The following is a 57,671-nucleotide window of genomic DNA, read 5'->3' on the forward strand; positions in this document are numbered from 1 at the left end:
GGCGTTGGGCAGGTACATCGACCGGCCGAAGAAGGAGCCGTGCATGCCCCAGCGGGCGGTCAGGAAATGTTCCAGTCCGGTGGGCTCCTCGACCCGCTCGCCCACCCGCACGGTGATGCGGCTGTGGGCGCCGCGGGGTCCGGGCCATCGCCGGCAGCTGGTGTACGTGACGGTGTCGCCGCTGTGCCGGACGGCCATCCGGGACCAGAGGTAGGGCATCCGGAAGCCGATCCGGCCGATCGCCACGGGCAGCAGCCGGGAGGCGTCCAGGGAGAGGAACACCACGCCGCGGCGTCCGTGCGCGTCCACCGAGTAGAGGCGGACGTTGGTCTCGGGGAAGGAGCCGAGGTAGGGGAGCCCCGGGAGGCGCAGCCAGCCGGCCCGGTGCATCCGGAAGGCGACGAGTCCGACGTAGGTGACACCGTCCAGTGTGTCGGGCACCGTTCCGGGCGGCAGCAGAGGGGCCACGTCGGCCGGGTCCGCGGCCCAGTGCAGAAAGGTCAGGTCGAGCCAGGACTGGGTGAGCAGCGGGCGCGCGATGGTCGTCGGCGCCTCGGCCGTGACGGGTTCCGGGGGCTTCGGTGGTGTCGGGCGCGGCTGTGACCGCGGAGTCGGCGGCATCGCACCAGTGTCCCAGAGGAGCGGCGGGGGAGCGGCGGCCGCGGTCACGACCGCCGCTCCCGGGAACTCATCCGGAGCGGGCCGAGGTCACCGCTCGACGCCGAGACCCGCGTCGTCCACCTCGTCCTCGCCCTCGGCCTTGAGCACCTTGTTCAACGGTGCGAGGTCGTAGATGCCGTCCAGGGCCGGCTGCTCCAGCAGGCCGGCCTTCACCGCGTGCTGCGCCTGCGAGTCGAGCGTGGCGGCCAGCGGGTCGTCCAGGAAGGTGATGGACTCCCAGGCCGGGTCGAGGACGTCCTTGGGCAGGGCCTTGCCGGACAGTTCCTCAAGGGCCTTGTTCGCGGACTCCTTGGCCTTGTCGGGGTTGGCCTTGATCCAGTCGTTGGTCTTCACCGAGCCGCGCAGCACGGCCTCGACGACGTCCGGGTGCTCCTTGAGGAACTTCTGCGACACGATGATGTTCGTGATCACGAACTTCTTGTCGGGCCACAGGTCGGCCTCGTCGAGGAGCACCTCGGCGCCCTCCGCGACCAGCCGGGACGCCGTCGGCTCCGGGACCCAGGCGCCGTCGATCGAACCGGACTTGTAGGCGTCGGGCGCCACCTTGTTGTCGGTGCGGACGACGGAGACGTCGCCCTTGCCGCTGTGAGCGTCGGCCTTCCAGCCCTTCTCCGCGATCCAGTTGAGGAACGCGACGTCCTGGGTGTTGCCGAGCTGCGGGGTCGCGATTCTCTTGCCCTTGAGGTCGTCCTCGGACTTGATCCTGTCCGGGTTCACCACCAGCTTCACGCCGCCGGAGGCGGAACCGCTGATGATGCGCAGGTTCTTGCCCCGGGACCTGGTGAATCCGTTGATGGAGGGGGAGGGGCCGATCCAGCCGATGTCGATGGAACCGGCGTTCAGCGCCTCGATCTCGGACGGCCCGGCGTTGAAGGTCGCCGACTTGATCCGGGTGCCGCCGAGCTCCTTCTGCAGCAGACCCTCCTCAAGGCCCACCAGCGCGTTGGCGTGGGTGAGGTTCGGGAAGTAGCCGAGCTTCACCTCGTCGACGGACAGCTTCTCGGCGTCCGCCGCGACCTCGGACTGCTTGCCGTCGTCGGTGGACTCGGAGCCGTAGCCGCACGCGGTGAGCAGGAGGGGCAGCGTCGCGGTGACGGCGATGGCGCGCAGGAGGGCGAGGGGTCTTGCGGCAGACACGGAGGTGTCCTTTCGGGGTGGGCGGCGCGGAAAGGTCGATACGCCGACATGAAGACGCGGAGACGCGGAGACGCAGAGACGCAGAGACGCGGCCGGGAAGCCGGGGGAGGGGGCGCCGCGTCGTCTCGGGTGTGCCGGAAAGCGGACTACCTGGAGACGGGCGGCCGGGACGCGGAACGGCGACAGATGGCGCTCGACGCGCGGCCGAAGTCGATGTGACGGCGCGAGGTCAGGTGGGGCAGCAAGCGGGCCGTGCGGTTCGGTGCGCGCATGACCGGCCCCCTGTCCCTAGTTTTCCTACCCGGTTGCTAGGGATCGTGGCAGACCGAAACCCTCCCTCCAAGAGGGTTTCCGTATTCTGGCGGGACTCATCTCATGATCTGAGATCCGAAACCCGGGCGGCCGGTCCGCTTGTTCAGGGGTTGACCCAGGCGTCCGGGGCATCGGTCAACGCGGCGACCTCGGCGGGGAGTTCGGCGGATGCGACGTCGGCGAGCGACACGCCGTCCAGGATCTCGCGCACGTGGGACCGCAGTGCGATCCACAAGGGGAGCAGGGACTCGGCGGGGCCGGTGTAGGACAGGTCCGGCGGGCGGACCCCGCGCACCGAGACCAGCGGTCCGTCCACGACGCGGATGACGTCGGCGATGCTGATGGTGTCGGCGGGCTTGGCCAGTCGGTAGCCGCCGTTGCCGCCGCGCCGGCTGAGGACGAGACCGCCCCGGCGCATGTCGTTCAGGATGCCTTCGAGGAACTTGTGCGGGATGTCCTGGGCGCCGGCGATGGCCTCGGCTTTGAGGGGGGCGTCGTCCTGTGCCGCGGCGAGCTGCAGCGCGGCCCGTACCGCGTAGTCCGCCCTGGCTGAGATCCGCATGCCCGTAGTATCCCGCATGCTCCGGCCGGGGTGCGGGGCGGGCCCGGGGCCGGCCTGCCGGGCACCCGGCACCGGTCAGGCGACGTTCCTCCGGTCGACGGACCCGGTGCCGGGGACCGACGCCGGGCCCGGGGGGCGGTGGGGCGGAGGCAGCCCCGCCTCACCGCCGGCTGCTTCGCCGGCGCGCCGTTCTCGTGTGGGCTCACCGCTTCCAGCAGGCGGAAGGCGCGCTGCACGGAGGAGATGAGCGCGGGGCCCGTGCCCATGGCACCGGCGTGCGCCCGACACGTATGCCGGGCAAGGCGGAACAGGGCACCGCGTGGGGCCCCGGGGGCCCGCGACGTGACACACCCCCGGTACCGGGCGGTCCGGCCGGTGGCCTCAGTCGAGGGTGATGCGCGCGGCGACCGGCAGATGGTCGCTGCCGGTGGCGGGCAGGGTGCGGATGTGGCGGACGGTGGCCGAGCGGGCCATGACCTGGTCGATCCGGGCCAGGGGCAGCGCGGCGGGGAAGCTCAGGGCGAAGCCGCGTTCCGCCACGTTCATCCGTGAGGTCAGGGGGGTCAGGCCACGGTCGTCGACGGTGCTGTTGAGGTCGCCGAGAAGGATCACCGTTTCCAGTTCCTCGGCGGCGACCGCCCTGCCCAGCAGACGGGCGCTCTCGTCCCGGTGGGCGGAGGCGAGGCCGCTCGCCCCGACCCGGATCGAGGGCAGGTGGGCGACGTACGCCGCGACGTCCCCGTGCGGTGTGCGGGCCACGGCCCTCAGCCCGCGGCTCCAGGGCTCGGTGATCCCCGGGGGTTTGATGTCCAGCAGCCGGGCACCGGTGAGCGGATGCCTCGACCAGAGGCCGACGGTGCCCCGCACCGCGTGGTACGGGTAGCGCCGGGCGAGCGCCCTCTCGTAGAGCGGCAGTGCCGTCGGCACCAGCTCCTCCAGCGCGATGAGGTCGGGCCCGGCGTCGGCCAGGGCGCGGGCCGTGGCCGCCGGGTCGGCGTTCTCGTCGCTGACGTTGTGCTGCACCACCACCAGTTCCCGCGGACCGACGGGCGGTTCGGGCAGGAGCAGCCCGCCGAAGAGATACGTCCAGGCCGCCACCGGCAGCAGCAGGGCCACCAGCGCGACGGCCGAACGCCGCAGCAGCGCCAGGACGAACAGCACCAGGACCACCAGGCCCAGCCAGGGCAGGAACGACTCCAGCAGGCTGCCCACCCGGCCGACGGCGTTCGGCACGGCACGGTGGGACACCAGCAGCCCCGCCGACAGCACCGCGGCCACCGCGACCACCCGCCCGCGCGTCGCCGTCCCCGCCACCGGCAGCGCACCGCTGCCCACCCGTTCCCCCACGGCTCCCCGGCTCCCCGTCCGCACGATCGACCTTGTTCCTCCCAGGACGCGCGACCGCGTGACGCGGTTGCCGGCGGGCCGGCAACCCTCGACCACCCGGTGGAGAGCGAGGCCGTCGCGGTGCTCGACCGAAACGGCCCGGCCCCGGCGAAACGCACAACAAGGCCCCCGGAAGTCGGCGTGTTCCAGGGGCCGGTGACGCTGTGAAGGGCGCGATCAGCGGGGCGTACGCATATGGTGCACTTCGCTGGCGACCGCCGCCATCAGTTCGGGATCCAGGACCGACGCGTCGGCGAGGCGGGTCGAGGCGGTCAGGGAGTTCAGCAGCGTCTTGGTGACCCGCACGGCGGGCAACGAGCGCCGCAGGAGCGGTCTGGCCCACTCGTCGACCGCGGCGTCGAGCGCCTCCTCGGGCACTACCCGCTGCAGGATCGACAGACCGAGGGCCTCGTGGGCGGGGAGGGGGCGTCCGGTGAGGATGAGTTCACGCACGGACGCGGCTCCGACCTCGCTGACCAGCCGCGGCAGCAGGCCACCCCAGGCCGTGGGCAGACCGAGGGCGAGTTCGGGCAGCCGGAAGCTCGCGGTGTCGGCACCCACCCGCAGATCGCAGGCGAGGGCGAGGGCGAAGCCGGCCCCGATGGCCCTGCCCTGGACGCGGGCGATGGTGACGGCGGAGTGGGAGGTCAGCGCGTCGCACACCCGCCGGGCCTTGACGCCGGAGACACGGATGCCGTTGCCGGTGGCGTCGTGCGCGAGGTGCCCGGCGAACTCCTCGCGGTCCCCGCCGAGGCAGAAGTCCTGCCCGGCGCCGGTCATCACCAGGACGCGCACCGAGGGGTCCTGGTCGTCCAGCACGGTGAGCAGGTCGTCCAGCATGGCCTCGCTCACGACGTTGCCCTGCTCGGGAACGTTCAACTCGATGGTGAGGACAGGACCCTGCCGGTGGGTGCGCAGGGTCTTCAGTATCCGGTCGTCGGGGTCGCCGGACAGAAGCGGGGCGTTCATATCGTCACTTTCAGGGAGGTGATGCGGCGGAAAACGATACGGGTGGTGTCGTACGTGGGAGGCGCGGTGGGCCGCAATGTGGGGAAACGTTCCAGTAGTTGGACGAGGAGTTCACGCGCCTCGAGTCGTCCGAGGCCCGCTCCGAGGCAGTAGTGCGCGCCGCCGCCGAAGGTGAGGTGCCCGCCGTTGCGCAGGATGTCGAAGGAACCGGGGTCCGGATTGCGGCGCGGGTCGTGGGCGGCGGATCCGTACAGGACGTGGACGGTGGTGTCCTTCGCGATCGGCACGCCCGCGAGGACGGTGTCGTCGGCGGCGATACGGGAGTTGACGACCACGGGAGGGTCGTAGCGCAGCGTCTCCTCGATCGCGTCGTCGATGTGGTCGGGGTTGCGCCGCAGCCAGTCGGCGCGCGACGGGTCCTGGGTCAGGAACCAGACGGCGTTGGTCAGCAGGACGGCGCTGGTCTCCAGGGAGGCGATGGTGATGAACATCGTCAGGTCGTAGAGCACCTGGTCCGCCGCGGCCCGGTCGTCCGGGTACTGGGCGTCCCAGTAGTGGATCCAGCCGGTGAGGGCGTCGTTGCCCGGGTGTGCGCGCCGGTGCCGGATGAGCTCGGTGAAGTAGGCCCGCATCTCCAGGGTGGCCTGGGCCGATATCGCGAGTTCGCTCTTGCTGGGCAGCAACTCCTGTGCGTAGACCTGCCGGTGGGTGAAGTCCAGGATGTGCGCGTGGTCGGCCGGGTCGAGGCCGAGCCACTGACCGACGGTGCGGACGGGCAACTGCTCACCGACGACGGTGTTGAAGTCCGCCTCGCCGTCGGCGCTGAGCCGGTCGTCGAGGTCGTCGAGGAGACCGGAGACGAGAGCGGCGATCCGGGGGCGCGCGTGCTCGATCGAGGAGCGGTCGAAGGGGTTGCCCAGGGCCCGCCGCTGGCAGGTGTGGGTGGGGGCGTTGAGGCGGATCAGGGTTCTGGTCATCTCACGGGTGGCGGGGTCTTCCCAGCGTTGCCGGTCCGACTGGCGTTCCTGCCAGGCGAAGTCCGGGACGAGCCAGTTCCTGCCGCGCAGGACCTGGCTGCACGCCTCGAATCCGGTGACGAAGTAGCCGCCCCAGGGGGCGCGTACGACGTCTCCCATGGAACGCATTTCCTCCCAGACGGGAAGCGGGTTGGTCTGTCCTTCACTCGAACGCAGTCGACGGAGGAGGGAGATGACGGTCCGGCGGTCCGTGTTACTGGTGCCGGGGATGGTGATGGTGTCACGTATTTCGCCAACGGCGGTCACGCGAAGCTCCTTTGGCTGGGCGCTGCCGGTACCGCCGGAATCTACCCTTCCACCCTCCTCCGTCATGCGCCACAGAGTGTTGCTCCTGTCACATGCCGTGCATCAGACGCGGAAGACATCGAGGAAGCTGCTCCAGAAGCCCTTCCTCCGGCCCGACCGGCCCGACTCCCGCCGCGCCGGGGCGGCCTGGGTCACGGGCAGCGGCTGTTCCGCACCGGCCGACGCGGCCCGGTGCTGCAGAGCCGCCGCCATCCGCGTGGCCGGCGACGGACTGAACGTCGCCGGCAGCGTCACCAGCGCGCGGTGGAACGGCCCCGGCCGCCACTGCAGTTCCTCCTGCGGTACGGCCAGCGTCAGGTCGGGCAGCGCGTTGAGCAGTCGTTCGATCGCGGTGATCGCGATGACCTGCGCCGGGTCCTTGGCGGGGCAGGCGTGCGGGCCGGCCCCCCACGCCAGGTGGGCGCCCCTGCTGCGGATGCGGCGGGCCTCGGCGAGCGCGGGATCGCTGTTGGCGCCCGCGAAGGAGATGACGACCGGGGTGCCCGCCTCCACCACATGGCCGCCGAGGTCGACGTCCTGGACCGGGTAGTGGGTCGCGTAGTTGGCGATGGGGGTCTGGTTCCACAGCACGTGATCGAGTGCCTCCTCGATCAGCATGCCGCTCTGCCGGCCGCCCGCGCCGGACAGCAACAGCACCAGGGCGTTGCCGATGAGGTTGCGTTCGGGTTCCACCCCCGCGCCCATCAGCATCACCAGCTGGTCCTTGAGCTCCTCGTCGGTCAGCCCGGCCGGGTGCTGGATCAGCCAGGAGGTGACGTCGTCGCCGGGCTGGCGCCGCTTGAGGGCGATCAGCTCCATGAGGCAGGCGGTGAGGTCCTCGTTGGCGCGCAGGGCGTCCTTGCCGTCGAAGATCGCCGACATCGAGGTGGTGAGGGTGTCACCGATGTCCGCGGGGCAGCCGAAGAGCTTGTTGAACAGCAGCAGCGGCAGCAGCTTGGCGTAGTCGTTGAGCAGGTCGGCGCGGCCCCGCTCGCTGAACTGGTCGAGGAGGTAGTCGGCGATCGGCTCGACGTCGCGGCGGACCCGGGTGATGTTGAGCTGGGCCAGGCTGTCGGTGACCGCCTTGCGCAGCCGCAGGTGCACCGCACCGTCGGTGAACAGGCAGTTGGGCCGGTACGCCATCATCGGCAGCACCGGGGTGTCCATCCCGATGCGCCCCTCGTTCAGGGCCTTCCAACGACGGGCGTCGCGGGCGAAGAGCTCGGTGTTCTGCAGGACGCGCAGCGCCATCTCGTGCCCGACGACCAGCGTGGCGTCCACGCCCGGGGCGAGCTCGACCGGACCGGCCGGGGCGTGGGCGCGCAGCTGGTCGTAGAGCGCCTGCGGATCGGCGGCGAACGAGGCGTCGTGCATGGGGCATCTGCTGCCCGTGGGCGCAGATGTCGGCTGAAGATCCATGAAGTCTTCCTTGGTGATCCGGGAACCGCTGTTCCCGGGTGGAGTGGGCGCGTGACGGTCAGGCGGCGCGCTCGAGCAGATGCCGGACCAGCGCGATCAGTGCCTTCGCGGAGGATCGCTGGTCACGGGCGTCGCAGTAGACGACGGGAGTGTCCGGCAGCAGGTCGAGCGCCTCACGCACCTCTGCTTCGCTGTACGTGGCGGACGGGTCGAAGGTGTTGACGGCGATGGCGTACTCCAGGCCGTACCCCTCGACGAGGTCGATGACGGGGAAGGTCTCCTCCAGCCGCGCGGGGTCGACCAGGAGCAGGGCTCCCAGCGCACCGCGCGCCATGTCCTCCCACAGCTGCATGAAGCGCTGCTGTCCCGGCGTGCCGAACAGGTACAGCACGAGGTCTTCGCTCAGCGTGAGACGACCGAAGTCCAGGGCGACCGTGGTGGTGGTCTTGTCCGTCACGCCCCGCAGGTCGTCGACGTGGACGGAGGCCTGGGTCATCTTCTCCTCGGTGCGCAGCGGAGTGATCTCCGACAGCGAACCGATGAGAGTCGTCTTGCCCACGGCGAAATGCCCGACGACCAGGATCTTCGCGGCATTGGTCACCGCGTTGGAGACGTAGATGGAGCCCTGGGCCGTCTCAGCTGATGAGGGATTGGAGTCCATGCAGAACCTTCTCGAGGGTCGCTCTGTCAACGTTCTGGGCCCGCGGCGGTTCGGCGCGGTGCAGCAGGTGCCCCTGCTCGAACAGGTCGGTCAGCAGCAGGCGGGCCACCCCGACCGGCAGGCCGAGGTGGCCCGCCACCTCGGCCACCGACAGGTAGCCCCCCGCGCACAGGTCCCAGATCGCCGTCACTTCGGGCCCGGCCCCGAGCGGGAGGGTCCGCTCGGGAGCCAGCGTGACGAGGGTGTGCAATGCAAGATCGTCCGAAGACGGCAGGCTCCGGCCACCCGTGATGACGTAGGAGCGGACGAAGTCGCTGGATACGGACCCTTCTTCGCCGGGAGCCGTCATGAGCCGACACCGTGGTTCGTGCGTGGTGCCACGCTCATCGCCTTGTTCAGCGCCGTCACCGTCTTCTGCATGCGGAACGACACGGCTTCCATGTCGACGTCCGGAGCCGCCGAGACGGCCAGGTAGGCGCCCTGACCGGCGGCGCTCAGGAAGATCCAGCCGCCGTCGTACTCCAGCAGCGTCTGCTTCCAGACGCCGTTCCCCGCCCCGACGAAACCGGCTACCGCCCGGCTGAGGGACTGCATGGAACTCATGGCGGCGGCGTTCGTCTCCGCGTCGTCGCGCGAGATGTCGTCCGAACGCTGAAGCAGCAGGCCGTCACCCGAGACGAGTACGGCGTGACGGGCACCACGCACCTCGAGCACGTCGTTCAGCACCCACGACAGGTCGGTGTTCACCGCTGATCAGGTCCTTCCATGGTGTTCGTGATCCGACCGAGCTGCGTGCCACGGGCGAACGCCCCGAGGCGTGACGCGGTCACCTCGCTGGCCGGTTCGGATGTCTGCTCGTCGACACCGGCCGTGTCGTCCGGCGCGGGCACCACCGAGATGGGGCCCTGCCGCCGGCGTCGCTTGGGAAGCCCGCCGTTCGTCCTGCCCACCACATGGGAGGGGCCCACCGGGACGGGAGCCAGCCGCTGCGGGGCGGCCTCCTGGCTCACGGCCTCCTGGACGGGCTCGGCGGGTGCGGGCGCGTCGGCGGCCAGGAGACTTTCCGGTACACGGATCACTGCACGCACTCCGCCGTAGGGGGACACCGAGCCGACGGAGACGGAGAAGCCGTACCGCGTGGCGAGCATGCCGCACACCGCGAACCCGAACCGGGGCGGGTCGCCCAGACCGGTGATGTCGACCTCGCTGTCGGCCGACAGCAGAGCCGCGGCCCGGTCCTTGGTCTCCTGGTCCATGCCCAGGCCGGCATCGTCGACGATGAAGCACACCCCCGTCGGGACGGCCTGGATGTTGACCTCGACCGGCGTGCCCGGAGCGCTGTAGGTGGTCGCGTTGTCCAGCAGCTCGGCCAGCACGACGGCCACCGGCTCCACGGCCTTGGCGGAGACGGAGACGCTGACCTGCGCGTGGATGCCGACCCGGTTGAAGTCCTTGATCCGACCCTGGGCGCTGCGCGCCACGTCGTACACGGTCGCCGCGCCGTCACGCCGGCCCAGCCAGCCACCGCACAGGACCGAGATGCCCTTGGCCCGGCGGCTGAACTGGCTGCCGGTGTGGTCCACCGACATCAGGTCGGCGAGGACCTCGGTGTCGTTGCCGTACTTCTTCAGCAGGCCGTCCAGCAGCAGCTGCTGCTCCTCGGCGAGGGACTGCAGCGTTCCCATCGCCGACTTCAGTACGGCTTTGGTCGACGACTCGGCATCCGCGCGGACGTCGGCGAGGTCGCCCTGGTGCCGGGCGTTGAGGGTGGCGATGTACCCCTGCTGCTGGGCGAGCTGGCCCTGGGCCTGACCCAGGTCCGATTCCAGGTCCTTCCTCGTTCTGCGGAGCGCCAGGTTGGTTCTCCGTGCCCTCATCACTGCGAACACCGCAGCGATGAGCACTACCAGCAAGATCCACAACAGTGGATCCCTGATCAATGACGTCATGAGACTCTCTTCAAGTCGCATCGTGCCGGGAGCGCGGAGGGTCCACCGATCCGACTCGAGGAATCCGGCCGTCGAACGGCTCGAGCCCACGGACGGACCACACCTCACACCTTGGCGACGGGGCCTTAGAGACTGTCCCCCGTACGCGTTCATGACGCGCCGTCAGTCTACTGAAAGTTCGATGATCTTATCAGGTGCATATGCACAAAACGCTTGCCTCGTTCCTTGCCTGACGACCCTCACCAGACCCTCACACGCCCGCCTTTTGCAGGCCACTGAAGCGGTCGGCGGCGGCGCGGGACGGACCGGGCCCAGGGGTGGAACCGGCCTCCGAGAATCGGGTGGACAATACACGGGCCGTCGGCACATGTTGGGGGAATGCAGCAGGAGGAGATCTGGGACGCCGACACCGCACAGCGCTACGACACGCCGGGCACCGGCATGTTCGCGCCCGAGACCCTGGAGCCGGCCGTCGACCGGCTCGTCGGCCTCGCCGGGGAGGGGGCCGCGCTCGAGTTCGCCGTCGGGACCGGCAGGGTGGCGGTTCCCCTCGTCGAGCGGGGGGTGCCGGTCACCGGAATCGAGCTGTCCGTCCCGATGGTGGAGAGGCTGCGGACCAAGGCGGACGAGGCGACGATCCCGGTGGTCATCGGTGACATGGCGACCGCCGTCGCGCCGGGCGAGTACAGCCTCGTCTACCTCGTCTACAACACCCTCTCCAACCTGCTCACCCAGACCGAGCAGGTCGAGTGCTTCCGCAACGCCGCCCGCCACCTCGTCCCCGGGGGCCGGTTCGTGATCGAGCTCTGGGTGCCGGAGCTGCGCAAGCTCCCACCGGGCCAGGAGGCCACGGTCTGGCAGTCCGAGCCCGGATACATCGGCCTGGACACGTACGACGTCCTGCGTCAGCAGGTGGTGTCGCACCACTTCCGGTTCGACGGGACCAGGCAGGCGCGGCTGTCCCGCAGCCCCCACCGCTACGTCTGGCCGGCCGAACTCGACCTGATGGCCCAGCTGGCCGGCTTCGAACTGGAGGCCAGACACGCGGACTGGGCCGGGGCCCCCTTCACCGCCGAGTCGCGCTCCCACGTCTCGGTCTACCGCATCCCGCCCACCCGGTAGAAACGAGCACGCCGGGTCGGCCCGTACGGGCCGACCCGGCGGGTGGTCCGGCTCGGTGTCAGACGTTGACGCCGAAGTCGGCGGCGATTCCGGAGAGTCCTGAGGCGTACCCCTGGCCGACGGCGCGGAACTTCCACTCGGCACCGTGGCGGTAGAGCTCGCCGAAGACCATGGCCGTCTCGGTGGAGGCGTCCTCCGAGAGGTCGTAGCGGGCGATCTCCTGGTTGTTGGCCTGGTTGACGACGCGGATGAAGGCGTTGCGGACCTGGCCGAAGCTCTGTCCGCGGTTCTCGGCGTCGTGGATCGACACCGGGAACACGATCTTGTCGATCTCGGCGGGCACGCCGACGAGGTTCACCTTGACGCTCTCGTCGTCGCCCTCGCCCTCACCGGTGAGGTTGTCGCCGGTGTGCTCCACCGAACCGTCCGGGCTCTTCAGGTTGTTGTAGAAGACGAAGTGCTGGTCGGACGGGACCTTGCCGGAGGCGTCGAGCAGCAGTGCGGAGGCGTCGAGGTCGTAGTCGGTGCCGGTGGTCGTGCGGACGTCCCAACCGAGGCCGACCACGACCGCGGTCAGCCCCGGGGCCTCCTTGCTGAGAGAGACGTTGCCGCCCTTGGACAGGGAAACACCCACTGCGTACTCCTTCTTGGTTGTCCTTGCTCGTTCTCGGTGGTTCAGTCGCGCGAGTTGCCGAAGAGGAGGCGGTAGCCGATGAGGAGGACGAGCGCGCCGACGATGGCCGAGCCCCAGGTGGCGGCGTCGAAGAACTCCCGCTGTACCGGGCGGCCCAGGAACTGCGACGACAGCCAGCCACCGAGGAAAGCCCCCGCGATGCCGATGACCGTCGTGCCGATGAGCCCGCCCGGATCGCGTCCGGGCAGGACGGCCTTGGCCACCGCTCCTGCGAGCAGCCCCAGTACCAGCCAAGCGATGACGCCCATGTCCACCCACTCCTCGTCTCTTCACGTCCGTGCGTCGGCAGCCTATCTTCTACAATTATGTAGAAGGCGAGGGGTGGGGGCGCCTCGCGGTGATCAGTCCTCCCCCTCGGCCCCCTCGGCCCCCTCGGCCTCGTCTTCCTCGAAGAAGTCCCCGACCTCGTCGACGACCTCGGCCGCGACCATGCCGCCGACGACACCGACGGCGAGCCCGGCCGCGCCCGCCGCGACGACGGTTCCCATGCCGGGGCCGGAGCGGTGGACGTCGTGGTGGTGCTCGTCGTGGACGTGGTGGCCGCCGTGCCCGTGACCGGCGTACGCGCCGTACGAGGCCCGGTGCTCCACGAGCCGGCGCATCCAGTCGTCGACGACGGCGTTCCAGTCCTGGTGCTCGACGCCGTCGTGGGAGACGGTGAACCGGTTGACCGCGTCGTGGCCGGAGGAGAAGAGCCCGCCCCGCTTGTCCGCCTCCAGTACGACCTCCATACCGCCGGGACCGGCGAGGAACGTCACCTCGATCTCGTTGACCTGGTGGGCGTACTGCGGCGCCGGGGTCAGCTCGATCTCCTGGTAGAAGGGCAGCCGCTGGCCGGTGCCGCCGATGCGGCCGTACTCGAGGTCGGCGGACCTGAAGCCGAAGCCCAGCCCGCCGAACGCCTCGAGGATCGCCTCCTGTACGGGCAGGGGGCCGACGTTCAGCCGGTCCAGGTCACCCTTGTCCCTGGCGCCCGCCACGGCGAGCTCGGTGCGCACGCCCAGGAGGATGCCGAGGCCCTGGCCGTGCAGCTCGGTGACGGGCGTCTCCCAGGGCAGCATCACGGAGAACGGCACGCTGTGCGCCGCGCCCGCGGCGAGCCGGAAGCCGCCGCCCACGGTGAATCGCTCGAAGGCGACGACGCCTTCGCTCTCGCCCTCCCCGTGCTCGGCCTCGACCCGGGCCACCAGCTCCAGCGTGATGTGCTCGATGTCGAAGTCGGCGTCTCCACCCTTGAGGTGGACCTGCCCGGTCAGCGCGGCCCCGGGCCGGGGCGCACCGGGGTCGAGGACCGTGTCGACCGTGGGGCCACCCACTCCGAGCGAACCGAGCAGTCGTTTGAACACCATCGCGGCGTTCACTCCTTCGCGTGCGATTGTTCCGTAGGCGCGACGCCGCACGCCCCCGCGGGCATCCGGCAAGGGCCTTCTACAAGCACGTAGAAGCATAGAGGCGGTGGCGATCGAGGAAGGGTCCGCTGCGTGCTCACACGGCGTGAATGGCCGAAAGTGGACACCCGTGGCGTGGGCGGATTCCGCGGGTCCGGGAGCGGCTGGACGTACGCGCTCGCAACGGTGACACGACCACGGGCCCGGGTTTACCCCGGCGCCTGCCCCGGTTACGGTTTCCCGAGTCGTTGTTCTCGTGTCGCATACGCAACTCTCGTAAGAGGTGTTCTGCTCTGTCTGGGTTCCCGAAGGAAGGAATCGTGAAAGAAACGCTGCCCTCGCGCAGCCCCGGGGAGACGGACGGGCCACCGACGACGCCCGGCGGGACGGCACCGGCCACGGGGGAGACCCGCGCCGCCCCCGCGCCGGCCGACGCGCGCACCCGGTCGGCGAAACCGCGGGACGCGCTCTTCGACAACGCCAAATACCTGGCCATCGTGCTGGTCGCGGTCGGCCACGCGTGGGAACCGCTGCGCAGTGAGAGCCGCACCGTCACCGCCTTCTACACGCTGGTCTACGCCTTCCACATGCCGGCGTTCATCGTCATCTCCGGCTACTTCTCGCGCGGCTTCGACTGGAGCGCGGGACGGATCAAGCGTCTGGTCACCGGGGTCGCCGTGCCCTACGTCGTCTTCGAGGTGGCGTACACCTTCTTCACCCGGTGGAGTGACGGCAAGCCGGACCGTTCGATCAGCCTGCTGGATCCCCTGTACCTGACCTGGTTCCTGGCCGCGCTGTTCATCTGGCGGCTGACCACCCCGATCTGGCGGTCCGTGCGGTGGCCGCTGCCCCTCGCCCTCACCATCGCGGCACTGACCACCCTCGCCCCGTCCGTCGGCAAGGACCTCGACCTCCACCGCACCCTGCAGTTCCTGCCCTACTTCGTACTCGGCCTGTCCCTCAAGCCGGAGCACTTCGAAAGGGTGCGGCGCCGTCAGGTGCGCGTCCTGGCCGTACCGGTCTTCCTCGGCGCGCTGGTCATGGCGTACTGGGCCGTGACGCGGATGAACTACGCCTGGTTCTTCCACAACTCCAGTGCCGAGGACCTCGCGGCGCCCGCCTGGTACGGGCCCGTCATGACGCTGGCGATCTTCGGCTGCTCGACGGTCCTGGTCGCCTGCTTCCTCGCCCTCGTTCCGCGACGCCGGACGTGGTACACCGCGCTCGGCGCCGGCACGCTGTACGGCTACCTGCTGCACGGCTTCGTCATCCAGGCCGCCAACCACTGGCACTGGTCCCGCAACGACTGGTTCCACCACCCGCTCGGCGGAATCACCGTCACCGTCGTCGCCGCCGTGGTCGTGACCGTCTTGTGCACGGCACCGGTGCGGCGGGCCTTCCGGGCCGTGTTCGAGCCGAGAATGGACTGGGCCTTCCGGCAGCGGGAACCGGCACCACCGAAGTCCGGATGAAGCCCGAGGGGCGCACGAGCTCAACAGCTCGTGCGCCCCTCGTGTCCGTGCGTCCCGCGGGCCCCGCACCACGAGGTCGTACCGCTCTCCGTGCCGTCAGGCCGCCTGACGGGAGGCCGACCGCCTGGCGGCGGCGCGAGCACGGCGGGCCCGGGTGCGCAGTACGGCCTTGAGCACTTCACCGGTCCAGAGGATGGCGGAGCCGACGGCCGCACAGGCCAGCCACTGGCCGGGGGTGAGATCGGTCGTGGTGAAGAAGCCGTGCAGGGCGTCCGTCTCGACGATGAGCACGAGCAGGACGACCACGGCGACGGTGGCGACGAACGCGGAGGTGTTCTGCAGCGTTTCACGGCTGAACACGCTGCGGGTGTCGTGCCGGACGTTGAGCAGGTTGAAGACCTGGAAGAACACGAAGGTGGCGAAGGCCATCGTGCCGGCCACGGTCTCCTTCCCCAGCTCCGCCTCGGGTCCGGGGGCCCAGATCAGCACCGCGAGGGTGCCGACCGCCATCACCGCGCTCGCCAGGAGGATCCGGGCGAGGCGTTGCCGGCTGAGGATGCGTTCGCCGGCGCGCCGGGGCGGCCGGCTCATCGCGTCCGGGTCGACCGGGTCGACGCCCAGGGACATGGCCGGCGGACCGTCCATGACCAGGTTCACGAACAGGATCTGCAGGGCGGTGAACGGCGCCCCGCCGGCCAGACCGGTCAGCGAGGCGACCAGGAACGTGGCGACGAAGCCCAGGGCGGTGGAGACCTGGAACCGGGTGAACTTCACGATGTTGTCGTAGATGCCGCGGCCTTCGCGGACGGCGGACACGATGGTGGCGAAGTTGTCGTCGGTCAGCACCATCGTGCCGGCCTCCTTGGTGACCTCCGTCCCGGTGATGCCCATCGCCACCCCGATGTCGGCCTTGCGCAGCGCGGGCGCGTCGTTGACACCGTCACCGGTCATCGCGACCACATCACCGCGGTCCTGCAACGCCCGGACGATACGGATCTTGTGCTCGGGGGACACCCGGGCGACGACGCCCACCTCGTCCAGCCGTTCGGCCAACACGGCGTCGTCATCGACGCGGTCCAGCTCGGCACCCGTCACCGCTTCTCCGGGGATGCCGAGCTCGCGGGCGATGGCACCGGCGGTCACCGCGTGGTCGCCGGTGATCATCCGGACCCGGATTCCGGCCTCCCTGCACTCGGTGATGGCCGCGCGCACCTCGGGACGCGGGGGGTCGACGATGCCCACCAGCGCCGTCAGCACGATCCGGTCGAGGAGGTCCTTGGGGTCCTCGGGGGCCCGGAACCCATCGGCCGGGAAGTCCTCCATCCCCAGCGCCAGCACCCGCATGCCCTGCTCGGCCAGGGAGGCGTTGCCCTCGTCGAACCGCCTCCGTGCCGCCTCGTCGAACGGCAGGAACCCCTCGTTGCCGAGGTAGCGGTCCGCACGGTCCGCGAGGACGTCGGGGGCGCCCTTGACGCAGCATCGGATCACCGCACGCCCGGAGTCGTCCGTCCAGTCGTGGAAGGTCGCCATGAACTTGTAGTCGGAGTCGAAGGGGATCTCCAGCCGCCGCGGCCGCTCCTGACGCAGGCCGGTCACGTCGATGCCGCCCTTCTCGGCCAGCACGACCAGGGCACCCTCGGTCGGGTCGCCCACGACCTGACCGTCGCGGATCGCGGCGTCGGTGCACAGGGCCATCGCGGTCAGCGCGTGGTCCAGGGTCGCCGGCAAGGGCTGCCCGTCGGTGGTGCGGATCCGCCCCTCGGTGGAGTACCCCTCGCCGGAGAGGGTGAACCGACGGCCGGCCGACAGCACTTCCCGCGCCGTCATCTGGTTCAGCGTCAGCGTGCCGGTCTTGTCCGTGCAGATCTGGGTGGTGCTGCCAAGGGTTTCCACCGACGCCAGCTTCTTGACGATCGCCCCCTTCTTGGCCATCCGGCCGGTGCCCATCGCGAGGGTGAACGCGACCACCGCGGGCAGCCCTTCGGGGATGGCGGCGACCGCGAGTGACACGGCGCTGACGAACAGGTCGCCGAAGTCCTGCCCGCGCACCAGGCCGAGGACGAAGACGATGACGATGACCAGCCCGGCGACCAGTGCGAGGGTGCGGCTGAGCGTGTCGATCTGGCGCTGCAGCGGCGTCGGCCCCGGCTCGGCCTGGTGCAGCATGTGGGCGATACGGCCGGTCTCGGTGCTCATGCCGGTGGCGGTGACCGTGACCTCGCCGCGGCCGCGGGTGACGGCGGTGTTCATGAACACCGCCGTCACCCGGTCGGCCAACGGGGCGTCCGGCGCGACCTCGGCGTCCGCGTCCTTCGCCACGGCCAGGGCCTCACCGGTCAGGACGGACTCCTGCACCTCCAGGGACGCCGACGTCAGCAGCCTGCCGTCGGCCGGCACCCGGTCGCCCGGCGCCAGGGTGATCACGTCCCCGGGAACCAGTTCACTGGCGGCCAGTTGCACCAGCCGCCCGTCGCGGCGGACGGTGGCATGCGTCACCGTCATCTCCCGAAGGGCGTCCAGAGCCGCCTCGGCCCGGGACTCCTGCACGAACCCGATCGTCGCGTTCAGCAGGACCACCACCGCGATCGCGATCGGTGTCTCCCACTCCCGGGACACCACCAGGCTGACCACGGCGGCCACCAGCAGAATGATGATCAGCAGATCCTGGAACTGGCGCAGGAAGGCCCGCCAACGGGGCTCCCGGGGAGCCTCGTCCAACTGGTTCGGCCCATGCTCCGTGAGCCGCCGCGCCGCCTCGTCGGACGACAACCCCGCACCCGGTTCCACATCGAGCCGATCGGTGACATCGGAGGTGGGCAAGGCGTGCCAGGAGGGCGGTGTGGCGGGAGCGTTGGAAGGCGACATCGCTCCATTCTGCACGCGGTGGTACCGCCGGGCATGCGTGGGACGCCAGGGGCTCGGCCCTGGCGCTGCCTGCCCGATGCCGACCCCGGGCCATTCCTGCGGCGCCCCTTGTCGGCCCCGTGACCGGGATTCAGCTCTCCGACGGGGTGAGCACCACGAAGTCCGCGTTCCAGGGGTCGAGGCAGACGGCGAGCCGGCCGACGCCTTCCGCGTCCTCCGGGCCCATCTGCACACTGCCGCCGTTGCCCGTGACCGCCGCGACCGCGGCGTCGCAGTCGGCGACGGCGAAGACCGGATGCCAGTAAGGGTGTCCGCCGGTCAGGGCGAGGTGCTCCTTGCCCAGCTCCATCACGCCGCCGTGCATACGCTCCTCGGGAAGCCCGGCGGGGGTGATGAGGGAGTACGTGCCCCCGCCGCCCGGCAGCTCCATGTCGCTGAACCGCCAGTCGAAGACACCGCCGTAGAACTCCTTGGCGGCCGCCGCGTCGCTGGTGTACAGCTCGGTCCAGGACAGCGAGCCCGGCTGGTCCACCAGCTCGACACCCTTGCTCGTGCCCGGCTGCCAGACCGCGAACTGGCCTCCCAGCGGATCGCTGTACTGGGCCATCCGGCCCCACTCGTCGAGGTCCGTCGGAGCCACCCGCACCGTACCGCCGCCGCGCTGCACGGCCCGGGTCGCGGCGTCCGCGTCGTCGACGCGGTAGTAGAGCATCCAGGCGGGCCGCGCACCCTCCTCGGTGAGCTTCCCAAGCCCGGCGACGATCTTGCCGTCCTTCCGGAACATCCCGCCTTCCATCTCCTCGCCCTCACCCATGGACTCGTAGTCCCAGCCGAGCACCGCGCCGTAGAAGGCCGCGGCGGCCCGGACATCGGGAGTGCCGAGGTCCAGCCAGCACGGGGAACCAGGGGCGAAATCATTGGTGATCACGACGAATTCCTTTCGCTGTTCCGCGTGACTCCAGGTGATCTCAGCGTGACACGCGCCACTGACAACCGCCCCTCGGTCCCGGCCGCACCACCCGGCCCGCCGGCCGACGCCCTCGGCGTCGGCCGGCTCCGGGCCGGGCGTCAGTCCAGCGGTGCCAACGGTGTGATCCGGATGTCACGGAACCGGACCTTGTTCCCGTGGTCCTGCAGCCGGAGGGCTCCCGCAGCGGGCGTCTCGGCCCTGCCCGACGCCGTGGGCCCGTCCAGGGCGACGTCGTCGTGGACCTTCTGCCCGTTCCACACCACCGTGACCCGGGCATCGGCGATCTTGCGGCCGTTCTCGTCGAAGCGGGCCGCGCGGAAGACGATGTCGTAGGTCTGCCACGTCTCGGGAGCCGTGGCCGCGTTCTTGTCGGGCGCCCGTTTCAGATAGAGCGCCCCGGCCTCGTCGGTGCCGAGTGTGGTGTCGCCGTAGGAGTCCAGGATCTGGAGCTCGTAGCGGTCCTGGAGGAAGATGCCGCTGTTGCCGCGGTCCTGCCCGGTGACATCGGGCGGAAGCAGCGGGACGCGGAACTCCACGTGCAGCGCGAAGTCCTGGTACGCGTCCTTGGTGCGGAGGTCACCGCAGCACACCTCCATCGACTTCTCGTCGGCGAGCGGCCATCGGGAGGTCCTTCCGTCGGTGTGCTGCCACTGGGCCTGTGAGCCGGCCGTGCCGTCGAAGAGGGTGACCGGGGCTCCGTGCGGATGGACGCTGATCATGTCGAGGTTGACATGGCCGGTGTCGCCGGGGTCGTACCGGTAGGAGACCGTGTTGGGTCCGGCGCGCAGGCCCAGCTTCTCGGTCCGTGTCGACCACGAGTCCCAGTCACCGGTGGAGGCGAGCTTCGTCTGCCGCACCTTCTTCCCGTTGACGTACAGGGAAAGGGACTTGGTGCCCTCGAACGGGTTGGGCCCGTTGGAGTAGCGCAGCCCCACGGCGTAGGCGCCCGCCTTCGGGACCGTCACGTCGAAGGTGGTGCCGGCCCTGCCCTCCGTGGCGTAACGGTCGACGAAGCCGCTGCCGGAGTGGCCGACGTGGTCGGTGTCGACACCGGCCGTGCCCGTCAGGCGCGCCTCCTCGGCCTCGTACCGGGTGGCGGGCGGCGGCTGCTCGCCCGGCATCCGGTTGAGGGTGTACCAGGCCTCGGTGTTCCACAACTGCTCACCGGAGGCGGAGGAGAAGGGGCGCGGGGAGCGGACGTGCACCACGCGGCCCGGCTTCAGACCGTCCAGCCGGAGCATGACGGTGCGGCCGTCCTTCGAGAGCGTCGCCGAACGCACCGCGAGCCGCTCCTCGGCGATCTTCGGACCGCCGTAGTCCGCGGTCGGCGTGTAGCGCCACTGCTCGGCGCGGTAGTGCGCGGCGAGTTCCTCGGCGGTGGCGGCGGACACCGGCTGGGTGTACGTCAGGTCGAAGCCGCCGGGCACGGCCCGCATGGTGCGGATGTCGAAGGTGTTCTCGCCGTTCGGGGTCAGCTTCTGCAGGCCGAACTTGAGTTTGCCCTCCTGGCCCCAGTTGCCGCCGGCGCCCAGGCCGCCGGCGTAGATCGCGCCGTCGGGGCCCAGGGTGATGCGGTTGACGCCCGCTTCGAGCCCCTGGGTGTAGCGGAAGACGGCACCCTGGTACTGGCCCTTCACCTTCTCCAGGAAAGCGCGCTGCAGGCCGCCGTAGGTGACGTCGCCCAGCAGCATCTGCCCGGCGAACGTTCCCTTCTTCAAGTGCAGTGGAGTGGAGGGCGAGTTGGCGATCTCGTTCTGCGGCAGCCACAGCACCGGCTCGGTGACGGGGGAGTCCTCGAAGGGGCCGGAGGGCTCGGTGTAGTGGTTGAAGAAGCGGTCCTTCTTGATCTGGACGAGCTTCGACGAGGGAAGCCACCCGCCCTGGTTGTCGGTGGCGAAGATGCTGCCCTCGGGTCCCCAGCCGATGCCGTTGGGCGTCCGCAGCCCTCCCGCGACCGGACTGATCTTCCCCGTCCTCTCGCTGACCTTGTACGTGGCCCCCCGGCCCGGTGCCGGCTGCGGCACGGTGGTCGCGCCGCCGAGGTCGATGGCGACGGAGAGGTTCACGTAGAAGTAGCCGTCGCGGTAGAGCAGACCGAAGGCGAACTCGTGGAAGTTGCCTCCGTACGGCCAGGTGGCGACCGTGCGGTACTCGTCGGTGACCTCGTCGCCGTCCCGGTCGACGAGCCGCGTCAGCTCGTGCTTCTGCGAGACGTACAGCGCCCCGTCGACGTACTTGATGCCCATGGGCTCGCGCAGCCCGCTCGCCACCTTGGTGACGGTGACCTTGTCGCGGCTGGTGGCGCCGGTGACGTTGTCGAGCAGGTAGACCTCTCCGGCAACGTTGTCCGAACCGCCCCAGGTGCTGATCGCCAGCCGCCCGTCGGGCAGCCAGTCCATGCCGCTGACCTGCGGTTCGAAGCCGTCCGGGCGCAGGTCGGTGAGGGTCAGGTCGGGCCGTACGCCGGTGAGCGGCAGACCGTCGCCGGGGGAGTCTCCGCTCGCCTCGCATTCCTTGCGGCCCGGCGCGGTGACGCGGACGACGTCGGCGTCGGTGCTCAGCGCCTCGCGGGGCACGACCGTGAAGTCGCTCTCGCCCGGAGGTTTCCAGGCCAGGTGGAGCCGCTGCCCGCCGTCGCGCTCGAAGTGGTCGATGCGCAACGGGTGCGCACCGGCGGTGAGATGGACCGTGCCGTCCTTCGGTTCGGCGCCGTGGAGCCCGTCGTGGTCGATGACGAGGTCGCCGTCGACGGTCAGCCGTGAGCCGTCGTCACTGGTCAGACGGAACACGTACGAGCCGTCGCGCGGAACGTCGAGGTAGCCCGACGCCTCCGCGACGAAGTGGTCGGACAGGCCGCCGAAGTCGGCCTCGGTGGACCAGTCGACCGTCGGCATCAGCTTGTCGTGGTTGGGGGTCTGCCCCGGTTTCAGCGTGCACAGCTTGCTCAGGGGCGTCTGCACGTCGAACACGCGCAGAGTGACCCCGGGTTCCTGGGGCGGGATGTCCGCGGGAGCGGCGGCGGCCGGCGGGGCGGAACACAGACCCGCGGCCAGGGTCCCCGCGAACAGTAAGGGGATGAAGTGTTTTCGAGCGCGTGGGAACAGACGTGGGGGCATTGGTCCTCCAGGAGGTGGGGACCGGACCGTGCCGGATCTCGCTCCGGTCTGCTGCGGTGGCGCTGCACTCGCGCCGCCAAGCTAGAGGACTTCTGCTTGACATGTCCATACTTTGTCATCGGAGAGTTCAAAGTCCGGGGCCGGGCGGCCGGGGGAGGTGACGGGGCTCCTCTCGGCAGGCTCGACCCCGAAGGGCGGGCGTGGTGATGTCCGGCCATCCGGTGAGCGAGGTCGAAGTGTTGACGAGGACATGCCTTAAGAGTTCAATCATGATTTGAGATAAGTCGTTCGATTCATCGGCCCGACACCACCCGCAGTTCTCACCACGTGTCTCATGCCGTCCCCGCAGGCGGCTCCTGACGCTGTCGCCCCCCGGCAGTGCCGCCCCACCGGCGCTCAAGCCCCGAAGGTGAGGACACCCCCCACCGAGAGGTCGCACCCATGACTCCCCTGCGCAGACGCGTCCTGTTCCGCGGCACACCTCACGCCCGACGGCTCCCCGCGCTCCTGGCCGCCGCCCTCACCCTCGCCCTCGCCCTGACCCTCGCCCCCGGCACGACGCCGCAGGCGGTCGCCGCGGGTGAGCGGGTCGGGGTATGGCTCACCACGACGTCCGACGCGGGCGGCCGCAACGTCACTCGCGGCCTGGCCGAACAGGCGCCGGTGAACTTCGGCCCCGCCCAGGGCGGCGCCGACCAGACGATCACCGTCGACGAGGCGACGACCTACCAGCGGTTCGAGGGCGGCGGGGCCTCGATCACCGACACCACCGCCCATCTGCTGCGCGGCGGCGCCGTCAGCGCCTCGACCCGTGACGCCGTGATGCGCAGACTGTTCTCACCGACGGACGGCATCGGACTGTCCTTCGTCCGCAACCCGATCGGCGCCTCCGACCTCTCCCGGCCGGGCCACGTCTCCCTCGACGACACCTGCTGCGACCTGTCCGACTTCGGCACCAACGGCTACGACACCGACGTCCGGCTGCTCACCGCACAGGCCCGGCAGCTCAATCCGGAACTGAGGGTCAAGGGCGTCCCCTGGAGCGCTCCCGGCTGGATGAAGGACAACGGCCGCATGGACCAGATGGGCTGGCTCAAGTGGGAGTACTACCCGCTGTACGCCCAGTACCTGGTCAAGTACATCCAGAGCTACCGGGCCGCCGGCGTGGACGTCGACTACCTGTCCGTCCAGAACGAACCGAACTGCTGCCAGGCCGGCAACCCCACGGCCATGAACTACCCCGGAATGAGCTGGAACCCGTCCGGGCTGGTCGAGTTCACCAAGAACCACGTCTACCCGGCCTTCCGTGCCGCCGGAATCGACACCAAGGTCCTCGTCCACGACTGGAACTACGGCGACTACGCGAACTTCGGCGCTCCCGTCCTCGCGGACGCCGGGGTGCGCAACGACCCGCTCTTCGGCGGCATCGCCTGGCACGGCTACGCCGGTGACCCCGCGGTGGGCAGCCAGGTGCACGACCAGTACCCGAACGTGCGGCAGTTCAGCACCGAGCACTCCGGCGGCACCTGGATCGGCAACCAGCACAACGAGGACCTGGCCGACATCGTGGGCTACGCGCGCAACTGGAGCAGCAGCCTGGTCAAGTGGAGCCTGGCGCTCAATCAGGACAGGGGACCGCACAACGGCGGCTGCGGCACCTGCACCGGCCTGATCACCGTGCAGGAAGGCGGCCCGCGGGCAGGGCAGGTCGACTACACGATCGAGTACTACACCACCGGTCACCTGACCAAGTTCGTCAGGCCCGGTGCCCACCGGATCGCCTCCACCGCCAGTGGCACGGTGCCCAACGTGGCCTGGCGCAACCCCGACGGCTCCAAGGCCCTCATCGCCCACAACGGCGGCACCTCGGCCCGCTCGGTCCGCGTCGACTGGGGCGGCCAGTCCTACACCTACACCCTGCCCGCCCGTACCACGGCCACCTTCACCTGGTCCGGCACCCCGTCGGGCAACCCGGGCGGCAGCACCGGCACCCTCACCGGACTCGCGGGCAAGTGCCTAGACGTCGCGGGCGGGGCCACGGCCGACGGCACCGCGGTGCAGCTGTACACCTGCAACGGCACGGCGGCCCAGCGCTGGACCGTGAGCGCCGACGGCAGTGTGCGGGCGCTCGGCAAGTGCCTGGACGTGAGCGCTGCCTCCACGTCCGACGGCGCACGCGTACAGCTCTACACCTGCAACGGCAGCACGGCGCAGCGATGGTCGTACAGCGCCACGACCCACGACGTGGTCAACACCGGTGCGGACAAGTGCCTCGACATCACCGGCAACAACTCCGCGGACGGCACCCCCGCCCAGATCTGGACCTGCACCGGCGGCGCCAACCAGAAATGGACCCTGAACACCGCCTGACCTCACCCGCCGCACCCCCGGCCACCACTGCGACGTGCACTGCCCGGCACCGAACACCGCTGCCGGGCAGTGCGCGTGACGGGGAGCCACGCGCCTACGACGAATCGCGCACCACCAGTTCCGTCGGCAGCGTCAGCTGCTGCCGGGGCGCACCGTGCCGGGTGATGTCGGTGAGGATCCGGGCCATGGTGCGGCCCAGTTCCTCCACCGGCTGACGCACCGTCGTCAGGGGCGGGTCGGTGTGGCGGGCGAGGACGGAGTCCTCGAACCCGACGACGGCGACATCACCGGGTACGTGCCGTTCCTGCCGGCGCAGTTCCGCCAGGGCGCCGACCGCCATGAGGTCGGAGGCGGCGAAGACGGCGTCCAGGTCCGGGGCGCGTTCAAGAAGTGAACGCATGGCGCGGCGGCCGCTCTCCTCGGTGAAGTCGCCCGTCTCGACCAGGAGTTCCCTCACGGGCACCCCCGCCTCCTCGTGGGCCGCGCGCCAGCCGCTGAGCCGGCTGCGGCCGACGTCCATGTCCGGCGGCCCGGTGATCGTGGCGATCCTGGTCCTGCCGCCGCGCAGCAGGTGCCGGACCGCCTCGGTGGCGCCTCCGGCGTTGTCGGCGTTGACGTAGCTCAGCCGCTCACCCGCGTCGCGGCGGCCGGCCAGCACGGTGGGCAGCCCCATCTCCTCCAGCATGCTCGGCAGCCGGTCCTCGGAATGGACGGAGACCAGCAGAACGCCGTCCACGCGGCGTGCCGCCACCGACTCGGTCAGCTGGTCCCGTTCGGCCTGGTCGCGGACGAGCATGAGCTGCAGCTGGGTCCGGCTCTCGGCGAGGGCGCCGCTGACGCCCCGGATCAGCGCGGCGAAGAAGGGTTCCGATCCGAGCCGGCTCTCCGACTCGGGGATCACCAGAGCCACGGCGTCGGTGCGGTTGGTCACCAGGTTGCGGGCGACCGAGTTCGGAACGTAGTTGAGCTCCTTGATCGCGGCCAGGACCCTGGAACGGGCATCGGCACTGACCAGATCCGAGCCGTTGACGACGCGGGACACCGTGGTGCGGCCCACGCCGGCACGGGCGGCGACGGTTTTGATCGTGGGACGGCGGTTCCCGGCCATGTACTACCCCCTCGGCAGTCGCGGCCGTGCCGGCCGCGGAGGTGACCAGCGGCAATTCTTGCAGACGGCGGCTCGGGCGGGGCGCGCCAGGGTCCCGGGAACGACGGCCGAAAACCGGAACACGGTGGCGAGTTGCCTTCAAGTCATTGACAGATCGGTGCGCTGCCACGAGTCTTCGATGCATCGGTGGGAACGTACCCACCTTGGATTGGGCACGTTCCCAATCCATTACCGGAGCAGCTGTGCTCATCGCAGAACTCGTCACTCGGGTGCGTCAGCGCCGTCGCTAGGAGGAGATCCATGGGCAGGACCGGTTCGTTGCGTACGAGAGCGGTGGCGGCGGTCGCGGTCGCCGGTGCGCTGACGCTCGTCGTCGGCTGCAGCGGCGGTGACGACTCGGCCACGGGCGGTGGCAAACAGGACGGCAAGGTCGTCATCACCATGGGCATGTACGGCGTGATGGGCATCAAGGAGACGGGCCTTCTCGAGCAGTACGAGAAGGAGAACCCCGATGTCGACATCAAGGCCGAGATCGCCGGCGACGAACAGACGTACTACACCGCGCTGCAGACCCGGCTCGCGGCCGGCAAGGGCCTGAAGGACATCCAGGGCATCGAGATCGGGCGGGCCAAGGAGATCACCGAGACCCAGGCGGACAAGTTCGCGGACTTCTCCGACGTACCGGGCGGCGACCACTTCCTGCCGTGGAAGGAGTCCCAGATCAGCACCGAGGACGGCAAGGTGCTGGGGCTGGGCACCGACATCGGACCGATGGCCGTCTGCTACCGCAAGGACTACTTCGAGAAGGCCGGCCTGCCCACCGACCGCGAGGAGGTCGCCGAACTGTGGGAGGGCGACTGGAAGAAGTACGTCGAGGCCGGCCGCACCTTCAAGAAGGGCTTCAAGGGTGACGACGTGGCCTACATGGACGCGGCCAGCGGCCTGTTCAACGCCATGGTCTACGGCTACTCCGAGCAGTACTACGACGACAAGGGCGAACTGATCTACGACAAGAACCCGGCCGTCAAGGAGGCGTGGAACCTCGCCGCCGACGCCGCCGAGGACGGCCTGACGGCCAAGCTCCGCCAGTTCCAGCCGGGTTGGGACCCGGGCCTGGCCAACGGCACGTTCGCCACCGCCGTGTGTCCGGCGTGGATGCTCAGCCACATCAGCGAGAAGGCCGGTGAGGCGAACAAGGGCAAGTGGGACGTCGCCAAGGCCCCCAAGGGCGCCAACTGGGGTGGTTCCTTCCTCGGCGTGGTCGAGCAGAGCCCGGTGAAGGAGGAGGCCAAGAAGCTCGTCGCCTGGCTGACCGCGCCGGAGCAGCAGGCCCACATCTTCGAGGAGATCGGCAACATTCCGTCCTCGCGAGAGGCGCTGGAGAGCGACGAGGTGAAGAACGCCGAGTCGGAGTACTTCAGCGACGCGCCGATCGGCCGGATCTTCGGTGCCGCCGCCCAGGAGATCCCGGACAAGCAGGTCCTGGGCCGCAAGGACGGCACGATCAAGGACACCTTCTCCCAGGGACTGACCCTGATCGAGCAGCAGGGCACCCCGCGGGACGAGGCGTGGGAGACCACCGCGGAGCGCATCGAGAAGGCGGTCGGCTGACCTACCACCCCCGCGGCCGTCCGGGCCCGCCCGCACCCCGCAGGCGGGCCCGGGGCCGGCTCACACATTCTGTTCCCAGGAAGGAAAAGTCGGGTGGCCACCTCCACCACCAAGACCCTGGAAGGCGGGGAGCCCTCGGGCCCGCCGCCGACGCCGGACGTCGAGAGCGGCACCGTCCGGCGGCGCGGCGCGCTGCTGCACCTGCTGGACGTCAGGGGCGCCCCGTACGCGTTCGTCGCGCCGTTCTTCGTCGTCTTCGCCGCGTTCAGTTTCTACCCGCTCGTCTACACGTCGTGGATCTCCCTGCACCGGGTGGAACTGGCCACCCTCGACGTCATGGAGTGGGTGGCGTTCGACAACTACGTCGAACTCTGGGGCGACGAACGGTTCTGGAACGCGCTGCTGAACACCATCACCATCGGGGTCATCTCCACGGTGCCGCAACTGCTGATGGCCCTCGGCCTGGCGCACCTGCTCAACTACCGCATGCGCGCCTCGCTGTTCTTCCGCGTCGCCTCGCTGGTCCCGTACGCCACCTCGGTCGCCGCCGCAGCCCTCGTGTTCACCATGATCTTCGAACGCGACTTCGGCATGATCAACTGGGCGCTCGGCGCGGTCGGCATCGACCCGGTGGACTGGGAGGCCGACAAGTGGCCCGCCCAGGTGGCGATCTCCACCATCGTCATCTGGCGCTGGACCGGCTACAACGCGCTGCTCTACCTGGCCGCCATGCAGGCCATCCCCGCCGACCGGTACGAGGCGGCCTCCCTCGACGGCGCCTCCCGGTGGAAGCAGTTCACCCATGTCACCGTCCCGGGCATCCGCTCCACCATCGTCTTCACCATCGTGCTCTCCACGATCGGCGCCACTCAGCTCTTCGGCGAACCGCTGATCTTCGGTCAGGGCCCCAACGGCATCACCGGCGGCGCGGACAACCAGTACCAGACCCTGGGCCTGCTGCTGTACGAGGAGGGCTGGAAGAACTACCAGATGGGCCGCTCGGCGACCGTCGCCTGGGCGATGTTCCTGCTGCTCGTCCTCGCCTTCGTGGCGCAGCGCCTGATCACGCGCCTGCGCTCCCGTACGTCCTGACCTGGAGTCGTCATGACCATCCACAGCCTCCCGGGCCGGACGGACACCCCGGGCCGGACTCCCGCCGAGAAGCCGGCCCGCCGCGGTGGCCGTCGGCTGCTGCGGGAACGCGCCGGGCGCCAGCACCACGCGGGCCCGCTCGCCTACGCCCTGCTCGCCGTCATGGCGGTGCTGTCGATCTTCCCCCTGTACTGGACGATGGTGGCGGCCTCCACCGACAACACCCGGGTCAGCCAGACGCCGCCGCCCTTCCTGCCGGGCCCGAACCTGTTCAGCAACCTCGCCCGGGCCTGGGACGAGGCGGCGATGGGCAAAGCCATGATCAACAGCCTGATCGTGGCCGGGGTGATCGCCCTGTCCACGGTGATGTTCGCGACCCTGGCGGGCTTCGCCTTCGCCAAGCTGCGGTTCAAGGGGCGCAACGCCCTGCTGATGCTGGTGATCGGCACCATGCTGGTGCCGCCGCAGCTCGGCGTCGTCCCGCTGTTCATGCTGATGTCCGAGCTGGGCTGGTCGCAGCAGCTGCCCGCCGTCATCTTCCCCACGCTGGTGAGCGCGGTCGGCGTCTTCTTCATGCGGCAGTACCTCTCGGAGGCGCTGCCCGACGAACTCGTCGAGGCCGGACGGGTGGACGGGGCGCACTCGCTGCGGATCTTCTGGAGCATCGTGCTGCCCGTCGCACGGCCCGCGATGGCCGTCCTGTTCATGATCACGTTCGTGCACGCGTGGAACGACTTCTTCTGGCCGTTCGTGGTGCTCGACATGACCAACCCGACGGTTCCCGTCGCCCTCACCCAGCTCAGCGCGGGCTACGTCCGCGACCAGTCGCTGATCATGGCGGGCGCGCTGCTCGGCACGCTGCCGCTGCTCGCGATGTTCGTCGTCTTCGGCCGTCAGATCGTCCGCGGCATCATGGCGGGCGCCGTCAAGGGCTGACCCGTCACGCCCGGCCCGGCCCCGGACCGCCGGACCCGCACACCACCCCCCCACTGGGCATTCGCGCGCCCGCGCACCACCCCCACCACCCGAAAGGACTCACGTGGTCACCGCAGCACAGCAGACCGCGTCCGCTCCGGACGCCGCCCGCACCTTCGCCCGCACATTCCCCAAGGGGTTCGTCTGGGGCTCCGCGACCGCCTCCTACCAGATCGAGGGTGCCGCCGCCGAGGACGGCCGCACCCCGTCCATCTGGGACACCTACGCCCGCACCCCCGGCCGGGTCCGCAACGGCGACACCGGAGACATCGCCACCGACCATTACCACCGCCGGCGCGAGGACGTCGCCCTCATGGCCGAACTCGGCCTGGGCGCCTACCGCTTCTCCCTGGCCTGGCCCCGGATCCAGCCCACCGGACGCGGTCCCGCCGTCCAGAAGGGCCTGGACTTCTACCGGCGCCTCGTCGACGACCTGCTGGACCGGGGCATCCAGCCCGTCGCCACCCTCTACCACTGGGACCTGCCGCAGGAGCTGGAGGACGCCGGGGGCTGGCCCGAACGCGCCACGGCCGAGCGGTTCGCCGAGTACGCCGCCCTCGCCGCGGACGCCCTCGGCGACCGGGTGAAGACCTGGACCACCCTCAACGAGCCCTGGTGCAGCGCCTTCCTCGGCTACGGCTCCGGAGTGCACGCCCCCGGCCGCACCGACCCGGTCGGCGCCCTGCGCGCCGCCCACCACCTCAACCTGGCCCACGGCCTGGCCGTCCAGGCACTGCGCGACCGGGTCGCCGCCGACGCCCGGTGCTCGGTCACGCTCAACATCCACCACGTCCGCCCGCTCACCGACAGCGAGGCCGACACCGACGCGGTCCGCCGGATCGACGCGCTCGCCAACCGGGCCTTCACCGGCCCGATGCTGCGGGGCGCCTACCCGGAGGACCTGCTCAAGGACACCGCGGCACTGACCGACTGGTCCTTCGTGAAGGACGGCGACCTCCAGCAGATCCACCAGCCGCTGGACTTCCTCGGCGTCAACTACTACACACCCACCCTGGTCTCCGAGGCCGACGGCAGCGGAACTCACAGTGCCGACGGACACGGCAGGAGCGAGCACAGTCCCTGGCCGGGCGCCGACCGGGTCGCCTTCCACCAGCCGCCCGGCGAGACCACCGCCATGGGCTGGGCCGTCGACCCCACCGGCCTGTACGACCTGCTGCGCCGGCTGGCCTCCGACTTCCCGAAGCTGCCGCTGGTCATCACGGAGAACGGCGCGGCGTTCGACGACTACGCCGACCCCGCGGGGCAGGTCAACGACCCCGACCGGATCGCCTACCTGCGCGGCCACCTGGCCGCCGTCCACCGGGCCATCGCCGACGGTGCGGACGTGCGCGGCTACTTCCTGTGGTCGCTGCTGGACAACTTCGAGTGGGCCCACGGCTACGGCAAGCGTTTCGGCGCGGTCTACGTGGACTACCCGACCGGTACCCGCATCCCCAAGGCCAGCGCCCGCTGGTACTCCGAGGTGGCCCGCAGCGGGGTCCTGCCCGGCGCCTGACCGGATCCGGAGGCGCCGCCGGAACCCGGGGGACCGGTCCACGTACCGGCCCCCCGCTCCGGCCATCGGGGTCGAGGGGCGCGGAAGGCGGCCGATACGTCGCCGCGACGCTGTTTCGGGGAAACCCGAAACATTCGAACTTTCCTTGCACGCCCCTGGAAACGCCGGGCCCGTGCCCCTCACGCCTCCCTGGGCGGAGCCGTGCTCTGCCGTACCACCAGGTGCGTCGCCAGCTCTATGCGCTGGGCGGCCGTGCCGGGGGCGTCCGGGCGGAGCAGCATCCGGGCGGCCTCCTCGGCCATGTGCCGCAGCGGCTGGTGGACCGTGGTGAGCGGCGGACTCGACCACTGCGCCGGCGGTACGTCGTCGTAGCCGACCACCGACAGGTCCTCGGGCACGCGCAGGCCCTTGACCCGCGCCGCCTCCAGCACGCCCAGCGCCTGGAGGTCGCTGCCCGCGAAGATCGCCGTCGGCCGGTCGGGCCCGTCCAGCAGGTCCATGGCGTGCTCGAAGCCGCCCTGTACGTGGAAGTCGCCGAAACGCATCAGGCGCGGGTCGGCCTCCAGGCCCGCCATCGCCATGGCCGAGCGGTAGCCGTCGAGGCGGGCCAGCGAGCACAGCATGTCCTCGGGGCCGGTGATGATCGCGACCCGTTCGTGACCGAGGTCGGTGAGGTGGCGGGTGGCGGCGAGGCCGCCGGCCCAGTTGGCGGAGCCGACCGAGGGGACGTCCGGATCGGGGTCGCCCGCCGGGTCGATGACGACGAAGGGGATGGCCGCCGCCCTGAGCCGGCGCTTGACGTCCTCGGGGAGCGCGGAGAAGACCAGGACGACGCCCAGCGGCCTGCGTCGCAGCACACCCGGGAGCCATTCCGGCGCGGGCGTGTGCCGGGTGCCGCTCTCGGTGAGCGCCACCGTCGCGCGGTTCTCCCTGGCGACGTTCTCCACGCCTCTGATCAGCTCCATCGACCAGATGCTGTCCAGTTCGTGGAAGACGAGCTCGATGAGCGGGGAGCGGGACGCCGGCTGCCCGCGCCGACGGTAGCCGTGGGTCTCCAGAAGGCGCTCCACCTTGGTCCGCGTCGCGCGGGAGACGTCCGAGCGGCCGTTGAGGACCTTCGAAACTGTCGGCATCGAAACGCCGGCCTCTTTCGCGACCACGGCCAGGGTGACTCTGCCGCTCACCTCGTCGTCATCGTGCATACCCGCAGGATAGGCCACCGCGCGTCGATAACGGTTTGGGTGAGTACCGGCCCGACCGTTGACCGAAACCCTGGTCTGACCTACTGTCCCACGGCATGGACTTTCGGTGATGATGCCGAAACTTTCGAAAGGCGAACGATGAAGACACGTGCGCGCTTGCCCAGACTGGTCGCCTGCGGTGCGACGCTCGCCCTTGCACTGAGCCTCTCGGCCTGCGGTGACGGGAACGGCGGGGCGTCGCAGGGCGACGGCAAGATCCATGTCCTGGTCTACGGGGACGCCACCAACAAGGTCGAGAAGCAACTCGTCGACACGTTCAACAAGACGTCCGACGTCAAGGTCGTCCTCGACACCATCCCCGGTGCGGACTACCAGAAGAAGCTTCAGACGATCATCAGCACCCCCCAGGCACCGGACGTCTTCTTCAACTGGGGCGGCGGCAGCATCAAGCCGTTCGTCAAGGCCGACCTGCTGTTGCCGCTGGACGACTTCATCGAGAAGGACCCGGGCCTGGAGAACGAGTTCCTGCCGTCCGTCTTCAACAACGCCGTCGTCGACGGCAAGCCGTACGGCATCCCGATGCGCGGCACCCAGCCGGTCCTGCTCTTCCACAACAAGAAGGTCCTCGACGAGGCGGGCGTCAAGCCGCCGAAGACCTGGGACGAACTGCTCGACGCGGTCGGGAAGCTCAAGAGCGCGGGCGTCACGCCGATCGCGCTCGGCGGCGGCGACATCTGGCCGACGCAGATGTGGTTCCAGTACCTCTTCGACCGGGTGGCCGGCCCCGGGCTGTTCGAGAAGGCCGTCGGGGGCGACAAGAGCGCCTGGGAGAGCGCGGACGGCAAGAAGGCCCTGGGCATGATCAGGGAGCTCGTCGACGCCGGCGCCTTCGGCAAGAACTACGACTCCGTCAAGTACACCAACGGCGGCTCGGTCCAGCTGGTGGCCTCCGGCAAGGCCGGCTTCGAGCTGATGGGCTCCTGGTACTACTCCCAGCAGCTGACGGACCACAAGGAGTTCGCCGAGAAGGACCTCGGCTACACCTCCTTCCCGACCGTCGAGGGCGGCAAGGGCGACCCGGCCAACGTCGCCGGCAACACCAACAACTACTACTCGGTGATGAAGAAGACCAAGCACCCCGAGGCCGTCGCCGAGTTCCTGAAGCTCATGTACTCCGACGAGTTCGTCAAGGCGCAGTTGGACATCGGCAACCTGCCGACCACGACCAACACCGACAAGTTCATCGAGACCGCGGGCACCCCCGAGTACTCGCGCTTCCAGTACGACCTGGTCGCCGACGCCCCGTCGTTCCAGCTGTCCTGGGACCAGGCGTACCCGCAGAAGGCGAGCTCGTCCATGCACCAGGCCATCCAGCAGTTCTTCAACGGACAGCTCGACACGGACGGCTTCATCAAGGCCATGCAGGCCCTCCCGACCGAGTGACGAACGGCTCATGACCACAAAGACCACGAGCGCTCGGCCCGCCGTCGGCCCCCGCAAGGGGACTTGGCGGCGGCCGCCCGCCTCGTCCGCAACGACGGTGGGGCGCCCCGGCTTCGCCTGGGCGCTGCCCGCCGCAGTGTTCTTCGCCCTCTTCGCGATCGTCCCGCTGATCATGGTGGCCGTGCTGTCCTTCATGAGCTGGGACGGGATCGGCTCGCCCCGATTCGTCGGCACGGACAACTGGTCGCGCCTGATGGACGACCCGGTGATGCTCAAGAGCATCTGGCTGACCCTGCTCCTGACCGTGCTCGGCGTGGTCATCCAGACGCCGCTGAGCATCGTGCTCGGCGTCTGGGCCGCCGGCCACCAGCGCAACCGGGCCGTGCTGTCCGTCATCTACTTCATTCCGCTGCTGCTGTCCGCCACGGCCGTCTCCGTGCTGTGGCGGGCGCTGCTCGACCCCAACTTCGGCATCCCCGCCGAGGCCACCTGGCTGTTCGGCGACGGCAACCTCTTCGGTGAACAGGCCACCGCCATCGGGGTGCTGGCCTTCGTCAGCACCTGGCAGTTCACCCCCTTCCACACCCTGATCTACCAGGGCGCCGCCCGGGCCGTCCCACAGGTGCTCTACCAGGCGGCGGAGATCGACGGGGCGGGCCGCTACCGGCAGTTCTTCCACATCACCCTGCCGCAGCTGCGCAACTCGATGATCACCTCGATGATCCTGATGATCGTCGGCGGCCTGACCACCTTCGAGACCGTCCTCATCCTGACCCAGGGCGGCCCCGGCACCGACACCACCATCAGCGCCTACTACATGTACGACAAGGCATTCAAGGGCTTCGACTTCGGCGCCGGCTCCGCCATCGCCCTCGCCCTGGTCGTCGCGGCCACGATCATCTCGCTGATCGTCGTCCGGGTCTCCGGCTACGACAAGATGCGCAGCACCATGGAGGGTGTGTCATGAGGCGCCGCCCCCACTACCTGGCCGGCGCAGGCTCGCTCTTCTGGCTCTTCCTGGTCGGCCTGCCGCTGTACGTGATGCTCGCCGCGACGGTGCGCACCCGCCAGGACTACGCCGAGAACGGCCCGGTCTCCGTCCCGGACAGCTTCACCCTGGACAACTACACCGGCGCCTTCGACTCGGGCTTCGGCCAGTACTTCTTCAACACGCTCGTCGTCACCGCCTGCGTGATCGGCATCGTGCTGCTGCTGGTCCCGCCCCTCGCCTACGCGATCGTCCGCAGCCGCGGCCGGACCACGTCCGCCGTCTTCCGGCTGTTCCTGCTCGGCCTCGCCATCCCGGCCCAGGCCGTGATCGTGCCGATGTTCTACCTGATCAGCGAGGCCGGGCTGTACGACAACCTGCTCGGCGTCATCCTGCCCACCGCCGCGTTCTGCCTGCCGATGTCGGCGCTGATCCTCAGCGGTGCGATGCGCGACATCTCCCCGGAGCTGTACGAGGCCATGGCCATGGACGGCGCCACCCCGCGGCGCGTGTTCTTCCAGCTCGTCCTGCCGTTGTCCCGCGGCGGACTGTCCACGATCGTGGTCTTCTCCGCGCTCCAGGCGTGGAACGGCTTCCTGTTCCCGCTCGTCCTGACCCAGTCCGACTCCACCAAGGTGGTCACCCTGGGTCTGTACAACTTCCAGACCGAACACGGCATCGACATCCCCGGTCTGCTGGGAGCCGTGGTGCTGTCCATGGTGCCCGTCCTGCTCGTCTACCTGTTCGCCCGTCGCGCCCTGGTCCAGGGGCTGATGGGCGTCGGAGGAAAGTGACCGCCAACGTGGCCGTAGAGACCACCCCCGACATCCCCCTCTGGAACGACCCCGCCCACCCGGTCGCCACCAGAGTCGACGCGCTGATCGGCGCGATGACCCTCCAGGAGAAGATCGCCCAGCTGTACGGCGTGTGGGTCGGCGCCTCCGACAAGGGCGGCGAAGTGGCCCCCCACCAGCACGACATGGAGGAGGCCGTCGACCTCGACGCGCTCCTGCCCACCGGACTGGGCCAGCTCACCCGCCCCTTCGGCACCGTCCCCGTCGACCCCGCGCTCGGCGCGCTCTCGCTGCTGCGCACCCAGACCCGCATCGCCTCGGCCAACCGCTTCGGCATCCCCGCCCTCGCGCACGAGGAGTGCCTGGCCGGCTTCGCCGCCTGGGGCGCCACCGCCTACCCCGTCCCGCTGTCCTGGGGCGCCACCTTCGACCCGGACGTGGTGCGCCGGATGGCCGCCGCCATCGGCCGCGACATGCGGTCCGTCGGCGTCCACCAGGGCCTCGCGCCCGTCCTCGACGTGGTCCGCGACGCCCGCTGGGGACGCGTCGAGGAGACCATCGGCGAGGACCCCCACCTCGTCGGCACCATCGGCACCGCCTATGTGCAGGGCCTGGAGTCCGCCGGGATCGTCGCCACCCTCAAGCACTTCGTCGGCTACTCGGCCTCCCGCGCCGGACGCAACCTCGCCCCCGCCCCCATGGGCACCCGCGAACGGGCCGACGTCCTGCTGCCGCCGTTCGAGATGGCGATCCGCGAGGGCGGCGCCCGGTCCGTGATGCACGCCTACAACGACATCGACGGCGTGCCCGTCGCCGCCGACGAGACGCTGCTGACCGGACTGCTCCGCGACACCTGGGGCTTCGACGGCACCGTCGTCGCCGACTACTTCGGCATCGCCTTCCTCAGGACCCTGCACGGCGTCGCCGCCGACTGGGCCGACGCCGCGGGGACCGCGCTCAAGGCGGGCGTCGACGTCGAACTGCCCACCGTCAAGACGTTCGGCGCACCGCTCGCCGAGGCCGTCGCCGACGGCCGGGTACCGGAGTCGCTCATCGACCGCGCGCTGCGCCGCGTCCTCGGCCAGAAGGCGGTCCTCGGCCTGCTCGACCCGGACTGGAGCCCGGTCCCGCCCGCACTCGAGGGCGTCGACCTGGACGACCCCGAGGCGCTGCGCGGCAGGATCGACCTGGACCGGCCCGAGAACAGGGAACTGGCCCGCGAGATCGCCGAGCAGGCGGTCGTGCTGCTCACCAACGACGGCACCCTGCCGCTCGCCCGGCCCCGCCGCATCGCCCTGGTCGGCCCCAACGCCACCGAGCCGACCGCCGTACTGGGCTGCTACTCCTTCCCGCTGCACGTCGGCGTGCAGCACCCTCAGATCCCGGTCGGCATCGACCTGCCCACCCTGCGCGACACCCTGTCCGCCGAGTTCCCCGACGCGGACATCACGGTCGCCCGCGGCACCGGCGTCGACGACGGCACCCTCTCCGGCATCGGCGAGGCGGTGGAAGCGGCCCGCGAGGCGGACATCGTCATCGCCGTCCTCGGCGACCGCGCGGGCCTGTTCGGCCGCGGCACCAGCGGCGAGGGCTGCGACGCCGAGTCCCTCGCCCTGCCCGGCGCCCAGCAGCACCTGCTCGACGCGCTGCTCGACTCCGGCACGCCGGTGGTGACCGTCCTGCTCGCCGGCCGCCCGTACGCCCTCGGCCGCGCCGTCGCCGAGTCCGCGGCGATCGTGCAGTCCTTCTTCCCCGGCGTCGAGGGCACCCACGCGATCGCCGGGATCCTCAGCGGCCGCACCGACCCCTCCGGGCGGCTCCCGGTCAGCGTGCCGCGAGGCCCGGGCGCCCAGCCGACCACCTACCTCGGCGCGCGCCTCGCACAGGCCAGCGAGGTGTCCAACATCGACCCGACCCCGGCGTTCGGCTTCGGGCACGGCCTGACGTACACGACGTTCGCCTGGAGCGACCTCACGGTGGACGCGCGTGAGGCCCCGACGGACGGCGAGTTCACCCTCGCCCTCACCGTCCGCAACACCGGCGACCGCCCCGGCACCGAGGTCGTCCAGCTCTATCTCCACGACCCGGTCGCCTCCGTCGTCCAGCCGGTGCAGCGCCTCGTCGGCTACACCCGGGTCCCGCTGGAGCCGGGCGAGGCCCGCCGGGTCCGCGTCACGGTCCCGTCCGACGTGGCCTCCTTCACCGGCCGCGACGGCCGCCGCGTCGTCGAACCCGGCGACCTGGAACTGCGCCTCGCCGCGTCGAGCACCGACCCCCGCCTGACGGCGACGGTCACCCTGACCGGCCCGGAACGCCGGGCCGAACCACACCCGCCGCTTCCACGCGGCCTTCACCCAGGCCCCGGCGCCGGAGGGGTGAACCGGACCCGACACGACCCGGCCGGTCCGGACCGCACGCGCGGTCCGGACCGGCCGGACGTCGGCGTCGAGAGCCGTGATCAGCCGGTACTTGCGGACTGCCTTCAAGATCGTCAGTGCCGGTCCGTACGCTCGACACCGGGGAGGAGCCGAACCGCGAGGCTGAGTGCCGTGGCCTCGGGCGGGCAGGTCAGATCCGGCCCCGTCCCAGACCCGCGACGAACCCGGACCATGCGCTCCGCGCGAAAGCGAGCCGGGGGCCACCGCGCTCCTTGGAGTCCCGTACGCGTATGACGGTCGCGTCGGGGGCGACTTCGACGCACTCGCCGCCTTCGTCGCCGCTGTAGCTGCTCTTCAACCAGGTGAGCTGTGCGAGCTGTTCGGTGTTCATAGGTCTCCCAGCATCTTCTCGATGAGGCGTAGGGACTCGCGTGGGGTGAGCGCCTGCCCTCGGATGCTGCCATGTTTCGCGGCCAGGACACGCACCTCTTCCTGGTCAGTGATGAGGCGGCTGACGTGCTGGACCTCCAGATAAGCCACCTGTGGTTTGCCCTTCGGGGTGAGCAGCGTGAAGGGGCCGCCCATGCCTGCGTGCTCTTCGCTCGAGGTCGGCATGACCTGGATCTCCACATGGCGCAAGCGTCCTGCCCGCAGCAGTTGTTCCAGTTGTCCGCGCTGTACGTCTGGACCGCCGAAGGGCTGACGCAGAATGCTTTCCTGGATGGTTGCGCTCACAGTCGGCGGCGGCCACCGTGTCATCAACTCTTGCCGAGCCATCCTCGCGGTTACCCGTTGTTCGATGGTCTCCTCATCGAACAATGGCTGTCGACTGGCGAACACGGCGCGGGCGTAGTCCGACGTCTGGAACAAGCCGGGAACCGCCTGATTGGCGAAATAGCGCAGCTCCACCGCGTCCGCCTCCAACCGCGCATAATCCCGGAACCACTCCGGATGCCGCACCCTGCGCCGGGTCTTCGCCCGCTCCACGTCCTCCGCCGCGGACGCCAGCAGGCCCCCGCACTCCAGCAGGCGGTCCACCGCGACCAACAGTTCGGGTTGAGGCGTCCGCCGTGCCCGCTCGACCGAGGAGATCGTCTCCTCGCCGTACCCGATCCGGTCGCCCAGCTCCTTCTGGCTCAGCCCGGCCCGTTCCCGGGCGACCTTGATCTGCCGGCCGAGGGCCCGGAACAGGTCCACGACCTCGTCCGTACCGTCCGCCTCGCCGCCCGTGGGAATCCCCGTACCCGGCTGCGCTGTCATGCCGCACCACCACCTTGCTCCTCGTACTGGGGACGAACCGGCTAACCCCCGGCCAGGTCATGGCCGTACACCCGTACAGCACACCGTCCGCGCCAGGACAGTCACCCTGCGTACCGCACGGAGTGCTCCCCACGGTAGGACGACTCGGTCACCCTCGGTGATGTGAATCAGGAAACCGTCACCGCACCCGGTGAACCGACCGTCGTCACGAGCCACTTCCGCACCATGTTTCCCACCACGGCGCACGGCGCGCACACCGCACGCCATGCGGCTGAGCGCTGGCTCGCCGCGCAGCAGGGACGGCCGGAGCCCGCCGACGACGGCACGGCCACGGCCTCCCTCCTTATCGCCGAACTGACCGCGAACGCGGCCCTGCACGGCCGGGTGCCGGGCAGGAACGCACGCCTCGCCCTCACCCTGACCCCCGCCACCCTGCGGATCGAGGTGACCGACGCGCGGGGCGAACGTCTGCCCGCGCCGACCCCGGCCGCCGATGCCGACGGCGAGTCCGGACGGGGCCTGCTCCTCGTCGCCTCACTCGCGGACGCCTGGGGCTGCGAGCCGTACCCGCCGGGCGGCAAGACGGTGTGGGCGGAGTGCGCCCGGAGGGCAGCCCTCAGAACGAGCCCCGGCTCTCCCAGCGGTCCCGGAACCACGTCAGCGTCCCGGTGAGCAGCTCCCGGTTGCGCTCCTTCTCCAGAAGGGACAGCCGGATGTGGGGGCGCGGCTCCAGCTTCCCCTCCGGGAGGTCGACGCCGTCCAGGGCGTTGAGGCGCGTGAGGAGTCCGGCGCGCAGCGCGCGGTCGCTGAACGGCTCCCGTGCGGCCATGTACTGGAACACCACCTCCGTCGTGCCCCCGCGCCCTGCACCCGGGTGGAGCGTCATCGGCCAGATGCCGCGGCCGGGGCCGCCCGCCTCGCCGAGCATGAGGTACGCACTTGGGGTGACGTGTCCCGCGCCGTGGCCGATCCAGCCGCCGAGTGCCTCCCAGTGGGGGTTGTGAGAACGAAGATCACGAGCAAACCGGACACGGTCCGGTGGAGGTCCGTGGTCTCTCGGAACCACTCCTTTCTGCGAACGCACAACGTGACCACCTTCACTTGCTGCGACTGGTAACGGGTTGACGCTCACCGTGGCGGTTCCCAAGCTGGTACAGGGGCCGGTAGAAGGGAGCCTGGTCGTGAGTGGTGGGCAGAGTGACCTTCCCCGGCTGCTGACGGCAGCGGAGACGGCGGCGCCGGTGGAGGCCGTCGACGTGGTCGCGGAGGACCTGCGGCGTTTCGGGGCCACTGAGGTCTCTTTCCTCATCGTGGATTTGACGGGGAAGGCGGTGGCGCGGCTGTCCACCGCTGATTCCGCGGAGGGTGGGCGGGAAGCGGAGCGGATCCCCATGTTCGGCAGCGTCTACGAGGAGGTGATCCGTACCCAGCGGCTGTATCGGGAGGCGAGCGGCCGGAAACAGCGGGTGATAGTGCCGGTCACCAACCGGGGGGATCCGATCGGGCTGCTGGAACTGCTCCTGCCGGCCGACGCCGGCGAGGACGTCCTCGCCGAGGTCGGGGAAGCCGCCCACGTCCTGGCCTACGTCGTGATCGCAAACGGTCGCTTCACCGACCTCTACATCTGGGGCAAACGCTCCAGGCCTCCCACCTTGGCAGCGGAAATCCAGTACCAACTGCTGCCGCCGTCACTGTCGTGCGAGGCTGCTCAGTTCACCCTGTGCGGGAGCCTGGAGCCCTCCGAAGACCTCAGTGGCGACACCTTCGACTACATCCTGGACCGCGACACCCTGCACTTGTCGGTGACCGACCCCATGGGCCACGACATCGACGCCGCCCTGGCCGCCACGGTCCTGGTGGGCGCCCTGCGCGGCGCCCGCCGAGCAGGAGCCGGCCTGGCCGAGCAGGCCCACCGGGCCGACGGGGCCCTGGTCGGCCACGGTCACGCCACCGGACAGCTGCTGCGCATCAACCTCCGCACCGGGCAGGCCCAGCTCGTCAACGCCGGCCACCCCTGGCCACTGCGCATGCGCGAGGGGGTTGCGGAGACGATCACCTGCGAAGTGGACCATCCCTTCGGGCTGTCCGCGCTCGCGTCCCACCACCCCTACCGGGTCCAAGACATCGATCTGCGACCTGGTGACCGTCTGCTCATGCTGACCGACGGCATGCTCGAACGGCATGCGGAGAAGGTCGATCTGCCCGCCCTGCTGGAGCGCACCCGGGATCTGCACCCGCGGGAGACCGCGCTGATGCTGACGTCCGCGGTACGGGACGCCGCCGGCGGCCGGCTCGAAGACGATGCCACCGTGATGTGTCTGGACTGGCACGGCCCCCAGGAGAACCAGCGGCACGTCAGCTCCGGCGCGGACACTCAGCAAGCCTCAGCCGGCCGCACGAAGCAGTAGCCGTGACCAGGGCACTCTCCTGGACGGCCGGTAGAACGTGCAGTCCTTCCAGTTCCGGATGAGGGGCATCAGGCCGAAGCCCAGCAGGTGCGCCAGCGCGAGCACCGGCTGGGACTGGCCCTGGGCGTGCGCGTGCACCGTGGTCTGCTGCACCTCGGAGGTGTTCTTCAGCAGGCCCTCGATGATGTAGACGGCCTCCCACACCCCGCACGGGATGAAGTGCGTGAACAGCGCGACGTACGTATCCGAGACGTGGTGATGGGCGATCCCGCCCGGCTTGCCGTACCGGACGCTCGTCTCGGCCGGCAGGTCGTCGAGATGGGTGTCCGTGCGGGTGCCGTCCGCGGCCACCGCGGTGCCGTCGCCCCATGCCTGCGAGATGTCCAGGCGGGCGTGCGCGTTGACCAGGTCGGCCATCGCCTCGTTCCGCAGCACGATCGAGAAGTGCCGGTTCGCCACGTACGGCAGCTCGTGCCCGCTCACGCCGGGAATGTGTCGGGCGGCCTCGTGCGGGCCCGTGTCGGTGCCCTTTTCGGGTAGGGGCCGTCGGTTCCGATCTTGCCGGTGCCGTTCAGGGCGTAGATGCACAGGTTGCCCTTGCCGGGCTCGTCCTTGCTCCGATCACCGCGCGGGGCGGGTACGCCGCGGAGTGAGCCGTGTGGCGGGCTGCCGGGTGCGCGGTGAGACTGGGAGGGAACGGCGCCTGGAGATGGGTGGAGCATGCACACCGTCGAGGAGACGATCGAGGTCGCGGTCCCGGTGCGTACCGCGTACGACCAGTTGACGCAGTTCAAGAGCTTTCCCCGGTTCATGACCGGGGTGCGGCGGGTCGACCAGATCAGGCCGGCCGTCACCCGGTGGGTCGTCGGCGCCGGGCCCGTGCGCCGTGAGGTCGGGATCGAGATCGTGGAGCAGGTGCCCGACTCGCATCTGGCCTGGCGGAGTCTTGAGCGGTGGCTTTCCCACCGCGGCGAGGTGTCGTTCCGGAGCACCGTGGCGGGCACGACGGAGATCACCGTGCGGGTGCGGACCGAGGCGCACGGCGCCGCCGGTGTGCTCGCCGCCGTCCCCGGGGTGACCCGCCGTGCGGTGCGGTCCGGGCTTCGGCACTTCAAGACGTACATCGAGGGGATGGGAGACGCGGGCGGGGCCTGGCGCGGGACCATCCGCAACGGACGTGTGCAGCCCATGGAGCCGGAACCGCCCCGAAGCCGGGTGTCCTGCTGGCCCGTCGGCTGAATCCACGGACGGAACAGTCCACGGAGAGGCAACCCGATGGAAGAAGCCCCCCGACGAAGAGCCGGAGGACGCGCTCACCACGACCCCGCCCCAGAAGTGGGCCGCGGGGGTCCCCGCGGTGAGGCACGCCCTGGAGTACTCCCTGGAGCAGACGTCCCCCCGGCGCGTCGGCGAGACGCTGCTGACCATGAACCAGGTGGGCGGCATCGACTGCCCCGGCTGCGCCTGGCCCGACCCCGCCCCGGGGAAACGGCACCGCAACGAGTACTGCGAGAACGGTGCCAAGCACATCACCGACGAGGCGACGGGGCGGCGGATCACCGCCGACTTCTTCCGCACCCACCCGGTCTCCGAGCTGGGCCGGCGCTCCGACATGTGGCTCAACCAGCAGGGCCGGCTCACCGAACCGATGGTCAAACGGCCGGGATCCGACACCTACGAGCCGATCAGCTGGCATGACGCCCTCGGCCTGCTCGCCGACGAGCTGACCGCGCTCGACTCCCCCGACGAGGCCGTCTTCTACACCTCGGGCCGGGCCAGTAACGAGGCCGCCTTCGTCCTGCAGCTCTTCGCCAGGGCGTTCGGCACCAACAACCTGCCCGACTGCAGCAACCTGTGCCACGAGTCCAGCGGCTTCGCCCTGCACGAGACGCTGGGCACGGGCAAGGGAACGGTCAGCCTCCACGACCTCCACCACACCGACCTGATCTTCCTGGTGGGCCAGAACCCCGGCAGCAACCACCCGCGCATGCTGTCCGCACTGGAGGAGGCCAAACGCAACGGTGCCCGCATCATCGCGGTGAACCCGCTGCCGGAGACCGGACTGAGGCGGTTCAAGAACCCGCAGAAAGCGCGCGGGGTCGTCGGCCCCGGTACCCAGATCGCCGACCGTTTCCTGCACATCCGCCTCGGCGGCGACATGGCCCTGTTCCAAGGCCTGAACCGGCTGCTGCTGGAGGCCGAGGACGCCCGGCCGGGCCAGGTGCTGGACCACGACTTCATCCGCGCCCACACCACCGGCTTCGACGAGTTCGCCGCACACGTGCGTGCCGTCGACCGGCAGGACGTCGCCACCGCTACCGGTCTGACCCGTGAGGAGATCGAGCAGGTCCGGGACGAGGTGCTGCGCAGCCGGCGCGTCATCGTCTGCTGGGCCATGGGCATCACCCAGCACAAGCACGCCGTCCCCACCATCCGCGAGTTCGTGAACTTCCTGATGCTGCGCGGAAACCTGGGTCGGGCCGGCACCGGCGCCTGCCCGGTCCGGGGGCACAGCAATGTGCAGGGCGACCGCACCATGGGCATCTGGGAGCAGATGCCGGACTCGTTCCTCGACGCGCTCCAGCGGGAGTTCGGCTTCGACCCGCCGCGCGCCCACGGACTGGACTCCGTGGACTCGATCAGGGCGATGCGCGAGGGCCGCATCAAGGTCTTCCTCGGCCTGGCCGGAAACTTCGTCCGGGCCGCCCCGGACAGCGCGGTCACCGAGGACGCCGTGCGCAGGTGCCGGCTGACCGCCCACATCTCGACCAAGCTCAACAGGTCGCACACCGTGTGCGGCGACACCGCGCTGATCCTGCCGACCCTCGGCCGCACCGAACGGGACATCCAGGCCGACGGGGAACAGTTCGTCACCGTCGAGAACTCGATGAGCGAGGTGCACACCTCCCGTGGCCGCCTGAAGCCGGCCTCCCCCCTGCTGCTCAGCGAGGTCGCCATCCTGTGCCGGCTCGCCCGCCGCACCCTCGACGGCCGCGTCGACGTCCCCTGGGAGCAGTTCGAGGGGGCCTACGGGACCATCCGTGACCGGATCTCCCGCATCGTGCGGGGACTGCACGACTTCAACCGGCGCGTGGTCCGTCCCGGCGGCATCCAGCTGCCGAACCCGGTCAACGAGGGCGTGTTCCGCACCGCTGCCGGCAAGGCCCTGTTCACCCGCAACACCGGGGAGGCGCCGGGCGTCCCCGAAGGACACCTGCTGCTGCAGACCCTGCGCTCGCACGACCAGTGGAACACCGTTCCCTACACCACCGACGACCGCTACCGGGGCATCCACGGAAGCCGTCGGGTGGTCCTCGTCAACCCGGGCGACCTGGCGGAACTCGGCCTGACCGAGGGCCAGTGGGTGGACCTGGTCGGCGTGTGGACGGACGACACCGAGCGCCGCGCCGAGGACTTCAAGGTGGTCCCGTACCCGACCGCACGGGGCTGTGCCGCCGCGTACTACCCGGAGACCCAGGTCCTGGTACCGCTCGACAGCGTCGCCGAGGTCAGCAACCAACCGGCGTCGAAGGCCGTCGTCGTCCGGCTGGAGCCCACCGCCCCCCGGCCGGGCACCGCCGCGCGTTGAGCCACGGCGGATCTCCGTGGCCGAGCGCGCGGTCGGGCCTTCACGCCGCGGCGAACCGGTCGAGTGCCGCGACCGTCAGCGCGGCGATCGCCGGGCGCAGGGCGCTGCCGATGTGCGGGGCGAAGTGCGGGGAGTGGTTCGGGGCCGGCGGTGGTGCGGCGTCCGGGCCGTCGGTCGTCGCCCGGAGCCATGCTTCCGGGTCCGCCACGCCCAGCATCCAGTAGACCAGCGGGATTCCGCGCTCCCCGTGGATCGCGGCTCCGGCGTCCCCGAACAGGGGGAAGTCCTCCGTGGCCATCGTCCCCGGCCAGGGCAGCACCCGCGCGGGCCCCAGGAGTCCCGTGTGAGCCCGCCGGATCGAGCCGGTGGTGTGCGGGTCGCACAGCAGGGCCGCCGAGCGGGAGGCGACGGTCACCTCGGGTTCCCGGGGCGCGCCCGCCGCGGCGCTCTCGGCGAGCACGATGCGGCGCACCGCGGTCAGCGCCCGGTCCAGGGACGCCTCGCCGGCCGCGCGGACCGCGATGCCGAGCACGGCGTGGTCCGGTATGACGTTGGCGGCCGTTCCGGCCCGCACGGTTCCCACGGTCAGCGTCACCTGGTCGGCGGGTGCGGTCTCGCGGGCGACGACGTTCTGGAGCCGGGTGACGACGGCTGCCGCCATGACGACCGGATCCACCGCCAGGTGCGGGGTGGCGACGTGACCGCCCCGTCCGTGCAGCACCACGTCGAGCACCGCGCCGGCCGCCGCCATCGGTACCTGCTCCGTCGCGTGCGCGACGGTGCCGGAGGGCATCGGCGCGGCATGCTGGGCGAGGACGACATCAGGTCTGCCGAACCGTTCGTACAGGCCGTCGCGCAGCATGGCCTCGGCTCCGGCCAGCGTCTCCTCGGCCGGCTGTCCCACCACCAGCAGGGTGCCCCGCCACCGGTCGGACAGACGGGCGAGCAGGTCCGCGGCACCGGCCGCCGCGGCCAGGTGCAGGTCGTGGCCGCACGCGTGCATGGCGTCGTTGCGGCTGGCGTACGGCAGCCCGGACCGCTCGCGCATCGGGAGCGCGTCCAGCTCGGCCCGCAGCCAGACGCGGGGGCCGTCCCCGTTGCGGAGCACCCCGACGACGCCGTGGCCGCCCACCTGGTGGGTGAGGTCGCAGCCGGCCGCCGCGAGGCGCCGGCCGAAGCGGTCCGCGGTGCGGGCCTCCGCTCCGGACACCTCCGGGTGCGCGTGCAGGTCCAGGTAGTGCGTGAGGGCGGGCCGCAGCACCTCCCCGACGCGGGTGAGGAGCTGCTCGGCGCCCGGCGGCAGCGAGCCGTGACCGGGTGCGGGCGGGGCCCCGGGGCCGGCCGGTGCCGGGCCCGGGGCGTGGTGGGACGGTGAAGTCATGGGCGCGCTCCGGGAAACGGCCGGGCCTCCGCCGCGGTGCGGGGAGGCCCGGGAGACGGGCTCAGGGGAAGGGGTGCGGGGCCCGGCGGATCTCCGCGTCGGTGAGGTCGCGGTCCCGGTGCCCGCCGCGACGCAGCGCGGTGCGCAGCCGGGGCATCAGCAGGGCCCGCTGCCGGTTCCAGCCGAAGTCGATCGGCAGCAGCCCCGGCACCACCGTGCTCACCGTCCGCAGCCCCATCCGTTCCTGCTCGGGCGAGGTCTGGTCGACGACGATGACGTCGTGGCCCGCCCGCACCAGTTCGTCCCGGACCACGGCGACGTCGTCGCGCAGGTCACCGGTGCGGGGGCGGCCGTGGCTCTCCCAGCCCCGGTACACCTCGTCGAAGGGGCGGACCTCGGACGGCTCCAGGTAGTCGCGCGCGTACGCGGCCATGCGGGGCAGCCCGTAGAGCTGGGGGTGGTCCTTCAGATGGCGCACCAGGAAGAAGTCGTCGGCCATGGCCTCCAGTTCGTCGCGGCGCTCGGCGGTCTGCCGGGCCAGGTGCGGGATGTAGCTCAGTACTTCGGACAGGGCCCCCTCGACCGCGGACCTCGGGTCCAGTGAGGCCGCGGCCGCGAAGGACAGGGTGCCCGGGCCCCCGTCCCGGCGGACGCCGACCACGGTGACGGCCGGGATCGCCAGGTCGATCCGGTTGTCGAGGACGTGGACGTCGTAGCCCTGCAGGGCGGCCCGCTCGGCCATGGCGACCGCCGTGGGACTGCCGACCGTCTCCAGGTCGATGCGGGGCAGCCGGGCCGCGCCGTACCAGCCGTTCAGGAAGGAGTCCCGCTCGACGAGTTCGAGCAGGCCGCCCAGGACGGCCTCCTCCAGGCACCCGCCGATGGCACAGCCGTTGGAGCACTCGAAGACGAAGTTGTCGTCGGCCAGCGGAATGCTGTAGTAGACCAGCCGCGACGGCACCAGGACGGCGCGCTCGTCCCGCAGCGACCAGCCCCACTCCCAGGGGATGGGCCGGCCCGGGTCGAAGGGCTCGACCGAGGGGTCGTCCCGGTAGGTCTCCGGGCTGTACAGGCCGCACACCGCCGGGTCGATCGCGTCGGATTTCAGTTCGTCGTACGAGCCGATCACCGGCGCCGAGCCGCCGCGCCGGTGGGTTCCCGCGTACCGCTCCAGACCTTCGAGGAACGCGAGCCGGCGGCTGGTGGCGAAGGAGTTCTCCTGCCCGCTCCAGGTGACGTCGTGGAGCCCCGCGTACCCCCGTACGAACGCGCTGCCGGCCACCGGGGCGGTGGTGGACGAGGTGACGTCCGTCCAGGTCCCGGCGCCCAGGGCGCCGCACACCGGATTGGCCAGGGCGTCCGTGGGCAGCGGGTACGCGAAGGCCGAGCGCAGCCGGTAGGTGCCGGGATCCGGTTTGGGACGCGGAGCGGGGGCGAGCGGCCGGACCTCGTCCGCCGCCCGGGGCCGGACGCGGGGACCGCAGTCCGGGCACATCGGGTCGGCGAGCAGCGGATACGTCCTGACCGTCAGGTTCGTCAGGTCCAGCCGGGTCACCTGGGGCAGGGCGCGGTCCGCCGGGTGCTCGGCGGGAGGGACCGGGCGCGGTCCGTGCAGCAGGGCCTCGCACAGCGCGGCCACGGTGTCGTGGACGTGACCGGTGAGCAGCGGCCAGGCGCCGGCCGGGCGGGGCCCGTCGGCGCCGCCGGTCTCCAGGGCGTTGCGCTCACTGCGGCTGCGCAGCCGCTGCCACCGCAGGGCGAGGCAGCGGCCGCAGGCGGGTGCCTCGCCGTCGCCTCCCCAGGGGCCGAGCAGGATCGCCGAGGCGCTGACGTGGACCAGCGCCGTCGGACGCTGTGCGGCCCACGGGTCCCGGGCCCCGGCGTCCCCGCCGCCCGCGCCGACGGCACCGACCGGCACGACCCGTGGGGCGTCGGAGCCGAAGTGGCCGTCCAGGAACGCCTGGAGGGTGTCGCGGGCCTGCTCCATCGGATGCGGAAGCGGACGGGTCGCGGTGGTCATGACGTCTTCGTCCAGCGGAAGGTGCGCGCCGCGATCGCCCCGAAGACGACGGCGAACACGACGAGCCAGAGACACCCCACGCCGATGTCGGCGAGGTCGCCGCGGCCGATCAGGGCGGCCGACACCGCGTCGTTGAGATAGCGCAGCGGCATGACCAGCGAGACCTTCTGCAGCCAGTCCGGCATGGCGTCCAGCGGGAAGAACGACCCGGACAGGAAGGCCATCGGCAGCATCAGGAAGTTGGCGATGCCGGCGACCGACTCCGGGGTGTCGGCGATGCTGCCGACGATCACCCCGAGCAGCAGGAAGGTGGTGATGCCGAGGGCCATGACGGGGATCAGCAGGGGCCACCGGGACGCGGGCACCAGGTCGAACCCGGGGAGCATCGCCACCCCGACGAACAGGACCGACTGGACGAGTCCCACGCCCAGGGCCAGGACGTAGCGGGACCCGATGACGGAGGACAGCGGGGCCGGCGACATGCGGATCATCCGCAGGATGTCGTCCGCGCGCCACTGCATCAGCGTGAAGCCGATGCCGAAGACGGCGGCGTTGGCGACGCCCCAGGAGAGCACTCCGGCGGCGGTGTAGGAGAGGTAGGAGAAGCCGCTCTCCTCGACGGCCTGGCCCCGGAAGATGAGTCCGAAGACGACGAGGAAGATCAGCGGGAAGGCGAAGGTGAAGAAGACGGTCGTCTTGTCCCGGACCTGGGCGCGGTAGCCCGCCGCGGTCAGCGCGGTGTAGGCGCTCATACCTGGTGCTCCTGGTTGTTCGAGGCGAGGGGGTTCTGCGGGTTCTGCCGGGCGGTGATGTCGAGGTAGACGTCCTCGAGGCTGGGGGTGCGGGTCTGCACACCGTCCAGACCGGTGACGGCGTCGAGGGCGGCGAGGACCTTGCCGGTGGCGCGGGTCTCCAGGACGAGGTGTCCGCCCTGCACGGTGACAGCGTCCACGCCGGGGAGGGACGCGGCCTTCCGCTCGTCGATCCGGCCGAGCGGGACCAGCATCCGGCTGGTGGCGCCGAAGGTTCCGATCAGGTGCTGCGGTTCGTCGGTGACGACGAGCCGGCCGGCCACCAGGATGCCGACGCGGTCGCAGAGCGCCTCCGCCTCGTCCAGGTGGTGGGTGGTGTACACGATGGTCCGGCCCTCCGCCTTGAGGCCCCGCAGGACCTCCCACAGAGCGCGCCGGCCCTCCGGGTCGAGCGCGGCGGTCGGCTCGTCGAGGAAGATCAGCTCGGGTCCGTGGACCAGCGCGGAGGCGATGGCGAGTCGCTGCCGCTGGCCGCCGGAGAGGTCGTCGACCCGGACGTCGTGCCGCCCGCCGAGGCCCACGGCGTCCAGAGTGGCGTCGACGGCGGCGCGCTCCGCGCCGAACAGGGCCGCCACCGTACGCAGATGCTCGTGGACGGTCTGCCGCACGAAGAACGCCGACGACTGGGTCTGCACGCCCATGCGCGGCAGCAGACCGGTGTTGCGCGGCCAGGGTGACTCGCCGAACACCGTGACCGAGCCGGAGTCGGCCTTGCGCAGCCCTTCCATGATCTCCACCAGGGTGGACTTCCCGGCGCCGTTGGGACCGAGCAGCCCGAAGAACTCGCCGCGCCGGACGTCCAGAGAGACCCCGTCGACGGCCCGCCGGTCGCCGTAGCTCTTGGTCACGTCACCGACCGAGACGGCCGGCCCGGCTCCGCGGTCCGCGGTGGGGGAGGGGGAGGTCATAGGGGTACCTCATTCATGAGTTGCGTGATCTTTCGGGGTGGGGACGTCATCGGAGCAGCAGGAGGACGACGGCGGTGCCGGTTCCGGCCACCGCGAGCAGGACGAGAGCGGCGGCCGTGACGGCGTAGGAGGTGTAGAGACGGCGGGCGCGCCGCGGGTAGGCGGCGACGGCGTCCCGTCCCTGCCTGCGCAGGGTCAGGTAAGTCCCCGTCTCCGGGGCGAGGTTGGCGGCGCCCACAGTGTGGCCGAGCATGCGGTACCCGTCCAGCGGCGGCAGCGGGACCAGGTTGCTCAGGGCCTGCACGACGCCGACGAAGAGCATCCCGGCGAGCACCGGGCGGCCAGGGTCGGCCGGGTCCAGCAGGGCCCGCCACAGTGCGAAGGGCAGCAGGAGCACCAGGTTGACGTACGCGCCCGCGGCGGCGACCACCAGCTTCGCCCGCAGGCCGGGCAGGAACAGGTAGTTGTCGACCGTGCAGTACATCATCATGGCCGGGAACCGCCAGCGCAGCCCGATCTCGGTGACCACACCGCCGTAGTGCCGGGCGGCGATCCCGTGGGCGAGTTCGTGCAGGCAGATGCTGAACCAGAGGAAGACCGCGAACGGGATCAGCACGAGCGGACGGGTCAGCAGCTCCCACGTTCCGTCGAGGGCGGCCACCGGATCCGCGAGCACGGCGACGATCAGCACCAGCACGGCGACCACCAGCGGAAGTTGCGCCCAGGGGCGGAGCACCGGCCGCAGCAGCCGGTGGAGGCGTCCGGTGGTCCCGTGCGCGTCGGCGACGGTCCGCCGGCTGCCCTTCCAGAAGGTGCCGGTGCGGGCCGGGGGCGGCTCGGGCGGCGCGGGGTCCGGGGACCCGGCGAGCAGTCCGCGGGTGCCGAGCAGGCCGAGCAGCCGGGTCCACTGCTCCTCGGGGAGCCGGAGGCGGAACCGGGCCGCGTACTCGGCCACGACGTCGTCGACGTTGCGGGTTCCGTCGAGCCGGCTGATGACGAAGTGCTCCTTGGGGCCCACCTCGAACGCGGCACCGCTGACCGGGTGCTTGATGAGGTGGACGGTACGCGGACCACGCAGCAGGGGCGGACCGATCAGCACGCCCGGGCGCAGCGCGGGGCGGTACGCGCGGGCGGCGGAGGCGCGGTCCGCGGCCACGTGGTCGGCGGCGGTACGGTCGCCCACGGCGGAGTGGTCGCCGACGGCGGAGTGGCCGGTGGGCGACTGTTCGGTGGCGCTCATGAGACCGCCTGCCGTCCGTCGGCCGGCTCGCGCAGCACCCGGCCCAGGACGAAGGCCAGGTACGCCTCGTCCCGGATCGTCACATGCAGCCGGTTGTTGGTCATGTGCATGTACGGCGACAGCAGGCGGGGCAGCACCGCGGGCACATGGGTGACGGTCACCAGAGGAGCCGCGTCGGGGTCCTCGGCGCGCTCCTGGCCGGTGTCCTCGCGGGCCGGGCCGTCCCAGGCCGGGAAGGCGAGTTCGCCGCGCTCGGTGAGGTCCACCACCCGTCGGCGCAGCTCCAGGCAGTGTTCGGCCCAACGCCGCAGGAACGCCGGCAGCCGGGACAGGTCGCCGCTCGCCACGGCCTGCCTGATCTGCGCGAACCGGGTGCCGAGGGACGGCGCCATGCGCTCGTAGGTGCGCTCGTACTCGGTGGACCCGATGAAGTTGGTGCCGGGGAACAGCCGGTGCCAGAAGGCGTAGTAGGAGTCGAGGTAGTCCGCGAGCCGTTCCTCCTCGGGCAGGAAGCAGCTCGCCATCACCATCATCAGCTGGGCGGAGGTGCCGAGCAGCACCGTCCGCAGGTGCAGGTTCATGCTCCGGTACGCCTCCAGGACCAGGTCGCTGGAGTGGCGGAAGTGCCATTCGGCGAGGTCCACCCCGGCCGGTCCGCCGTACTTGGCGTACTCGGGGGCGTAGACCTCGTAGGAGAAGGAGTTGTTCGGCCTGAGGTTCATCAGGCCGTCCGGGCCCATGTACTTGGCCCGGTCCTCGCCGGGGAACTCGATGTCGAAGAGGGAGTTGTAGAAGTCCTTGAGGAAGCCGGAGTCGACCTCGTAGAGGGCGGGGCGGGCCTTCAGGAAGTCGTTGACCGCCTCCTCGGTGCGGCGGCGCACCTCGGCGTCGGCGTCGGGGCCGCTCGGGCGCAGGCGCAGCCTGATGTGCGGCCCCTCCAGCCAGTAGTTGATGAAGAAGTAGCCGGACAGCAGCCCGTCATCGGTGAGCCGGTCGACCAGCGGGCGGACGCAGTTCACCAGCAGCGGCTGGGGGTTGGCGGCGTAGAAGACGTGCAGGGCCAGCCAGGGCGAGGGACCGGTGCCCTCGGGGTCCGGCCGGAAGGCCGCGGGTTCGGTCAGTTCGGGCATGACGGGGCGGCCTCCGGTTCGGACTGCTGCAGTCGGCGGGTGGTGAAGGTCTCCACGGCGAGCTCGGCCACGTGCCGGCCGCGCCGGGAGGTGAGGTGGAGCCCGTCCTCGGCGGGGAGCATCTCCCGGAAGGTCACCCGGGTGCCCGGCTTGCGCTCCACCAGGGCGTCGAACGCGGACAGGGAGAGCGGGCTGTCGAAGTCGACGTAGACGGGCTTGGCCCCGATCGGTCCCTGGTCGGCGTGGGAGACCGTGGCGAAGCAGCGGTCGGGCAGGCCGTGGAGGCGCTGCCAGCGCCGGTACTCCAGGTAGTACTCCTCCTCCCCGGCCCCGGGGCGGCGGGCCGGCAGGCACTGAGCGTCCGCGGTCCAGCTGCGCCGGCTGACCACCACGTCTCCGTGCCGGACCCGGGGCCTGCGGGTGACCCCGTTCTCGGCCTCGCCCTCGGGCACCCCCGCCCACACGTCGAAGGGGGCCATGGTGCTGGGGGAGAGGAGCAGCAGGGTGCGCGGGATCTCGGGGAGCGCGATCGGCACGAGGTAGCCGAGATAGACCGGCACGACCTCACGGCCGAGGCGGCGGGAGCGCAGCACCAGGCGGCCGGCCTGCTCGTCGTGCTGGATGTAGAGGTCGTCGAGATGGATCCGGGCGTCCTCGGGCACCGTGCTGGTCTCACCCGGGCAGACGATCTGGTGGTCGGTCAGCCGGCCGTGCAGGTTCAGGTTGCTGCTGACCGGTCCTCCGGTGACCTCCGCGAACACGGCGCCCTCCGGCCGGCGGGCCGCCATCTCCTCGCGCAGGGTGTCGGAGAAGCCGGGTGCCGCCGGGTCGGTGTCCGCTCCGGTGCCGTCGTAGAGGTGGGTGAACCGGCTGAAGGGGAAGGCCAGTCCGCCGTAGGACTTGTTGAGGACGACCAGCGGTCGGCCGCCGGGCGGACGGGACAGCTGGATGTGATGGCTCTGAGGTGTGAAGTCACGGGTGAGTGGGGCGAGTTCACCGGCGGTCTCGGAGAGCAGCCGGTCCGACAGTTCGATCTCCTCGGCGTTGGCGTCGGCCACCGTGCCGTGCCGCCGCCACAGGTCTTTCATGCCCTCGTGGAAGTGGCGGCGGGCCCGGTCGAGGGCCTTCATCTCGCTCTGCCCGAGCCAGTTCTCCTCGGGCAGGTAGGTGCCGTTCTCGTCGTAGGAGGCGCGTTTGGAGGTGAAGGAGACGTACTGGTCGAAGAAGTCCTCGTGGAAGTCGTGGACCAGGCCGAGCAGGTCGTCGCAGCGGCCGCCGCGGCCGTAGCGGGCGGTGAAGAAGCCCAACAGCGTGATGCGTTGGGGCAGGGTCAGGTCGAAGAGCGGCAGGATGCCCTCGACGGCCCGCAGGGCCCGGCCGGTCTCCCCGCCCAGTACGGCGGGCCCGCAGGTCAGGTCGTCGCCGGTGTCGACGTCCTCGTACACCAGGGTCTGCGGAAGGGCCGGCTCGGCCGCCCCCAGTTCCCGCTGCGCGTCGAGCAGTTGACCGCGCAGGGTGCTCAGCAGCGTGCGGCGTTCACCGACGCCGGCCCCGGGGTAGCGGGCGAGGCAGTCGGCCGGGCCGTCCAGCAGGCGGGCCAGCCGGTCGGCCCAGGGCGCCCCGAGGGAACGCAGGGCGTCCTGGTAGGAGCGGAGCGGGTCCTGACTGTGCACGTCCGCGCGGAGCACCGGCACCTGCACCATGCCGAGGTCCAGGAGGGCCGACGCGTACCGTTCGCACTCCTCGCGTCCGGCGTCGTGCCCGGTCTCCAGCCAGGCCACCAGGTCCCGGTGGCGCACCGGCGCGTCCTGGGCGCCGAGCCACTCCAGGAGCCGTTCCAAGGTGCCGCTGCTGCGCAGGTAGAACAGCCGGTCGCGGACCGCGTCGAAGGTGACGGCGGCGCTGTCGTCGCCCGCGGTCATCACATGGCGCACGTAGCGGATGCGGTCGGCGTCGCGTCCCCAGCCCGGGGAGAGGACCACCGGCAGGTCCTGACGGCGGCCGGGGTCGGCCGTGATCAGTTCGGTCAGCCGGGCCAGCGCCACCACGTTGAGCCGTACGTGGCTCACCCAGTCCTCGCCGGTGCGCAGCGCGGCCCCGCCGTCCGACGGGTCGCCCGCGAAGGTGCCGAGGCCGATACCGGTGAAGGTGCTGAAGGGGCTGGTCTTGCAGGCCGTGCGGTACAGGTAGGTCAGCGCGGAACGCTCGATCTTGCGCAGCCGGTTGCCGGGCCGCGGGCTGGTGTCGCGCAGGTAGGCGTCCAGCCGGCCGTCGAGGGCGGGCGAGGCGAGCAGCAGGCCGAGGCGCAGCCGGTCGTCGGTCAGTACGTCGCGCAACACGCGCCGGTTCTCCTGGAGTTCGCCGGCGAGCAGGTCCGCTCCGGTGGCCCGCAGTTCCTCGAGGCGGGCACGGTCGTGCAGCCACTGGGCGGTACGCCGGCCGGTCTCGGGGTCCTGCTCCGTCACCAGGTGGACGGCGGCCTCGGTGTCGGCGGGCAGCCGGTTGTTGAAGACCTGCCGACGCAGGTTGAGCAGCCCGCGGCGCACGGCGGCGTCGCCCGGGTCCTCGTCGGGACCGGTGGTCGACTTGACCAGGGTGTGCAGCAGGTCGCTGAGGGCCGCCCCGGCGGCGGTCAGCCGTTCCTCCTCGGCCAGCACGGCATCGGCCCAGCGGCGGGTGCCGGGGCAACGCAGGCCGTGCACCGTCTCGATGGGCAGGCCGGCCGCGCGGAGCATGAAGCGCCGGCCGGGTTCCCAGTGGGTGCCGGGCTCCGTGACGGCGCCCGGCCCGGTGTCCGTGGGGGCGGCCACGTCGGTGTCCGTGGGGGCGCCTGCCGCTGTGGCCGTGGCGCCGGACTCTGTGGGTGTCATGGGGAATCCTCTACGGCCGTCAGGCGATCTCGTGGCGGAAGTCGGCGGGCTGGGGCCGTTCGTGTCCGAGGGCCATGATGAGCAGCGGGGCCTCGTCGCCGTCCGCCAGCCCGAGCCGCTCGACGAACGAGACGTTGTCGAAGCCCAGCGCCACGCCGGCGCCCAGGCCCAGGGCGGAGGCCGCGACGTAGAAGCTCTGCGAGACGGCTCCGGCGGTGCCGACGGCGAGCCGGTAGCCGCGGTCGCCGAGGGCGTCCAGGACCGCGGTGGTGCGCACGGTGGGCACCAGGACCGCACCGGCCTGCTCCAGGTTGTAGTTGGCCAGGAAGTAGTTCTCCTGGAGGAAGGAACCCTGCGGGCCCGGGGCGACCGGGCGCAACTCGTCACGGTCGGGGTCGTACGCGTACGCCCCCTGCTCCACGCCTTCCACGTGGTTGACGAAGGCGTACAGCTTGGCGAGCCGGACCTCGCCGGACGGATCGGTGTCGCCGGCCAGCCGGGTCCCGGCACAGGCGGCGAGCACCGCCGACAGTTCTCCGGTGCCGACCGGACGACGGGCGTCGAACCTGCCGAAGCTGGAACGGCGGTCGCGCAGGGCGCGGCGGACGCCGGTGTCCGGGAACGCCGGCGCGGGCAGAGCGACGGGGACGCCGACGGCGTCGGCGGCGGTATCGGCGTCGGCACCTGCGGTGGGCAGGGCCGCGGCGGCGGCCAGCGCCCCGGGAGCCGGCCGGTCGGCGGCGCCCTCCAGAGTGGCCGCGTGCATCTCGCTCAGCGCGGTGAAGTCCAGCAGGGTGCGCGAGCGTTCGACGTCCCGGTGCCGGACGGCCGGCCGGTGGCGCGGGTCCGTGCGGGGGACGGCCGGGCGGGCGGCGGCCTCCGGGCAGGGGGCCGGCCCGTCCCAGTGCAGCGGCACCACGGCGAACACCGTCTCCTCCTCGCCCGCCGTTCCGAGGAGTTCGTTCAGCCGGGGTTCGTCGAACCACAGCACGGGGGCGAGCCGCAGGCCCCGGGCGGCGGCCCAGATCCGCCAGGTCTGCACGAGGGTGCCGATGTCGGTGCTGACCACGTGGAACGAGAAGCTGTTGTACTTGAAGGAGTTCTGCCAGTACTTGACGCCGAGCAGCAGGTACTGGTCGGTCTCGAGGGCCTCGGCGGGCGCGTCCGCGCCGAGCGCGCCCCGGACCCTGTCCGTGACGTCGCCGGCCAGCAGCCGCTGCAGGGCGTGCCGGTGGATGTCGTAGTAGTGCAGACCCGGGGTGAGGGGGCCGGAGGGGCCGGACGCCCAGTGGATGCTCACCGGGTAGAGCCCGCCGCCGCCCGCGGTGCCGCGCGACCAGTTCGCGTGGGTGTAGTACGGCAGTCCGGGCAGGTCGGTGTTGGCCTGGATGCCGAGGCGGCGCCCGGTCAGCCCGTAGGAGTCCCGGAGCATCGCCGACAGCAGCGGGAGGCCGAACCCGGGCGAGCCGTCGGCGTCCTGGACCCGGGCGGTGCCGGGCAGCAGACCCGGCGCGACCGGGACGTCGGCGAGGTCCTCGGTGCCGGGCAGGGCGAACGCCTCGGCATCCGGGTAGTACTTGCCCTTGCGCGGGCCGTCGTCCCAGTTCACGACATGGTCGGTGGGCTCCATCGGGACGCGGCCGCGGTGCAGGATGGCGTGCGCGTACTCATGGGCGTACCCCATGGGATCCCCCTTTCATCGGTTCCTTGGTGCTCTCGGTGCTCTCGGGGTGCTCGGTGTGCTTGCTTCTCCGGCGCACGCGCGCCGGGGACGGACGGCCGGTCATGGGAACGGGTGCGGGCCGGGATTGAGGTCGGCCTCGGTCAGGTCGTCCGGTCTGAGGCCCGCCTCGCGCAGCGCCGTGCGCATCCGGGGCATGTGCCGGGCGCGCTGCCGGGTCCAGCCGAAGTCGAGCGGGAGCAGGCCGGGCACCAGCACCTTCACGGTGTGCAGACCGAGAGCGCGCTGCTCGGGCGCGGTCTGGTCGACGACGACCACGTCGAATCCGGCGGACGTCACGGCGTCCACCGCGGCGAGCAGATCGTCGCGTACGTCCGGGCCCGAGCCGTCGGCGCGGGCCCAGCGCAGGCCGGCCACGCTCGACGGCCCGGGGGGCGAGGAACGGCGGAGCAGGAAGTCGGCGTAACGGCCCATCTCCGGTACCGCGTAGACCAGCGGATGGTCGTGCAGGCTGGTGATCTTCTCGTGGTCCTCGGCCATGGCGCGGTACCCGGCCTCGTCGCGCCGGAAACGCTGGAGGAGCTGCACCGAGTCGGTGGCGATCTCGCACAGGGCCGCGGCGAGTGCGGCCTCGGGGTCGAGGGCGGCTCCGGCCCCGAAGCACATCCGGGCGGGGCCGCCGTCGAACCGCTCGGCGACCGCGGTGACCACGGGGACCGGGAAGGTGATCCGGGTGTCGAAGAACCTGGCCCGGTACCCGTACATGGCCATGCGGTCCACCATGACCCGGGTGTGCGGGTCGGTGCTGGTCGCCGGGTCGATCTCGGGGAGCGGCTGCATGCCGTGCCAGGCGAGCAGGAAGGCGTCCCG

General features: G+C 71.0%; 46 protein-coding genes and 1 pseudogene (2 of these 47 running past the window's edge). 15 read left to right on the top strand and 32 right to left on the bottom strand.

The annotated features are described in order from the left end of the window. The 11 genes from ACVW19_RS33280 to ACVW19_RS33330 all read right to left on the bottom strand — a co-directional run. Positions 1 to 621, bottom strand: the 5' portion of a protein-coding gene (locus tag ACVW19_RS33280) for a YqjF family protein (protein ID WP_457464241.1). It extends 162 nt beyond the left edge of the window; 621 of the gene's 783 nt are visible here — the first part of the coding sequence; its start codon is at positions 619 to 621; the stop codon falls past the left edge of the window. An 87-nt stretch (positions 622 to 708) separates the two neighbouring features. Further along, a complete protein-coding gene (locus ACVW19_RS33285; protein ID WP_457464243.1) occupies positions 709 to 1,818 on the bottom strand; it encodes an ABC transporter substrate-binding protein in 1,110 nt (369 codons plus the stop codon). Between the two features lie 415 nt (positions 1,819 to 2,233). Next, the gene (locus ACVW19_RS33290) at positions 2,234 to 2,692 is read right to left on the bottom strand and encodes an RrF2 family transcriptional regulator (protein ID WP_457464245.1); all 459 of its coding nucleotides are present in this window, start codon (positions 2,690 to 2,692) and stop codon (positions 2,234 to 2,236) included. A gap of 381 nt (positions 2,693 to 3,073) precedes the next feature. Beyond that, positions 3,074 to 4,039, bottom strand: a complete 966-nt coding sequence (locus ACVW19_RS33295; RefSeq protein ID WP_457464246.1) for an endonuclease/exonuclease/phosphatase family protein — start codon at positions 4,037 to 4,039, stop codon at positions 3,074 to 3,076. A gap of 216 nt (positions 4,040 to 4,255) precedes the next feature. Then, complete coding sequence (locus ACVW19_RS33300) at positions 4,256 to 5,047, bottom strand: enoyl-CoA hydratase/isomerase family protein (protein ID WP_457464248.1); 792 nt, start codon at positions 5,045 to 5,047, stop codon at positions 4,256 to 4,258. Continuing rightward, entirely contained in the window at positions 5,044 to 6,330 is a 1,287-nt protein-coding gene (locus tag ACVW19_RS33305) for a cytochrome P450 (protein WP_457464249.1), read from the bottom strand. The genes ACVW19_RS33300 and ACVW19_RS33305 overlap by 4 nt, the downstream gene beginning before the upstream one ends. Positions 6,331 to 6,432: 102 nt before the next feature. Continuing rightward, positions 6,433 to 7,743: a cytochrome P450 gene (locus ACVW19_RS33310; RefSeq protein ID WP_457464251.1), complete on the bottom strand. Its 1,311-nt coding sequence runs from the start codon at positions 7,741 to 7,743 to the stop codon at positions 6,433 to 6,435. A gap of 103 nt (positions 7,744 to 7,846) precedes the next feature. Then, entirely contained in the window at positions 7,847 to 8,449 is a 603-nt protein-coding gene (locus ACVW19_RS33315) for a GTP-binding protein (protein WP_109378558.1), read from the bottom strand. Next, on the bottom strand, positions 8,424 to 8,798 hold the full coding sequence (locus ACVW19_RS33320) for a DUF742 domain-containing protein (protein ID WP_109378557.1): 375 nt from the start codon (positions 8,796 to 8,798) through the stop codon (positions 8,424 to 8,426). The genes ACVW19_RS33315 and ACVW19_RS33320 overlap by 26 nt, the downstream gene beginning before the upstream one ends. Then, the gene (locus tag ACVW19_RS33325) at positions 8,795 to 9,196 is read right to left on the bottom strand and encodes a roadblock/LC7 domain-containing protein (protein ID WP_457464254.1); all 402 of its coding nucleotides are present in this window, start codon (positions 9,194 to 9,196) and stop codon (positions 8,795 to 8,797) included. Before ACVW19_RS33325 ends, ACVW19_RS33320 begins: the two co-directional genes overlap by 4 nt. Continuing rightward, positions 9,193 to 10,398: an ATP-binding protein gene (locus tag ACVW19_RS33330; protein WP_457464256.1), complete on the bottom strand. Its 1,206-nt coding sequence runs from the start codon at positions 10,396 to 10,398 to the stop codon at positions 9,193 to 9,195. Before ACVW19_RS33330 ends, ACVW19_RS33325 begins: the two co-directional genes overlap by 4 nt. A gap of 378 nt (positions 10,399 to 10,776) precedes the next feature. Here ACVW19_RS33330 and ACVW19_RS33335 point away from each other — a divergent pair, with 378 nt between their 5' ends. Then, positions 10,777 to 11,520, top strand: a complete 744-nt coding sequence (locus ACVW19_RS33335) for a class I SAM-dependent DNA methyltransferase (protein WP_457464257.1) — start codon at positions 10,777 to 10,779, stop codon at positions 11,518 to 11,520. A gap of 58 nt (positions 11,521 to 11,578) precedes the next feature. Here ACVW19_RS33335 and ACVW19_RS33340 read toward each other — a convergent pair whose 3' ends face one another. The 3 genes from ACVW19_RS33340 to ACVW19_RS33350 form a co-directional block, all read right to left on the bottom strand. After that, complete coding sequence (locus ACVW19_RS33340; protein ID WP_457464258.1) at positions 11,579 to 12,154, bottom strand: TerD family protein; 576 nt, start codon at positions 12,152 to 12,154, stop codon at positions 11,579 to 11,581. 41 nt (positions 12,155 to 12,195) lie between these two features. Beyond that, entirely contained in the window at positions 12,196 to 12,462 is a 267-nt protein-coding gene (locus tag ACVW19_RS33345; protein WP_457464260.1) for a GlsB/YeaQ/YmgE family stress response membrane protein, read from the bottom strand. A gap of 93 nt (positions 12,463 to 12,555) precedes the next feature. After that, positions 12,556 to 13,563 carry a sporulation protein gene (locus ACVW19_RS33350; protein WP_457464262.1) on the bottom strand — a complete coding sequence of 336 codons (1,008 nt, stop codon included), beginning with the start codon at positions 13,561 to 13,563 and terminating at the stop codon, positions 12,556 to 12,558. Positions 13,564 to 13,922: 359 nt separating this feature from the next. On the opposite strand from ACVW19_RS33350, the gene ACVW19_RS33355 reads away from it, so the two are divergent. After that, the gene (locus tag ACVW19_RS33355; protein ID WP_457464263.1) at positions 13,923 to 15,074 is read left to right on the top strand and encodes an acyltransferase family protein; all 1,152 of its coding nucleotides are present in this window, start codon (positions 13,923 to 13,925) and stop codon (positions 15,072 to 15,074) included. A gap of 96 nt (positions 15,075 to 15,170) precedes the next feature. On the opposite strand, the gene ACVW19_RS33360 is transcribed toward ACVW19_RS33355, so the two are convergent. The 3 genes from ACVW19_RS33360 to ACVW19_RS33370 all read right to left on the bottom strand — a co-directional run bounded on the left by ACVW19_RS33360 (position 15,171) and on the right by ACVW19_RS33370 (position 22,025). Next, positions 15,171 to 17,939, bottom strand: a complete 2,769-nt coding sequence (locus ACVW19_RS33360) for a cation-translocating P-type ATPase (RefSeq protein ID WP_457464265.1) — start codon at positions 17,937 to 17,939, stop codon at positions 15,171 to 15,173. A 130-nt stretch (positions 17,940 to 18,069) separates the two neighbouring features. Continuing rightward, positions 18,070 to 18,867: a VOC family protein gene (locus tag ACVW19_RS33365; protein WP_457464267.1), complete on the bottom strand. Its 798-nt coding sequence runs from the start codon at positions 18,865 to 18,867 to the stop codon at positions 18,070 to 18,072. 140 nt (positions 18,868 to 19,007) lie between these two features. Then, positions 19,008 to 22,025 carry a family 16 glycoside hydrolase gene (locus ACVW19_RS33370; protein ID WP_457464268.1) on the bottom strand — a complete coding sequence of 1,006 codons (3,018 nt, stop codon included), beginning with the start codon at positions 22,023 to 22,025 and terminating at the stop codon, positions 19,008 to 19,010. Positions 22,026 to 22,466: 441 nt separating this feature from the next. Between ACVW19_RS33370 and ACVW19_RS33375 the strand changes: the two genes are divergently transcribed. Continuing rightward, complete coding sequence (locus ACVW19_RS33375; RefSeq protein ID WP_457464270.1) at positions 22,467 to 24,395, top strand: lectin; 1,929 nt, start codon at positions 22,467 to 22,469, stop codon at positions 24,393 to 24,395. 94 nt (positions 24,396 to 24,489) lie between these two features. On the opposite strand, the gene ACVW19_RS33380 is transcribed toward ACVW19_RS33375, so the two are convergent. Then, a complete protein-coding gene (locus tag ACVW19_RS33380) occupies positions 24,490 to 25,503 on the bottom strand; it encodes a LacI family DNA-binding transcriptional regulator (RefSeq protein WP_457464272.1) in 1,014 nt (337 codons plus the stop codon). A gap of 300 nt (positions 25,504 to 25,803) precedes the next feature. On the opposite strand from ACVW19_RS33380, the gene ACVW19_RS33385 reads away from it, so the two are divergent. From ACVW19_RS33385 to ACVW19_RS33400, 4 genes are all read left to right on the top strand, one after another. Beyond that, entirely contained in the window at positions 25,804 to 27,114 is a 1,311-nt protein-coding gene (locus tag ACVW19_RS33385; protein WP_457464273.1) for an ABC transporter substrate-binding protein, read from the top strand. A gap of 93 nt (positions 27,115 to 27,207) precedes the next feature. Further along, the gene (locus ACVW19_RS33390; RefSeq protein WP_457464275.1) at positions 27,208 to 28,206 is read left to right on the top strand and encodes a carbohydrate ABC transporter permease; all 999 of its coding nucleotides are present in this window, start codon (positions 27,208 to 27,210) and stop codon (positions 28,204 to 28,206) included. A 12-nt stretch (positions 28,207 to 28,218) separates the two neighbouring features. After that, positions 28,219 to 29,142: a carbohydrate ABC transporter permease gene (locus tag ACVW19_RS33395; RefSeq protein ID WP_457464277.1), complete on the top strand. Its 924-nt coding sequence runs from the start codon at positions 28,219 to 28,221 to the stop codon at positions 29,140 to 29,142. Between the two features lie 103 nt (positions 29,143 to 29,245). After that, a complete protein-coding gene (locus ACVW19_RS33400; protein WP_457464279.1) occupies positions 29,246 to 30,697 on the top strand; it encodes a GH1 family beta-glucosidase in 1,452 nt (483 codons plus the stop codon). A 179-nt stretch (positions 30,698 to 30,876) separates the two neighbouring features. Here the strand turns inward: ACVW19_RS33400 and ACVW19_RS33405 are convergent, their stop codons facing one another. Continuing rightward, positions 30,877 to 31,899 carry a LacI family DNA-binding transcriptional regulator gene (locus tag ACVW19_RS33405; RefSeq protein WP_457464281.1) on the bottom strand — a complete coding sequence of 341 codons (1,023 nt, stop codon included), beginning with the start codon at positions 31,897 to 31,899 and terminating at the stop codon, positions 30,877 to 30,879. 138 nt (positions 31,900 to 32,037) lie between these two features. Between ACVW19_RS33405 and ACVW19_RS33410 the strand changes: the two genes are divergently transcribed. The 4 genes and pseudogenes from ACVW19_RS33410 (at position 32,038) to ACVW19_RS33425 (ending at position 37,503) form a co-directional block, all read left to right on the top strand. After that, entirely contained in the window at positions 32,038 to 33,342 is a 1,305-nt protein-coding gene (locus ACVW19_RS33410) for an ABC transporter substrate-binding protein (protein WP_457464283.1), read from the top strand. 10 nt (positions 33,343 to 33,352) lie between these two features. Then, entirely contained in the window at positions 33,353 to 34,309 is a 957-nt protein-coding gene (locus ACVW19_RS33415; RefSeq protein ID WP_457464284.1) for a carbohydrate ABC transporter permease, read from the top strand. Then, the gene (locus ACVW19_RS33420; RefSeq protein ID WP_457464286.1) at positions 34,306 to 35,124 is read left to right on the top strand and encodes a carbohydrate ABC transporter permease; all 819 of its coding nucleotides are present in this window, start codon (positions 34,306 to 34,308) and stop codon (positions 35,122 to 35,124) included. Before ACVW19_RS33415 ends, ACVW19_RS33420 begins: the two co-directional genes overlap by 4 nt. Beyond that, positions 35,121 to 37,503, top strand: a pseudogene (locus tag ACVW19_RS33425) (beta-xylosidase/alpha-l-arabinosidase). The gene ACVW19_RS33420 and the pseudogene ACVW19_RS33425 overlap by 4 nt, the downstream one beginning before the upstream one ends. Before the next feature lie 189 nt (positions 37,504 to 37,692). Here ACVW19_RS33425 and ACVW19_RS33430 read toward each other — a convergent pair. Both ACVW19_RS33430 and ACVW19_RS33435 read right to left on the bottom strand, forming a co-directional pair. Then, complete coding sequence (locus ACVW19_RS33430; protein ID WP_457464287.1) at positions 37,693 to 37,893, bottom strand: DUF397 domain-containing protein; 201 nt, start codon at positions 37,891 to 37,893, stop codon at positions 37,693 to 37,695. After that, the gene (locus ACVW19_RS33435) at positions 37,890 to 38,762 is read right to left on the bottom strand and encodes a helix-turn-helix domain-containing protein (RefSeq protein WP_457464289.1); all 873 of its coding nucleotides are present in this window, start codon (positions 38,760 to 38,762) and stop codon (positions 37,890 to 37,892) included. Before ACVW19_RS33435 ends, ACVW19_RS33430 begins: the two co-directional genes overlap by 4 nt. Before the next feature lie 162 nt (positions 38,763 to 38,924). On the opposite strand from ACVW19_RS33435, the gene ACVW19_RS33440 reads away from it, so the two are divergent. Next, entirely contained in the window at positions 38,925 to 39,434 is a 510-nt protein-coding gene (locus tag ACVW19_RS33440) for an ATP-binding protein (RefSeq protein WP_457464290.1), read from the top strand. Here the strand turns inward: ACVW19_RS33440 and ACVW19_RS33445 are convergent. Beyond that, positions 39,379 to 39,690 (bottom strand): hypothetical protein, encoded by a 312-nt coding sequence (locus tag ACVW19_RS33445; protein WP_457464291.1) that lies wholly within the window; start codon positions 39,688 to 39,690, stop codon positions 39,379 to 39,381. The genes ACVW19_RS33440 and ACVW19_RS33445 overlap by 56 nt on opposite strands. Positions 39,691 to 39,943: 253 nt before the next feature. On the opposite strand from ACVW19_RS33445, the gene ACVW19_RS33450 reads away from it, so the two are divergent. Continuing rightward, entirely contained in the window at positions 39,944 to 41,170 is a 1,227-nt protein-coding gene (locus ACVW19_RS33450; protein WP_457464293.1) for a PP2C family protein-serine/threonine phosphatase, read from the top strand. Here the strand turns inward: ACVW19_RS33450 and ACVW19_RS33455 are convergent. Continuing rightward, positions 41,147 to 41,758, bottom strand: coding sequence for a Tn3 family transposase (locus tag ACVW19_RS33455; protein ID WP_457464295.1), 612 nt, complete (start codon positions 41,756 to 41,758; stop codon positions 41,147 to 41,149). The genes ACVW19_RS33450 and ACVW19_RS33455 overlap by 24 nt on opposite strands. Before the next feature lie 132 nt (positions 41,759 to 41,890). Between ACVW19_RS33455 and ACVW19_RS33460 the strand changes: the two genes are divergently transcribed. Then, positions 41,891 to 42,409, top strand: a complete 519-nt coding sequence (locus tag ACVW19_RS33460) for an SRPBCC family protein (RefSeq protein WP_457464296.1) — start codon at positions 41,891 to 41,893, stop codon at positions 42,407 to 42,409. 118 nt (positions 42,410 to 42,527) lie between these two features. Further along, positions 42,528 to 44,759: an FdhF/YdeP family oxidoreductase gene (locus ACVW19_RS33465; RefSeq protein WP_457464298.1), complete on the top strand. Its 2,232-nt coding sequence runs from the start codon at positions 42,528 to 42,530 to the stop codon at positions 44,757 to 44,759. 40 nt (positions 44,760 to 44,799) lie between these two features. On the opposite strand, the gene ACVW19_RS33470 is transcribed toward ACVW19_RS33465, so the two are convergent. From ACVW19_RS33470 to ACVW19_RS33510, 9 genes are all read right to left on the bottom strand, one after another. Continuing rightward, on the bottom strand, positions 44,800 to 46,140 hold the full coding sequence (locus ACVW19_RS33470) for an amidohydrolase (RefSeq protein WP_457464299.1): 1,341 nt from the start codon (positions 46,138 to 46,140) through the stop codon (positions 44,800 to 44,802). Positions 46,141 to 46,201: 61 nt separating this feature from the next. Further along, complete coding sequence (locus ACVW19_RS33475; protein ID WP_457464300.1) at positions 46,202 to 48,160, bottom strand: TOMM precursor leader peptide-binding protein; 1,959 nt, start codon at positions 48,158 to 48,160, stop codon at positions 46,202 to 46,204. Continuing rightward, the gene (locus tag ACVW19_RS33480; RefSeq protein ID WP_457464302.1) at positions 48,157 to 48,912 is read right to left on the bottom strand and encodes an ABC transporter permease; all 756 of its coding nucleotides are present in this window, start codon (positions 48,910 to 48,912) and stop codon (positions 48,157 to 48,159) included. Before ACVW19_RS33480 ends, ACVW19_RS33475 begins: the two co-directional genes overlap by 4 nt. Further along, the gene (locus tag ACVW19_RS33485; RefSeq protein WP_457464303.1) at positions 48,909 to 49,880 is read right to left on the bottom strand and encodes an ATP-binding cassette domain-containing protein; all 972 of its coding nucleotides are present in this window, start codon (positions 49,878 to 49,880) and stop codon (positions 48,909 to 48,911) included. The genes ACVW19_RS33480 and ACVW19_RS33485 overlap by 4 nt, the downstream gene beginning before the upstream one ends. A gap of 46 nt (positions 49,881 to 49,926) precedes the next feature. Further along, on the bottom strand, positions 49,927 to 51,120 hold the full coding sequence (locus ACVW19_RS33490; RefSeq protein WP_457464305.1) for a peptidase M50: 1,194 nt from the start codon (positions 51,118 to 51,120) through the stop codon (positions 49,927 to 49,929). Beyond that, a complete protein-coding gene (locus tag ACVW19_RS33495) occupies positions 51,117 to 52,250 on the bottom strand; it encodes a lantibiotic dehydratase C-terminal domain-containing protein (protein WP_457464307.1) in 1,134 nt (377 codons plus the stop codon). Before ACVW19_RS33495 ends, ACVW19_RS33490 begins: the two co-directional genes overlap by 4 nt. Further along, positions 52,238 to 55,120, bottom strand: a complete 2,883-nt coding sequence (locus tag ACVW19_RS33500; RefSeq protein ID WP_457464308.1) for a lantibiotic dehydratase — start codon at positions 55,118 to 55,120, stop codon at positions 52,238 to 52,240. Before ACVW19_RS33500 ends, ACVW19_RS33495 begins: the two co-directional genes overlap by 13 nt. A gap of 19 nt (positions 55,121 to 55,139) precedes the next feature. After that, complete coding sequence (locus ACVW19_RS33505) at positions 55,140 to 56,804, bottom strand: nitroreductase family protein (RefSeq protein ID WP_457464310.1); 1,665 nt, start codon at positions 56,802 to 56,804, stop codon at positions 55,140 to 55,142. Between the two features lie 99 nt (positions 56,805 to 56,903). Then, positions 56,904 to 57,671, bottom strand: the final stretch of a protein-coding gene (locus ACVW19_RS33510; RefSeq protein ID WP_457464312.1) for a TOMM precursor leader peptide-binding protein. Its footprint extends 1,188 nt past the window's final position; 768 of the gene's 1,956 nt are visible here — the last part of the coding sequence; its start codon lies beyond the right edge, outside the window — the gene reads right to left on this strand; the stop codon is at positions 56,904 to 56,906.

This window comes from Streptomyces sp. TE5632, from assembly GCF_054061295.1.

Bases quoted from the DNA above. Each gene is read 5' to 3' on its own strand.
- ACVW19_RS33300 (WP_457464248.1), bottom strand. From the start codon at position 5,047: ATGAACGCCCCGCTTCTGTCCGGCGACCCCGACGACCGGATACTGAAG.
- ACVW19_RS33505 (WP_457464310.1), bottom strand. From the start codon at position 56,804: ATGGGGTACGCCCATGAGTACGCGCACGCCATCCTGCACCGCGGCCGC.
- ACVW19_RS33460 (WP_457464296.1), top strand. From the start codon at position 41,891: ATGCACACCGTCGAGGAGACGATCGAGGTCGCGGTCCCGGTGCGTACC.
- ACVW19_RS33470 (WP_457464299.1), bottom strand. From the start codon at position 46,140: ATGACTTCACCGTCCCACCACGCCCCGGGCCCGGCACCGGCCGGCCCC.
- ACVW19_RS33310 (WP_457464251.1), bottom strand. From the start codon at position 7,743: ATGCACGACGCCTCGTTCGCCGCCGATCCGCAGGCGCTCTACGACCAG.
- ACVW19_RS33320 (WP_109378557.1), bottom strand. From the start codon at position 8,798: ATGACGGCTCCCGGCGAAGAAGGGTCCGTATCCAGCGACTTCGTCCGC.
- ACVW19_RS33480 (WP_457464302.1), bottom strand. From the start codon at position 48,912: ATGAGCGCCTACACCGCGCTGACCGCGGCGGGCTACCGCGCCCAGGTC.
- ACVW19_RS33415 (WP_457464284.1), top strand. From the start codon at position 33,353: ATGACCACAAAGACCACGAGCGCTCGGCCCGCCGTCGGCCCCCGCAAG.
- ACVW19_RS33360 (WP_457464265.1), bottom strand. From the start codon at position 17,939: ATGTCGCCTTCCAACGCTCCCGCCACACCGCCCTCCTGGCACGCCTTG.
- ACVW19_RS33370 (WP_457464268.1), bottom strand. From the start codon at position 22,025: ATGCCCCCACGTCTGTTCCCACGCGCTCGAAAACACTTCATCCCCTTA.
- ACVW19_RS33410 (WP_457464283.1), top strand. From the start codon at position 32,038: ATGAAGACACGTGCGCGCTTGCCCAGACTGGTCGCCTGCGGTGCGACG.
- ACVW19_RS33315 (WP_109378558.1), bottom strand. From the start codon at position 8,449: ATGGACTCCAATCCCTCATCAGCTGAGACGGCCCAGGGCTCCATCTAC.
- ACVW19_RS33345 (WP_457464260.1), bottom strand. From the start codon at position 12,462: ATGGGCGTCATCGCTTGGCTGGTACTGGGGCTGCTCGCAGGAGCGGTG.
- ACVW19_RS33385 (WP_457464273.1), top strand. From the start codon at position 25,804: ATGGGCAGGACCGGTTCGTTGCGTACGAGAGCGGTGGCGGCGGTCGCG.
- ACVW19_RS33445 (WP_457464291.1), bottom strand. From the start codon at position 39,690: ATGCTCGGCGAGGCGGGCGGCCCCGGCCGCGGCATCTGGCCGATGACG.
- ACVW19_RS33475 (WP_457464300.1), bottom strand. From the start codon at position 48,160: ATGACCACCGCGACCCGTCCGCTTCCGCATCCGATGGAGCAGGCCCGC.
- ACVW19_RS33435 (WP_457464289.1), bottom strand. From the start codon at position 38,762: ATGACAGCGCAGCCGGGTACGGGGATTCCCACGGGCGGCGAGGCGGAC.
- ACVW19_RS33375 (WP_457464270.1), top strand. From the start codon at position 22,467: ATGACTCCCCTGCGCAGACGCGTCCTGTTCCGCGGCACACCTCACGCC.
- ACVW19_RS33485 (WP_457464303.1), bottom strand. From the start codon at position 49,880: ATGACCTCCCCCTCCCCCACCGCGGACCGCGGAGCCGGGCCGGCCGTC.
- ACVW19_RS33380 (WP_457464272.1), bottom strand. From the start codon at position 25,503: ATGGCCGGGAACCGCCGTCCCACGATCAAAACCGTCGCCGCCCGTGCC.
- ACVW19_RS33330 (WP_457464256.1), bottom strand. From the start codon at position 10,398: ATGACGTCATTGATCAGGGATCCACTGTTGTGGATCTTGCTGGTAGTG.
- ACVW19_RS33430 (WP_457464287.1), bottom strand. From the start codon at position 37,893: ATGAACACCGAACAGCTCGCACAGCTCACCTGGTTGAAGAGCAGCTAC.
- ACVW19_RS33500 (WP_457464308.1), bottom strand. From the start codon at position 55,120: ATGACACCCACAGAGTCCGGCGCCACGGCCACAGCGGCAGGCGCCCCC.
- ACVW19_RS33495 (WP_457464307.1), bottom strand. From the start codon at position 52,250: ATGCCCGAACTGACCGAACCCGCGGCCTTCCGGCCGGACCCCGAGGGC.
- ACVW19_RS33350 (WP_457464262.1), bottom strand. From the start codon at position 13,563: ATGGTGTTCAAACGACTGCTCGGTTCGCTCGGAGTGGGTGGCCCCACG.
- ACVW19_RS33335 (WP_457464257.1), top strand. From the start codon at position 10,777: ATGCAGCAGGAGGAGATCTGGGACGCCGACACCGCACAGCGCTACGAC.
- ACVW19_RS33395 (WP_457464277.1), top strand. From the start codon at position 28,219: ATGACCATCCACAGCCTCCCGGGCCGGACGGACACCCCGGGCCGGACT.
- ACVW19_RS33405 (WP_457464281.1), bottom strand. From the start codon at position 31,899: ATGCACGATGACGACGAGGTGAGCGGCAGAGTCACCCTGGCCGTGGTC.
- ACVW19_RS33420 (WP_457464286.1), top strand. From the start codon at position 34,306: ATGAGGCGCCGCCCCCACTACCTGGCCGGCGCAGGCTCGCTCTTCTGG.
- ACVW19_RS33490 (WP_457464305.1), bottom strand. From the start codon at position 51,120: ATGAGCGCCACCGAACAGTCGCCCACCGGCCACTCCGCCGTCGGCGAC.
- ACVW19_RS33290 (WP_457464245.1), bottom strand. From the start codon at position 2,692: ATGCGGATCTCAGCCAGGGCGGACTACGCGGTACGGGCCGCGCTGCAG.